This is a genomic window from Streptomyces sp. NPDC096105, from assembly GCF_044763335.1.
Lineage (GTDB): Bacteria > Actinomycetota > Actinomycetes > Streptomycetales > Streptomycetaceae > Streptomyces.
Genome location: NZ_JBIWGC010000009.1, coordinates 57,672 through 115,342 on the forward strand (window position 1 = coordinate 57,672; position 57,671 = coordinate 115,342).

At 73.0% G+C, this 57,671-nt stretch carries 37 protein-coding genes and 1 riboswitch (2 of these 38 cut by a window edge); of the genes, 28 read left to right on the top strand and 9 right to left on the bottom strand.

The genetic code is table 11. The features are described from left to right. The 3 genes in view from ACIQ8B_RS16530 to ACIQ8B_RS16540 are tightly spaced (each overlapping or abutting the next) and all read left to right on the top strand, a layout consistent with a single transcriptional unit that may run on beyond the window. A protein-coding gene (locus ACIQ8B_RS16530) for an inositol polyphosphate kinase family protein (protein WP_403547511.1) crosses the window boundary here: on the top strand, positions 1 to 20,659 show its 3' portion. 9,371 nt of this gene lie to the left of the window's left edge; only the last 20,659 of its 30,030 coding nucleotides appear in the window; the start codon falls outside the window, past its left edge; its stop codon occupies positions 20,657 to 20,659. Then, the gene (locus ACIQ8B_RS16535; RefSeq protein WP_403547513.1) at positions 20,656 to 21,336 is read left to right on the top strand and encodes a type VII secretion system-associated protein; all 681 of its coding nucleotides are present in this window, start codon (positions 20,656 to 20,658) and stop codon (positions 21,334 to 21,336) included. Before ACIQ8B_RS16530 ends, ACIQ8B_RS16535 begins: the two co-directional genes overlap by 4 nt. Further along, positions 21,333 to 22,046, top strand: a complete 714-nt coding sequence (locus tag ACIQ8B_RS16540; RefSeq protein ID WP_403547515.1) for a type VII secretion system-associated protein — start codon at positions 21,333 to 21,335, stop codon at positions 22,044 to 22,046. Before ACIQ8B_RS16535 ends, ACIQ8B_RS16540 begins: the two co-directional genes overlap by 4 nt. Here the strand turns inward: ACIQ8B_RS16540 and ACIQ8B_RS16545 are convergent. From ACIQ8B_RS16545 to gcvT, 4 genes are all read right to left on the bottom strand, one after another. Beyond that, complete coding sequence (locus ACIQ8B_RS16545) at positions 22,033 to 23,400, bottom strand: L-serine ammonia-lyase (RefSeq protein ID WP_403547517.1); 1,368 nt, start codon at positions 23,398 to 23,400, stop codon at positions 22,033 to 22,035. The two genes, ACIQ8B_RS16540 and ACIQ8B_RS16545, sit on opposite strands and share 14 nt — an antisense overlap. 167 nt (positions 23,401 to 23,567) lie before the next feature. Then, entirely contained in the window at positions 23,568 to 24,827 is a 1,260-nt protein-coding gene (glyA, locus tag ACIQ8B_RS16550; protein WP_106412330.1) for a serine hydroxymethyltransferase, read from the bottom strand. A 14-nt stretch (positions 24,828 to 24,841) separates the two neighbouring features. Beyond that, positions 24,842 to 25,219: a glycine cleavage system protein GcvH gene (gene gcvH, locus ACIQ8B_RS16555; protein WP_106412329.1), complete on the bottom strand. Its 378-nt coding sequence runs from the start codon at positions 25,217 to 25,219 to the stop codon at positions 24,842 to 24,844. Between the two features lie 123 nt (positions 25,220 to 25,342). Continuing rightward, complete coding sequence (gene gcvT / locus ACIQ8B_RS16560; protein WP_403547520.1) at positions 25,343 to 26,461, bottom strand: glycine cleavage system aminomethyltransferase GcvT; 1,119 nt, start codon at positions 26,459 to 26,461, stop codon at positions 25,343 to 25,345. 198 nt (positions 26,462 to 26,659) lie between these two features. Further along, positions 26,660 to 26,760, bottom strand: a riboswitch (glycine riboswitch). Between the two features lie 222 nt (positions 26,761 to 26,982). On the opposite strand from gcvT, the gene ACIQ8B_RS16565 reads away from it, so the two are divergent. The 10 genes from ACIQ8B_RS16565 (at position 26,983) to ACIQ8B_RS16610 (ending at position 37,501) form a co-directional block, all read left to right on the top strand. Further along, a complete protein-coding gene (locus ACIQ8B_RS16565) occupies positions 26,983 to 27,696 on the top strand; it encodes an AAA family ATPase (protein WP_290010135.1) in 714 nt (237 codons plus the stop codon). Between the two features lie 7 nt (positions 27,697 to 27,703). After that, positions 27,704 to 28,480 (top strand): enhanced serine sensitivity protein SseB, encoded by a 777-nt coding sequence (locus ACIQ8B_RS16570; RefSeq protein ID WP_106412326.1) that lies wholly within the window; start codon positions 27,704 to 27,706, stop codon positions 28,478 to 28,480. Between the two features lie 128 nt (positions 28,481 to 28,608). Beyond that, positions 28,609 to 29,391 carry an enhanced serine sensitivity protein SseB C-terminal domain-containing protein gene (locus ACIQ8B_RS16575; RefSeq protein WP_241911213.1) on the top strand — a complete coding sequence of 261 codons (783 nt, stop codon included), beginning with the start codon at positions 28,609 to 28,611 and terminating at the stop codon, positions 29,389 to 29,391. 433 nt (positions 29,392 to 29,824) lie between these two features. Continuing rightward, positions 29,825 to 31,495: an ABC transporter substrate-binding protein gene (locus ACIQ8B_RS16580; protein ID WP_403547523.1), complete on the top strand. Its 1,671-nt coding sequence runs from the start codon at positions 29,825 to 29,827 to the stop codon at positions 31,493 to 31,495. Between the two features lie 108 nt (positions 31,496 to 31,603). Continuing rightward, positions 31,604 to 32,608 (top strand): ABC transporter permease, encoded by a 1,005-nt coding sequence (locus ACIQ8B_RS16585; RefSeq protein WP_106412324.1) that lies wholly within the window; start codon positions 31,604 to 31,606, stop codon positions 32,606 to 32,608. Then, on the top strand, positions 32,608 to 33,567 hold the full coding sequence (locus tag ACIQ8B_RS16590; protein WP_106412323.1) for an ABC transporter permease: 960 nt from the start codon (positions 32,608 to 32,610) through the stop codon (positions 33,565 to 33,567). Before ACIQ8B_RS16585 ends, ACIQ8B_RS16590 begins: the two co-directional genes overlap by 1 nt. 6 nt (positions 33,568 to 33,573) lie before the next feature. Further along, positions 33,574 to 34,575 carry an ABC transporter ATP-binding protein gene (locus ACIQ8B_RS16595; RefSeq protein ID WP_290010126.1) on the top strand — a complete coding sequence of 334 codons (1,002 nt, stop codon included), beginning with the start codon at positions 33,574 to 33,576 and terminating at the stop codon, positions 34,573 to 34,575. Beyond that, entirely contained in the window at positions 34,572 to 35,831 is a 1,260-nt protein-coding gene (locus tag ACIQ8B_RS16600) for an oligopeptide/dipeptide ABC transporter ATP-binding protein (RefSeq protein WP_403547526.1), read from the top strand. Before ACIQ8B_RS16595 ends, ACIQ8B_RS16600 begins: the two co-directional genes overlap by 4 nt. Positions 35,832 to 35,900: 69 nt before the next feature. Next, a complete protein-coding gene (locus ACIQ8B_RS16605; RefSeq protein ID WP_403547528.1) occupies positions 35,901 to 36,569 on the top strand; it encodes a trimeric intracellular cation channel family protein in 669 nt (222 codons plus the stop codon). Positions 36,570 to 36,640: 71 nt separating this feature from the next. Then, positions 36,641 to 37,501, top strand: coding sequence for a thioesterase family protein (locus ACIQ8B_RS16610; protein ID WP_290006801.1), 861 nt, complete (start codon positions 36,641 to 36,643; stop codon positions 37,499 to 37,501). A gap of 24 nt (positions 37,502 to 37,525) precedes the next feature. On the opposite strand, the gene ACIQ8B_RS16615 is transcribed toward ACIQ8B_RS16610, so the two are convergent. Further along, positions 37,526 to 38,209 (bottom strand): TetR family transcriptional regulator, encoded by a 684-nt coding sequence (locus ACIQ8B_RS16615; protein ID WP_403547530.1) that lies wholly within the window; start codon positions 38,207 to 38,209, stop codon positions 37,526 to 37,528. 131 nt (positions 38,210 to 38,340) lie between these two features. On the opposite strand from ACIQ8B_RS16615, the gene ACIQ8B_RS16620 reads away from it, so the two are divergent. From ACIQ8B_RS16620 to ACIQ8B_RS16630, 3 genes are all read left to right on the top strand, one after another. Beyond that, entirely contained in the window at positions 38,341 to 38,508 is a 168-nt protein-coding gene (locus tag ACIQ8B_RS16620; RefSeq protein WP_290006799.1) for a hypothetical protein, read from the top strand. A gap of 91 nt (positions 38,509 to 38,599) precedes the next feature. Beyond that, on the top strand, positions 38,600 to 38,866 hold the full coding sequence (locus tag ACIQ8B_RS16625) for a DUF4190 domain-containing protein (RefSeq protein ID WP_403547532.1): 267 nt from the start codon (positions 38,600 to 38,602) through the stop codon (positions 38,864 to 38,866). 92 nt (positions 38,867 to 38,958) lie between these two features. Beyond that, complete coding sequence (locus tag ACIQ8B_RS16630) at positions 38,959 to 40,128, top strand: cysteine desulfurase family protein (RefSeq protein WP_290006797.1); 1,170 nt, start codon at positions 38,959 to 38,961, stop codon at positions 40,126 to 40,128. A 45-nt stretch (positions 40,129 to 40,173) separates the two neighbouring features. Here ACIQ8B_RS16630 and ACIQ8B_RS16635 read toward each other — a convergent pair whose 3' ends face one another. Beyond that, the gene (locus ACIQ8B_RS16635) at positions 40,174 to 40,896 is read right to left on the bottom strand and encodes an N-acetylmuramoyl-L-alanine amidase (protein ID WP_391663341.1); all 723 of its coding nucleotides are present in this window, start codon (positions 40,894 to 40,896) and stop codon (positions 40,174 to 40,176) included. A 60-nt stretch (positions 40,897 to 40,956) separates the two neighbouring features. Here ACIQ8B_RS16635 and mnmA point away from each other — a divergent pair, with 60 nt between their 5' ends. Beyond that, positions 40,957 to 42,093: a tRNA 2-thiouridine(34) synthase MnmA gene (gene mnmA, locus ACIQ8B_RS16640; protein WP_403547534.1), complete on the top strand. Its 1,137-nt coding sequence runs from the start codon at positions 40,957 to 40,959 to the stop codon at positions 42,091 to 42,093. Positions 42,094 to 42,374: 281 nt separating this feature from the next. Here the strand turns inward: mnmA and ACIQ8B_RS16645 are convergent, their stop codons facing one another. Beyond that, positions 42,375 to 43,154, bottom strand: coding sequence for an alpha/beta fold hydrolase (locus tag ACIQ8B_RS16645; RefSeq protein WP_106412312.1), 780 nt, complete (start codon positions 43,152 to 43,154; stop codon positions 42,375 to 42,377). A gap of 80 nt (positions 43,155 to 43,234) precedes the next feature. Continuing rightward, on the bottom strand, positions 43,235 to 43,558 hold the full coding sequence (locus ACIQ8B_RS16650) for a DUF427 domain-containing protein (protein ID WP_290006792.1): 324 nt from the start codon (positions 43,556 to 43,558) through the stop codon (positions 43,235 to 43,237). A gap of 79 nt (positions 43,559 to 43,637) precedes the next feature. On the opposite strand from ACIQ8B_RS16650, the gene ACIQ8B_RS16655 reads away from it, so the two are divergent. The 9 genes from ACIQ8B_RS16655 to gatB all read left to right on the top strand — a co-directional run bounded on the left by ACIQ8B_RS16655 (position 43,638) and on the right by gatB (position 54,737). Further along, positions 43,638 to 44,177, top strand: a complete 540-nt coding sequence (locus ACIQ8B_RS16655; protein ID WP_403547537.1) for a TIGR00730 family Rossman fold protein — start codon at positions 43,638 to 43,640, stop codon at positions 44,175 to 44,177. An 18-nt stretch (positions 44,178 to 44,195) separates the two neighbouring features. Further along, on the top strand, positions 44,196 to 44,894 hold the full coding sequence (locus ACIQ8B_RS16660; protein WP_106412310.1) for an SDR family oxidoreductase: 699 nt from the start codon (positions 44,196 to 44,198) through the stop codon (positions 44,892 to 44,894). 153 nt (positions 44,895 to 45,047) lie between these two features. Further along, complete coding sequence (locus tag ACIQ8B_RS16665) at positions 45,048 to 46,055, top strand: methionine synthase (protein WP_403547539.1); 1,008 nt, start codon at positions 45,048 to 45,050, stop codon at positions 46,053 to 46,055. Positions 46,056 to 46,069: 14 nt separating this feature from the next. Next, on the top strand, positions 46,070 to 48,265 hold the full coding sequence (gene ligA / locus ACIQ8B_RS16670) for an NAD-dependent DNA ligase LigA (RefSeq protein ID WP_403547541.1): 2,196 nt from the start codon (positions 46,070 to 46,072) through the stop codon (positions 48,263 to 48,265). Between the two features lie 260 nt (positions 48,266 to 48,525). Further along, positions 48,526 to 50,778, top strand: a complete 2,253-nt coding sequence (locus ACIQ8B_RS16675; protein WP_403547543.1) for a putative bifunctional diguanylate cyclase/phosphodiesterase — start codon at positions 48,526 to 48,528, stop codon at positions 50,776 to 50,778. Between the two features lie 395 nt (positions 50,779 to 51,173). Next, complete coding sequence (gene gatC / locus ACIQ8B_RS16680) at positions 51,174 to 51,470, top strand: Asp-tRNA(Asn)/Glu-tRNA(Gln) amidotransferase subunit GatC (protein ID WP_030421655.1); 297 nt, start codon at positions 51,174 to 51,176, stop codon at positions 51,468 to 51,470. Between the two features lie 6 nt (positions 51,471 to 51,476). Beyond that, entirely contained in the window at positions 51,477 to 52,973 is a 1,497-nt protein-coding gene (gatA, locus tag ACIQ8B_RS16685) for an Asp-tRNA(Asn)/Glu-tRNA(Gln) amidotransferase subunit GatA (protein WP_290006781.1), read from the top strand. Continuing rightward, complete coding sequence (locus ACIQ8B_RS16690) at positions 52,970 to 53,209, top strand: hypothetical protein (RefSeq protein ID WP_290006780.1); 240 nt, start codon at positions 52,970 to 52,972, stop codon at positions 53,207 to 53,209. The genes gatA and ACIQ8B_RS16690 overlap by 4 nt, the downstream gene beginning before the upstream one ends. A gap of 16 nt (positions 53,210 to 53,225) precedes the next feature. Beyond that, positions 53,226 to 54,737, top strand: coding sequence for an Asp-tRNA(Asn)/Glu-tRNA(Gln) amidotransferase subunit GatB (gene gatB / locus ACIQ8B_RS16695; protein ID WP_106412304.1), 1,512 nt, complete (start codon positions 53,226 to 53,228; stop codon positions 54,735 to 54,737). A gap of 78 nt (positions 54,738 to 54,815) precedes the next feature. Here gatB and ACIQ8B_RS16700 read toward each other — a convergent pair whose 3' ends face one another. Then, the gene (locus ACIQ8B_RS16700) at positions 54,816 to 55,619 is read right to left on the bottom strand and encodes an SAM-dependent methyltransferase (protein ID WP_403547545.1); all 804 of its coding nucleotides are present in this window, start codon (positions 55,617 to 55,619) and stop codon (positions 54,816 to 54,818) included. 187 nt (positions 55,620 to 55,806) lie between these two features. On the opposite strand from ACIQ8B_RS16700, the gene ACIQ8B_RS16705 reads away from it, so the two are divergent. Both ACIQ8B_RS16705 and ACIQ8B_RS16710 read left to right on the top strand, forming a co-directional pair. Then, complete coding sequence (locus tag ACIQ8B_RS16705; protein ID WP_403547547.1) at positions 55,807 to 56,196, top strand: hypothetical protein; 390 nt, start codon at positions 55,807 to 55,809, stop codon at positions 56,194 to 56,196. Positions 56,197 to 56,410: 214 nt separating this feature from the next. Beyond that, on the top strand, positions 56,411 to 57,671 hold the 5' portion of the coding sequence (locus ACIQ8B_RS16710) for an MMPL family transporter (RefSeq protein WP_403547549.1). It continues 986 nt past the right edge of the window; the window shows 1,261 of its 2,247 coding nt (coding positions 1-1,261); the start codon lies at positions 56,411 to 56,413; the stop codon falls past the right edge of the window.

Genomic DNA, 57,671 nt, shown 5'->3' on the forward strand with positions numbered 1-57,671 from the left:
GAGGAAGAAGAGCAGGCTGAAGTTCGCCGACATGATGACCGGATCGGCACACCGCGGATATCGCACGGTCGGCGGCACAGGCCTGGGAGACTCGCGACTGGTCAACGGCATACGGTCCGAGCGCAATGTACGGGAGTTCTCGGAGGAAGCCGACGTCTACGAGACGTTGGCGGGGCAGTTGGAGCAGGTGAGGCGGGCCGCCGACGAATCCGGTCTCTCCTTCGTCGCGGCGAGCGTGCTGATCGCGGTGGACCTGGAGCCGGAGGAGGGGAGCCAGGCGGCCTCCACGAAGGTCAAGCTCATTGACTTCGCGCACACATTCGACAGTGAGAAGCTGGGCGAGGAGCAGTCGAGGAAGTACCGGGGGCGTTTCGACCACGGGATCGAACAGCTGATCAAGGACGTCGGGAAGGCGGCGGCGGACAAGGCGAATCAGCAGGAGGAGCAGGGAGACGCAGCAGCGGCTCCGGCACCCGAGACGAAGACGGCTCCGGTACCCGCGACGGAGTCGACGCCGGCACCCGAAACGGAACCGGCATCCGAAACGGAACCAGTACCGGTACCCGCGACGGAGTCGACGCCGGCACCGGTGGTGTCTCGGACGTATCTGGACACCGGTCTGGTGCCGGGTGTCTCGCACCCGGAGATCGTGAGGGCCGACGGTGTCCTGGACGCCATCAACGACCGCCTGCGTGCCAGGGGGATCATCCCCACCGAGAAGTCACCGGGCACGGCCCCGCGCCCCAACCTCCTCCAGAGGTCCCTGAAGAAGTCGTTCTCCTCGGATGCCCTGCAGACGGAGTGGCACGCCCTGACCAACAAGGGTCACTTCCGCTGGTTCCCGGTGCCCGGTCCGTGGGGCACCACGCGTTACCTGTGGGTGAACGTCACCGTGGTGCGCATCGACAAGCCCAAGGGGCAGCAGTACCGGGACAAGACGAAGCTCACCCTGCGCGGTGAAGCGGTGACGGCCGAGGAGAACGAGCAGGAGTCGGGTCTGTCGTTCAGCGGTGGTGTCGATGTGCGCGCCCGTGCCGGAGACGAGCACGGGCACGGGGGCATCGAGGTGGGTGCCGAGTACAGCGACGAGACCAAGACGGTGGACAAGGAGACCAGCAAGACGGTCGAGATCTACCGTGTCAACGCCCAGGACTCCTCGGAGGAGTTCGATCACGACGTCGTCGCGTTCCGTATCGAGATGGGCATGTCCACGGAACTCCCGGCGATACTCACCATGCGCTCACGCGGGGTGAACAAGTACGAGAGGGTCTTCAAGGACGGCGCGGACCCGGAGCGCGGCAAACGCGTCTTCGTCTGGCGTGATCCCGGTGACGGCCCCGGGCAACTGGTGAACGGGTCCGTGCGGCTGCTCGTACCGCGTCACCTCACCCACGAGACCGACCAGCAGCCCCAGTGGCCCCTCGATCTCGCCGCACCACGCGAGACCGAGGTCATCTGGGAGCAGCCGGAGTCCGACACGGACGCGACGCAGCCTCAGGCCACGGACGCGACGCAGCCTCAGGCCACGGATGCCACGGACACGGCGCAGCCCAGGGTTCCGTTGAGTTCGGCAGAGGCATGGGGAACGTTCCTGGAGGACCTCCATCCCTGGACGGTGCCCGCCGCCGTGCCCATCGAGCGCTGGGCCAAGCTGACCGCCGTACGGCACCGGACGCCTCCGCAGACCCGGATCGGCAAACCGCCGACGATCGGAGGCCTGGACCCGGTCACCAGGGTCGCCGGTGTGCTCTACACCCATTACGCCAGCAGCAACATGATGCGGCCGCGCATCAAGGAGCTGCTGGAGCACAAGTACGAGCTGCCGATGGGGGACCGCCACGCCCTGGTGGGTCTGGAACTGGACAGCGCCGACATCCTGGGCCCTGCTGAGGGCACCTTGGTCAAACAGCGCGGGTACAAGCAGTCCGACGAGGAGCCCGAGCACGAGCACGAGGAGGGCAGCGGCTGGAGCTTCTCGCTCGGTCCCGAGGGCGGCGGTCATGCGGACGAGGACAGGATGTTCGAGCGCATGCCGTTCGAGCTCAAAGCGTGGATGGACAGCGAGAGCCGCAGCGGCGCGCTGGGCGACACGGACGAACGCAACAAGGAGGGCAAGCGGCCCTACCGGCTCTACCGCTTCGGGGTCACCGCCGTCGTCCGCGGACCGTTCGGCACGGTGCGGATCAAGGTGCCGGCGGGCTTCTACGGCATGCTGCCGGTGAACAAGGCTACGGGCCGACTGGCGGACGGGCTGGAGGACGACCCCGTCCTGGGCCCCTTCCTCAGACCGCCCCGCCCCACCACCGAGCCCGAGAACACCCCGCCCCGGGAAACAACCCCGAACGGCACTCAGACGGAGAACCCCGTGCCTGGGACTTCGGGGCCCGTGGTGCCCGAGGTGGAGCCCGGCGAGGTTCCCGCGCCCGGGACCGTGGCGTCGCAGGATCCCGTAGCCGACGACGGGACTCTCGTGACGCCGGCCGAAACCCGCCCCCGGAGTGAGACCGAGTCCCAGGGCCCGACCCCGTCGGCGGAGCCCGCTCCCGCGCCGGTGGGCACCACACCGACGGACACCGCACCGACGGGCACCGTGCCGAAGAGCCCCGCGCCGAAGGACACCGCACCGACGGATCCCGCGTCCGAGGTCCCGCCCGCCGTCGAGCCGAAGGAGGGGCCGGCGGTACCGGACGTACCGAGCGGGCGGAAGGACGCAGCGCCGGAGGCCGAGCCGGTACCGACCGTGGCCCCGGCCGTCCGGAACCCGGAAGCGGAAGCCGCAGGACCGGAAGCCCCGGCGACGGGTGTTCCGGCCGTGCGGGGGAACGGGGAGAAGGGCCCCGGGCCGGCGACGACCGGCAGCGGTCGCGTGCGGGGCCGCCGAGTACCGATGCCCGCCACCGGTGTGTGCCTCCCCTACTCCGTCATGGCCGGCGCCTCCGTGCACCTTCGAAGCCGCCTGAACGGTCTCGCCTCCACCGACCCCGCCGCGTACGAGTGGCTCGCGGATCCCGACGCGGTACGTGATCAGCTGCGGCGCCAGGCCGTGACCCCTTCCCAGAGCCGCAGATCCCCCGCGAGTCCTCCGCAGGTCGTGCTCCGCGCCATGCTGGCCTCCGTGTCGGACTACGTGCGCCGCAGCGAGGGCCGCCTGCACCCGCACATCATCGGCCAGTTCCGGCGGACCCCCGACGCCACGTTCGCCCCACGCGTCAAGGGAATGGACCGGGCCGAGATGCTCGCCCAGCTCGCCCGGCACGGCGTCCGGTCCATCCCCGTGCCGGAGGCTCTCGATCCCGGCGAGACGCTGAGGCGGTACGTCGACGCCCTCATGGCGTCGCAACCCGTCGACCCCGGCGTCCCCACGGAGTTCACCCGGATCCTCCTCGAGACGGAAGCCGAGGACCTGAGCCGGCGCGAGATGTTCGAGTACCTCGAGGAACACGGTCTGCTGCCGGCGCCCGCCGACCTCGACGACAGCGCGCTGGCCCACCTGCTCGGTGTCGTCTACCCGCTGAGCACCGCGCCGCTGGACGCGGCGGAACTGGCCGCGCTCCAGAACGCGGTCGACCACTGGGAGCAGCACTGGGAAACGCCGGAGGGAGAGGCCTTCCTGCCCCTTATCGCGCACGCGTTCGACATGCAGGTCGATGTGGTGCGGTGGTTCCCGTCGGGCGCCCGGCGGATCAGCACCGTGGGGCCCGAGCACGCCAGGCTGCGGACCGAGGTCTACTACAACGGCGACAACCACTACGACGGCAGCGACGCCGCACCCCTCGACCGGTTCGGCGGCGCGGTCCCGCCCGGCCCTGCCCCCGCTGCCGCACCCGGTCCCGCCTCGTCTCCGGCCCCGCTGACGGAACCCCCGCAGGCCCCGCGGCCCGCGGCCCCGCCGGCGGCCGTTACCGTCACCCCGGCCGACCACCGCGTTCCCGGTCCCCTGAAGGGAGCCGGGGCTTCCAGGCCGACCGCGCCGTCCGGCGACGACACCGGCAAACTGGACGTCGCGCGCCGCGTCGGTGCCGTGCTGCACGGCCTCGGCCACCCGGTGGTGCTGGCCGGAGCCGCCCGCGGCCGGGTGCAGTTCGGCCAGTCCCGGCCGCTGGGCGCCGTGGAGTTCCAGCTGTCCGCGGACACCCCGCCCGCCGCCGCCGGAATACGTGCGGCGCTGGCGCGGGAGCTGCCCGGAGCGTCGGTACGGGTCCGGACCGGCACGGGCGACAATCGGGTTCTCGACCTGTCGGTGGACGGCGTCGACATCACGGTCACGGCGGTGGACCGGCCGGTCGCCGGCACGGTCACGGCCGACGGCTTCACCGTGCCGGCGCCCGCGGACTCCCTGGCCGACGCCGCCCTCGCCCTGGCCACCGGGACCGACCCGGAGCTGCGCGGACGCGACCTCCTCGACCTGCTGTGGGTGCTGCACCGCGTCCCCGCCGACGGCCCCCGTACGATCGCGTCGGTTCTCGCGCGCGAGGACGCCTACCGTTCCGCGCGCCCCGCCGGCGCCGCCGGCTCCCTCGCCGTACGGCTCAGTGAACTGCTCGACTCCGCCGCCCTGGACCGCGAGGCCCTCGTCCGCCACGAAAAGACCTGGAGGGCCCTCGGCGCCACCGACGCCGACCTGCCCGCGCTGCACGCCGGGCTGACCGCGCTCGCCGACGGGCTGCGGGTCCTTCCGGAGGTGACCGCGGACCCGGTCCGGGCGCTCGCCGCACGGCTGCCCGGCATGTCCGCCGCCGACCGTGACGCGACGCTGGCGTCGCTGCCGCCCGCGCACCGGGAGCGGCTGGCCGGTGACCCCGTGCTCGTGGACGCCCTGCGCGCCGGGCTCGAGCCGGCCGAGTTCGCCTCGGTCGCGGCGCGCCTCATGACGCAGGTGCCCGACGGGGTCGAGCAGCCCGTCTCCGCCGGTGACCGGGCCCGTGCCCAGGTCGCCCGGCTGCTCCAGGACCCCGACGTCGCGGCGCGGTTGCTCAAGGGCGGTTCGCGGGTCGTGGTGGTGCCCAGAAGCGAGGCGATGACGTCCCTGGACGCCTTCCGCGAACTGCGGGGCGGTGTCACCGACGACGGCCGTCCCTGGGAGAGCGTCCGCGGCGCCGGCCTGCGCAGCGCGGCCGTCACCGAGGAGAACCTGCTGGGTGAGCGCACCACGGTCCCCACCGTCGAGTCCGCCCAGGCCGACGGCTACTCGACCACCGTGCACGAGATCGCCCACCTCGTGCACCTCTACGGCCTGGACCCCCTGGACCCCACCGACCGGCAGCGCGTCACCGACGCCTACCGGGCCACCGAGCAGGCCGGGGAGGCGGGCTCCTGGCCCGACGGCGACCTCTACGGCTACGACGCCGACGGCCGCCGCAGTGCCCCCAACTACAGCAGCCGCGACGAGCGCGAGTTCTTCGCCCAGCTCACCAACGTCTACCTCATGGCCAACGGCGGGTCCGATCCGTACACCGGGAGGCGGCGCAACAACGACGGTCCGGAGTGGGTGCGCCGGCACCAGCCGGACATGTACGACCTGATGCGCCGCCTGTACGGCGAGGGTCCCCCGCCCCGGCCCCGTCATCCGCGCAGCGTCGAACCCGTCCGTCCCCGCGGTGTCCGTCCCGCGGAGGTCAACCCCGTCGAGGCCACCGACGTCGAGAACGAGGCGCTGGCCCGTGCCCGTGCGCTGTGGGACGTCGCCGAGGGCGGCCCGGGCGAGGACGGTGACTCCTACGTGGCCGTTCGTGCCCTGTGGGACGGCACCGTCGGCGCACACACGCCGCAGCCGCACACTCCCGCGCCGTTGCCGGTCCCGCCCCCGGTGCCGGGACCGCAGGCACGGTCCGCCGCCGCCCCGCCGCCCACCGACGACGCCGTCCAGCGCCGGTTGCAGGAACTGTGGGCACTCATCGACGCCACCTTCGGTTCCCAGCCGCTCCCGCAGACCCTGCGCAACCAACTGTTCAACGCGCTGCGCGTCATCGAATCGGCGCGCCACGGGCACCCCCGCTTCCGCGCCGGCCTGGACCTGGAGGGCATCACCCGGATGCTGTTGCATCTGGCGCCGGACGCGCCGGTGGACGCGGCCCGGCACTATGAGGCCTTCACCATCGCGAGCAGTGCTCATCGACGGAGGCGGGCCGGCAGCCTGGACGCCATCGCCGCCTATGGGCTGACCGGAGAGGACTACTCGCGGCAGACCGGGCTGCTCAGCGAACCCGGCGGTGCGCCGTACGGCAGGAACTGGACCGGACGTGCCGGTATCCGCCTTCGCATGGACGTGGTCGCCGATCTCCAGGGCGTCTACCCCGCGCCCTGGGGGGCCGCCGCTTACACGGTGGTGGCCGAACGCAACGACGAGGGACTGCTGCTGGCGGGCGGAAAACCGGTGTCGGACGAGGAGTTCGTCGAACTGGTGCTGCACGACCCGCAACGGCCGCAGGGCGCGCCCGTGGTGGTCCTGATCGAGGAGATGGACGGCCGCAACGAGGCCCTCGCGCGGATGATCGCTGACCGCATCGACGCCCGTGCCTGGTTCACCTACGGCGACCTGCGGCTCGTGGAGGGTCCGGACGGCCGCCGGGTGCCGTTCCTGGCCACGCCGGCCTCCGAGGAGGGCAAGAGGGTTCCGACCGGGACCTGGATCCCCGCCGATCCGGGACGGGTCCCGGACGACCCGGCGGCCACCGTCAGGGCCACGGACGGGACCGTCTTCCCCGACACCGACATCCACTCGTACCCACTGCCCACGGTCGACGGACAGGCGCTGGCCGGACGGGCGTTCCTCGACGCGCACGAGATGGCGATAAGGGAGCGGGCCCTGCGGGCGGTGTCCGCCATCGAGCACTATTCCCGCAACAGGGAAGCGCTGCCCGGTGTGTACGCCGCGAAGGAGGGCCCCGCCCTGCCCCTGCCGCGGGCCCTGACCGACTCCTACGTCGCGATCGGCCATGGCCAGGAGGGACGCATCGTCGTGCCCCGCCGCAGCACCGGCGCCAACCAGAGGGTCAGTCCCCAGCACCTGGGCAGGATGCTGGCCCGGCGCAAGAGCCTGCAGGCGTTGTCCCCCGAGAAGCCGGTCTGGATGGTGTTCTGCGAGCTGTCCATGAGGCGGGCCGACCGGGACCTGCTCAACGATCCCCCCTCCACTCAGCACGTCGCCGACGCGACCCGTCGCCCCGCATTTGCTGTAGACACGACAGTGGTGGTGGCCGAGGCCGAGGGCGGCCTGCCGCCGCGCCTGGCCGTGGACGACGATCCCGACAACCCCGTGGGCCGCATCGAGGAGTTCCTTCCCAAGCCCGGGACCGACGCCCTCGACGCGCTCGCCGAGCTGGGCGGGCTGCCCTCCTGGATGCCGGGGCGCACCGACCGCGCCCTGCGCTGGGTGCGCGCCCTGCGGCAGACCCACGGCGTGCGCATCGACTCGGACCTGGACCGCGAGGCGGAGTTCCACGAGCTGATCGAGGGCTTCGGCGCCCTGGAGATGCTGCGGTTCCAGGCGGTCGGCAACGCCGACCCCGGCCCGCTCACCTGGGGCGGGCTCCAGCACATCGTCGGCCGGTACGCCGCCCGGCAGGGCTGGGACCGGTCACTGACCGCCAACTCGCTGGCGCACCTGTTGTTCGCCGCACGCACCGGCCGACTGCAGTCCGCCGACGTGGCGGGGCCCACCGCCCCCGCCGCGCCGCCGCCCACCGCCCCGGCCCCGGCGGACACCTCCGGGCCGTCCCCCCGCGCGGGCGCCCCGGGCACCTTCCACCTCGGGCCCACCGCACCCGCGCACCGCGCGCCGGCCACCGGCACCGTGCGCCCCTTCGGCACCCCCGCTCCCACCGCCCCGGCCGGACAAGGCGTCCCTCGCCACCCCGCCCCCGAAAGGACCGGCACCCCTCCGGAGGCCCCCGACCAGGACTCCCGTTCCCCGGCCACCCCTTCGGAGACCGCCGGCCCGGATCCCCGCCCCGCGACCGACGAGGTTCCCTGGTCCGTGTCGTCCTGGCGGCCCGCCGGATCCCCCGGCACGGTCCGCTTCGCAGCCTTCTACCAGGACCGCGAATGGCGGCGGCTCAGCGTCCGGCTGGAGTTCGCCCTCGCCGGACTGCTGGGCTCGGACGCCCGGAGCACCGAGGCGGCCCGGAGCGCGGTCTCCCGCCTGCGCTCCGAACTGGTGGCGCGCTACGGCCAGGAGCAGGCGGACCGCGCCTTCTTCGGCCCCGACGACCTGCCCGAGGACCCCGGCGGGACGCTGGACCGACTGCTCGCCCTGCCGCCCGGCGTCCGCACCCTCGACGAGCTGATGGCCGGCTTCGCCCGCGCCGCCCACGCGGCCCGGAAGCTGCCCGAGGACCTCGCCGCGGCGCTGGCACGCCCCGCCGGCGACCGTGCCCGGTACGCCCCGGGCAGCGCCTACCGCGCCGTCCACGACGGCCGGGGCCTGCGCCGGGTCGGCGGCGAGCGCGGTGTGGCGCTGCGCCTGATCCAGACCCACGCGGCACTGGGCGCCTCCCCCGACGAGCTGGCGGCGTTCCGCACCGCCCTGATCTCCTGGCTGATCCCGGCCGACCTGGCGTCCCTGTCCGAGATCCTGCAGGCCTCGCAGCTCGCCGGGACCGCGCCGGCCGGGGAGCGGGCCACCGCGCTGCGCGACGGCGCGGGCCTGCACCTGTGGGCGGCGGAGCTGCTGCGGGCCTTCGGCCCGCCGTCGGACGACGCGCGCGTCGGCCACGTGGTCCCGCCGCACCGGGTGGTCTACGGCGCGCGGATGACGTACTCCGCGGACATCACCCCCAGTGGGGACGTGTCCCTTCCCGGCGGCCTGACGGACCTCGTGGAAGTGGCACTGCGCGACCCCGGCGAGCTCCGGGGCGACCGCGGTGAGCTGCTGAAGGACTGGCTCGCGCGCACCGGACCGGCCGGCCGGCGCGCCCTGGAGGAGCTGGCCCCGGCGCACCTGACGGCCGTCTTCCTCTACAGCTCCAACGACTACCGTCTGATGAAGGCCTATCTCAACGGGCAGCGCCTGGGTGCCGGCATCTCCCGTCGCCTGGTGCGGTCCGCCGTCTGGTCGACGATACGCCGGGCCGTCGCGAGCCTCGAGCTGTCCGAGCTGCCCGTCATCCTGCGCGGTCTGGACGGGGTGGACGACCTCCACAACGACGTGAACGACGCCCTGTTCGGCGCCTTCGCCGTATGGTCGGACGTTCCGGACGACCAGATGGCGGAGCTGCGCCGCCGGTCGGACGTGTTCGCCGACCGGATCCACGACGAGCTGCCGCTGCACACCGACATGGCGATCGAGGCGCTGGAGCTGTTGCCGCCGGTCAGGCAGGACGTGTGGTGGGGCGACCGGGGCATACCCGGACCGCTGGACCGCCCGGAGCACGGACCGGTCTACGGCAGGGACCTCATCGACGTGCCGTTCATGCGCAGTACCTCGCTCAACCCCGACGAGGCGTTCAGGTACATGATGCGCAACCGCGGGCCGGCGGACACGCACCGCGGCTTGGTGCACGTCCGCCGGTCCACGGCCCGTGAGGTCACCCCGTTCGTGGCCTGGCCCGGTGAGCAGGAGGCGGTGTATCCGCCGGGGCAGCGTTTCCCGGTGACCGACCGTGTTGTCCGCCGGGAGGTCCAGGAGACCGTCGACTCGGACGGCGAGGAAGTCGAGCAGCTCCTGGAGTACGCGGACGTCACCGTGGACGAGGCACAGCCGGCGCCCGCCGCGCTGCCGCCGAGGCGGCTGCTGGGCGCCCCCGACGACCTGCTGCGGATCGCCGGATCCCCCGCTCCCCGTCCGTGGCCGTCCCCGCCGGTGCTGAGGGAGATCCTGGACGAGGAGGGCCGGCGGACCGGGGCGGCGTCCTTCGACGACCCCGACTGGGCGGTACGCGAGCCGGACTACCGGCGGCTCGGTGAGCGGACCGGGTTCGTCTCCTGGGAGCGGGACGCCGACGGGCGCCCGGTGGCGTACTCCCAGGACCTGCCCGGGGGAGAGGGCACCTTCTACTGGGGAGGGCACGGCGGCTCCGCCGGGCCGGCCCTGCGCACCGAGGACGGCGGCGTCCGTCACGACGACGGCTCCCACGTCGGCCTGTTGCTGCGTCCGCTGCTGCGCCCGGACAGCCGCAGCATCACGGTGCTCGCCTGCGGCCCGGGCGGCGCCTTCGCGGACGAGGCCGCGGCACGGGCGTCGGCCCGGCGGATCGCCGACGCCACCGGGCTGCCGGTGCACCTGGCGGTGGGCCGCACAGCGGTCGCCGACGGGGTGCCGCACCTGCTGGAGGACGCCGAGGGCCGGCCCACCACGTGGGTGACCGAGCACCCCGGCGGCCGTACGCCTCCGACGGCGACGCTCCCGTCGTCCGCGGCCCGGGTCCCGGCCACGGTCCGCTATCCGGACGACAGGCAGGTGAACGCCGACGTCCCGGACTCCGGCCCGGACGACGACTCGGAGAACAGCTCGGACGACGACTCGGAGAACAGCTCGGACGACGGCCTGGGGCACCGTCCGCCGAACCTCGCGTCCTGGCGGATCACCGGAGCGCCGGGAACCCCCCGCTTCACCTCCCTGTACACGGAACCCGGCTGGCGGCAACTGAGCCTGAACTTCGAGTACGCCCTCGCCCGGCTTCACGGCACAAGCCCCGAGGTCCACCGGGCCGTGCGGGAGAACCTGCGCCGCACGCACCGCTTCCTCGCCGCACACCACGGTGAGGAAGCGGCCACCCGTGCCTTCCTCCCGTCGCGGGACGTCCCCGACGCTCCCGCGCCCGCCCCCGGCGACCGGCTCGCCCGTCTGCTCGGTCCAGACGCCCGCCCGGCCCTGCACGAACTGTTCCTGGCCCAGGCCGAAGCGGTCTTCGCCCGGCCCGGGTCACCCGTCACCGTCGCCCGGACCCTGCCCGGCCGTGTCGGCGGCGCCGGACGGCCCCTGTGGGCCCTGCTGCCCCCGGGCACGAGCCGGCTCCGGTACGACAAGAACGGCTTCCGCGAGGCCGGTGGCGTCGAGGGTCCGGCACTGTGGCTGCTTCAGGCGGCGCGCGAGACGGGTGCGGACGACGCGGAGATGACACTGCTGCGCACCGCCCTGATCGCCTGGGCGGTGCCCGCGGGGATCCACTCCCTGCACGAGGTCCTGCACGCCTCGCACCGGCTCGGCATGGGCGACCCCGAGGAGCGCCGGGCGACCACCCTCGACGCCTCCCGGATGCACAGCTGGGTCCGCGAGCACCTGACTCCCTGGCACCTGATCCCGCCCACCCCGGAGGGCGAGACGTGGCGGGAGTCCCTGAGGGCCCCGCACGAAAGGCTCTACAGCGACACCGTGAGCCTCTCGGCGACGATGACAGACGATCTCGACGTACCGCAGGACCTGACGGACATGGTGCAGGAGCTGCTCGAGCCGGGCAGCGTCGACGCCGAGCTCGACGAGGAACGCCAGGAGGTCGCCGAAGCGTGGCTCGCGCGCTACGGCGACGTGGGCCGCCAGGCGTTGCGCCGCCTGGGACCCGGTCATATGACGGCCCTGTACATCTACAGCTTTTCCGACTATCAGTTGATCAAGGCGTATCTGAAGGGCGAGCGGCTGGGCCGGGGCATGAGCCGCTGGCTGGTGCGCCGGACGGTCTTGAACCTGGTCGAGCTGGGCCAAGAGGAATACAAGGACTTGCCGTACGTCCTGCGCATGCGGCCAGGTTTCGAAGGCGTCTTCCAGGACGTGTGGGCAGCGGACTCGGACGACGGATCGATGGAGCTGGTGCGGGCGCTCCGGCGGCTCGACGCCGTCGCCCACGACGTCCACGCCCTCCTGCCCCTGCACATCGACATGGCCGCCGAAGCCCTGGAACTGCTGCCCCCCGCCAACCGCACCGTGTGGTGGGGCGACCGGGCCGTGCCGGGGTCCGTGCACCGGCCGTCGCGGAACTCGGCGCTCTACGGGGGGCAGCGGATCACCATGCCGTTCTTCCGCAGCACCTCCCTGGACCGCGGGAGTGCCTTGAAGTTCGCGTTGGACCTGAAGCGCCCCACACCTGCGGGGCACCACGCGCAGATCACCGAGGTCCCCCTCTCCCAGGCGCGGGAAATCGCCATGTTCGCCAGGTACTACAAGGAGACGGAGGCCCTCTACCCGCCCGGGTGGACCTTCCTGCGGGAACACCGCCGGGTCTCCTACGTCGGCGAGCACCACCTGCCCCTCGCCGAAGTCCGCGTCACAGAAGCTCCCGTCGTCTCCGGGGCGACGACGACCCCCACGCCACCGTCAGTCGGCCCCGACGGCCCCGACGCGTTCCACGTCGATCCGCGCTGGTGGCCACTGGCCGCTCAGTACCAACGCGCCCTGGGCCGGTTCCTGTCTCGGGACAGCGCCGTCCTCGACGCCGCCCGTGACGCCGGGCGCACCCTCTTCGCCCACCTCTCCGCCCATCTCGGCCCCGACGCCGCGGCCACCGCGTTCTTCGGCCTCGCCGCCGATCCCTCCCCGGGGCGCGGACCCGCCGAGCGACTGGAGGACTTCCTGGGGCGCAGCGACCTCCGTACCGTCGTCGACGCCTACACCGAGGCCATGTACGGGCCGCTGGACCGTTCCGGACGGCACTCCCTGCGTCGCCTGTGGCGGGACCGCCCCGAACTCAACACCCGCGGTCTGCCCCTCACCGTGGCCCGTCCCGAGCCGCACCGCCCCGGGGGCAGCTGGTACCGCGACCGCCACGACCGGCTCGGCCACCCGGCGCAGGAAGGGCACCCCCACCGGATCGAGTGGATGCTGCGGGCCCACGCCACCCTGCCCGGGACCGGCCCCGAGAGCCTCCTGGGGCTGCGCACCGCGTTCCTGGCCGACCAACTGTCCAGCGGCGGCCATTCGCTGGCCGAGCTGCTGGAGGCCGCGCAGGCGGCGGGCGTCCGCGGTACCGGTGAACCGCGGCCCGCCGAGGTGGACGCGGTGGCGCTGTACAGCTGGGCCGACGCCGTGTTCTCGCCCCGCTCCCGGCCCGCCGGGGACCCGGGCGGGCGACGGGCCGTCCCCGGTCTCGACCCCGGCCGGTCCGAGCACCTGATCCTGCCCCACCAGCGGCTCTACCGGCTGCGCACCGCCTGGCTCACCCCCTGGATCACCGGCGGGGCCGCCGAACCGGCCGCGATCACCGTGCTCACCGGGCTGGCCGGTGACCTGTGGAGCGCCGCCGACCTGGAGACGCTGCCGTGGCCCGGCGGAGCCGCCGCCCGCAGCCGGCGCGCCGCGCTGCGGGCCTGGCTGCTGCGGCACGGGGCCCCGAACCTGCCGCGTCGCCTGACCGCCGCGCACGTGGCCGCGCTGTACCTGGCCAGCGGCCGCGACGCGGCACTGATCGAACTCGCCGGGAGCACGGCCCCCGACGCCGGCGAGCGGTTCCGCCGGGACCTGGCCGCGGAGGCCGTCGGCCTGGTCGCCCGGGGCGCGCCCGACGCGCACTACCCGCTGGTGCTGCTCCGCGACACCCGGCTGCGCACGCTGGCCCGCCAGGCCGCCCGGACGCCTGCCGGCCCCGACGGGCAGGCGATGCGCCGGGCCCCGGCACAACGGGCCGGCAGCCGCGCCGTCGAACTCGCGGACGACGCCCGTACCGAACTGATCCTGCTGGCGCGTATGGCGCGGGAGGCGCTGGCACTGCTGCCACCGATGGACACCCCCGTCTACTGGGCCGACTGGGAGACCGGCTCCGCCGTGGACGTCGCCACCGGCCGGCCGGGCGCCGTCCACACCCGGCCCACCTGGCGCGACTTCCACACGTCCCGGGACTCCGCCGTACGCCGGTTCGCCGCCGTGCCGCCCCCGGCCGGGCGCCAGCTGGTGCTCTACGAGGTGCGCGACCACCTCGCACGGGACATCGGGCCCCTCGCCCGCTTCCCGGACCAGCGCACGGCGCTCCACCCGCACCCGCCCCGCTTCCAGGAGATCTCCCGCGAACTGCGCCACGACGCCGCGCTCGACCGCGTCTACACCCACGTCCTGCTCCGGGACGTCTCCGGTCCGGACTCCGCTCCCGCCTGGGGCCGGGAGACCGTCACCCGCGCCGTCGTCGCCCCCGACGGCGGCTGGTCAGGACTGACCGCCCACACCTCCCGGGAGCCGGCCGGGCGCCGCCACGCCGTGTTCCCCCCGTCGCCCTCGGTCCCCTTCGCGTCCCGCGGCACCACCTTCGAGGAGGGGGAGACGGGGCATGTCTCCCTGCCCGTGGCCGGCGGCACCGTGTTCTTCGCCTCCCCGGGCGACGGCCACGCGGTACGCGCCGGTTCCCGCCCGGACGCCTCCGGGCAGCCGCGGCCCGGCCGGACCGTCGGGTCCTCCGTCACCCCGGCCGTCCGGGAGGAGGACCCCAGGTTCGCCGACCTGCTCTCCTCCCTCTACTCCGCCCCCGGCTGGGCCGAGGCGAGCCGGGCGTGGGAGCGCACCCTGGGTCTGGTGCTGGCCTTCGACCTGAAGGTCCTGGAGACCGTCCGCGCCGCCGTGCGCGCCGTGCACCGCCTCCACCTCGGGCGGACCGGCGACCCGGCCCGGGCCGCGGCCGTACTGTTGGGGGACGAGGCCACCGGGCCCGACCCGCTCACCTCCCTGGACCGGTTCCTCGCGCCCGACGCGGATGTGTCCCTGTCGCGGTTGATGGCCGTCTACGCCCGTGGCGTCGGCCTGACCGGCCGGCCCGGCCCGGCCCGGCCGCACGGTGAGGACGGCAACCACCGCCGTGACCACCGGGACCGTGGCATCCCGCTCGGCGAGGGACCCGCCCACCTCGCGCGCATGGCCCTGGAACGGCATCTCCTGCTGCCCGGTACGCGCCGCGCGGACACGATCGCCTTCCGCGAGGCGGTCCTCGGCTGGCTGCTGCCCGGCGGCCGCCACTCGCTGATCGAGGTCCTGCGGGCCTCGCACGCCGTGGGCCTCGGCGACAGCGCCGAACGCGCCGCCGTCCTCGGCGACGCCGCGCATCTGTACAGGTGGGCGGAGAGCACCCTGCGCCCCGCCGACCGTCCCGGCGCCCCGGACCCCGCCGCGCTGCGCCCGCCGCACCGCGCCCTGTACGCCACCGACGCGGGCCGGATCGACGCCGGGTACACCGGCACCTGGACGCTGCCCGACGGTCTCGCCGACGCCATCCGGCGCGGTGAGCGGATCTTCACCACCGACCACGCGCCCGAGGGGCTGCCGGACCGGGAGCAGGCGCTGCTGGAGCGCACCCGCAGGCACGGCGGCTCGGCCCTGGACGGCCTGGACGCCCCCCACCTCACCGCGCTGTACCTGCTCGGCGGCCCCGACGCGGCGCTGTTCGACGGCCGCCCGGTGATCCCGGTGGCCCGCGCCGCCCTGACCGCCGCGGTGGACGGCCGCACCGGCGACGTTCCCGTGCTGCTGAGGCAACTGCCCGATGTCGGCGACATCCTCGCCCGGGCCGGTGCCCTGCCCGCCGATGGCCTCCTGACCGAGCTGCGGTCCGCCCTGGCCCGCTCCGCGGACATTCTGCGTGCCCGTGCCGACCAGCACACCGCCGTGGGCCTGGAGGCACTGGCCCTGCTGCCGCCGGTGAACACCCGCGCATGGTGGGGCGCCTGGCTGCCCGGCGAGCCGCCCGCCTCCCAGCAGGCCACCGAGGCTCTGCCCGGCTCGGTCACCGCGGCCCGGCTGCACCGCGTACGGCTGAGCAGGGCCGCGGCCCTGCGGGCGCTGGCCGGTGACCGGGCCGCCGGACGCCACCCGGTGCTCTACGAGGAGGAGCGTTCCCCGGCCCGCGACATCAGTCCCTACACGGCCGATCCGGCGGAACGCCTGGCGGTGCACGCCGCCCCCACCGAGTTCACCGTCGTCTCCCGCACCCCGCAGACCGACCCCGACACCGGCCTGCGCTACACCCTGGTGGTCCTCGCCGATCGCTCGGCCGCGCCGCCCGCGGGCCCGGCGGAGCGAGCCGCCACCCCGCACTACCCCGAGCCCGACTACTGGAACTCCCCGTGGGCGGACGGACGCACCCTCACGTCGCCCGGCGACGTGATCACCCAGGAGATCCATGCCGACGGACGGCTCATCGGCCTCGCCTCCTATCCGGCCCGTCAGTGGTCGCTGCGCGCGCCGTTCTACCCGGGTCTGCGGGACGCCACTCACTACACCGAGTGGAGCAGGGGTCCCGGCGGCATCCTGACCGCCCGACGCCGGCCGCTGCCCGCCACCACTTCCAGCGGCACGTTCTACTGGAGCTCGCACGGCCGGGACGGCGGCTTCACCGTGGCCGGCCCGGACGGCCTGCCGTCCGGCGCGACGGGGGAGACGGTCGGCCGGCGCCTCGGCCCCCAGGCGTCGGCGGCGGGCTTCACCAGCGTCACCGACCTTGCCTGTACCCCCGTCCGCGGCACCGATCCGGAGGAGACCGTGCGCCGTGCCCAGGGCATCGCCGCCACCACCGGCCTGGCCGTGTACGTCTCCACCAGCAGAGTCGCCGTCGTCCCGAAACGCCGCCCGGACGGCAGCCAGGGCGCCGTCATCCACGTGCTGGAGAACGCCGACGGCACCGCCGGCCGCTGGCTGCGCGTCGCTCCCCCCGAGCGCTCGACGGGAGTACTGCCCGACCCGCCCTTCGAGGTCGTGGCCCCGGACGGCCCCGTCGGGCAGGCGACGCTGCCCGGCAACCCCTGGTCGGTGTCCCGCTGGCGGGTTCCCGGCGGACCCGACACCATCCGCTTCGCCCAGTTGTACGCCCGGCGGGACTGGCGGCAGTACAGCTACGGGTACGAGGTCGCCCTGGCCCGGGACATCGCCGCCCGGCCGCGGACCAGCGAGATGCTCGTCGACGACATCACCCGGCTGCACCGGCAGATCGCCGCGACGCACGGTCCGCACGGTGCCGACCAGGCCTTCGGTTTCGTCACCCCGGCGGAACCGAACGGCCCGCAGCCTGCCGAGCCGGGCCGCGCCCTGGCGCGGTTCCTGGAGAGCGGGCCCGACTTCGTCCAGCTGATGCAAGCGTTCGCCACGGCCGCCTATGGTCCCGCGCCCACCAGTCTGCGTCACATCGCGCCCGGCCGGATCGGCTCCCCCTACCCGCCCCATCCGCGTGGCCACCGTCAGGGCGTCTATCCCCTGGCCCACGACGACCGGGGCTTCCGCTATGTCGGCGGCACCGTGGGCCCCGCCCTCTGGCTGCTCCAGGCATACCGGCTGACCGGAGCGGACCCCGCCCGGACGTTTGCGTTCCGCTCGGCCGTGGTGGCCTGGTCGGTGCTCACGAACAGCCAGTCCCTGGCCGAGGTACTGCGCGCCTCCCACCTCGCCGGCGTGGGCACCGACGAGGAGCGCGCCGCGCTCTCCCGCGACGGCGCCCGGCTCCATCTCTGGGCCCGCCGCGCCCTCGCTCCCCACCTGGCGGTCCCCCTGCCGCACCACGCGGCCTACGACAGCACCACCCGCTTCCGCTCCTCCCACGAGATCGAGGTGCCCCAGGACATCATCGCCGCGCTGTCCGCGGCCCTGTCCGGCACCGAAGTCCCCGAGGACCTGGCCGAACGTGCCGAGAGCGCCAGGCAGTGGCTGGAGAGGTTCGGGGAGGAGGGCCGCCGTGCGCTCACGGCGCTGGCGCCGGGCCACCTGACGGCGATGTTCCGCTACACCGGTACCGACCACAAGCTGTTCAAGACCTTCGTCCTGGCCAGCCGCTTCGGCCGGGCGGGCGCCCGGTGGCTGTTCCGCCGCCAGGTGTGGGACCTGACCCTGACCGATGCCCACGGCAGCTACTTCTCCCGGCCCGAACTCCTGCTCCAGGACGAGGAACTGGAGGACGCGATCTCCGACCTCACCGACCTGGGAGAGGACCCCGACCCTGCGGACCTGACCGATGTGCGGCACCGGGTGAACCGGGTCGCCGACAGGATCTTCGGCGAACTGGCGCTGCACGTCGACATGGCCACCGAGGCGCTGGAGACGCTGCCCCCGGTGGCCGCCCCGGTCTGGTGGGGCGGCTGGCTGCCCGGCCCCGTCGACGCGCCGGGCCCCTCCCCGCTGCTGCACGACGGCACGCTGTTCGTCACCCGCTTCCGCAGTACCACCGAACGCCCGGACCTGGCCCGGAGTTTCGTCCGCCACGACGCCGAGGGGGAGGCGGACCGCCACCCGGTCCTCGGCCGTCTGCTCAGGTCGAGCGCCCCGCTGGTCGCGCCGTTCTCCATGTGGCCCGGAGAGCAGGAGGTTCTCTATCCACCGGGCCGTGCCCTGTCCGTGGTCGCCCGGGAGGTTCACGACGACGAAACCGTCGACGAGCCCTACGCCGCTCTCACCGTCGCGGAACTCCCCCCGTACCCCCCACGGGCCTACCACAACGCCGACACCACCGCGCACATCCCACCGGCCGCCGGGACGGTGCCGTCGGACACGACGGACGGCGGAGCCGCCCCCGGCGGCACACCGTCCCCCTCGCCCGGGGCCGAGCCCGCCGGTACGGTGGCATCGCCGCCCGCCACCCGCGGGACACTGCGGCGGACCGGCGACGACGAGGCCGTCCTCGACGGCACCCGGTACGCCCTGCGCCCCGTGACCGCCGCGCCCGGCCGTACCGCCGAGACCGCGCTGCTGGCCGCCTTCGGGGAACACGAGCCGCTGGCCGGGCTGCTTCCGGCGGCGGAGCCCGGGCGGAGTGCCGCCTTCCGCCAATGGCTGGCGGACGCCCTCCACGACGACCACCTCACCGGGGAGCAGGTGCCCCGGCTGGACCGGTCGGCGACGGTACCGCTCTCCCTGCTGGAGAGCGCGGGCCAGCGGCTCACCGATGCCCTGCGGACGGAAGCCGTCCTGCTCGGCGGCAGCCTGCCGGTGGCCGGCCACGACATCGCGCCCGCGGTACGGCTGCGGCTGCTGCTCGCCGATCCCGCCCTTGCGGGACCGGACACCGAGCCGCCGCTCGTTCCGCTGCTGGCCGCCGCGGCGCGCGTGCTCGGAGTGACGGCCGCCGCGGCGGAACCGGACGGGGCGGTCACCGTGGCGGAGCCCGACGGCACGGTCACCGTCCTCGGCTCCGCCCCGGGGATCCCCGCCGTGCCGGGGGCCGGCCCGGCCGCCTCCGTCCCGTCACGGGCCGGCCGGGGCGCCTCCCCCACCGGGGACGGTGCCTCCACCACCGGGGACGGTCCTCTTCCTGCCGACCGGGCCCACCGGACGGCGGACCCGCGGACACGGACCCCGGCCGCGGTGCGGCCGGACGTGCTCCTGCTCGGTGACGGCGGCCGGTGGCTGGTCGGCCGGCCCGCCGCCGTTCCGCCGCCCGCCTCCGGAGGGCCGACGGCCGGCTCCGAAGCCCCGGACGGGGAGCGGGCCACACGGTTGCCGCGCATCGCGCGGGCGATCGACGAGGCACCCCCGGCGGTCCGCCGCCGGCTGCGGGAGCTGGCGTTCGCCCGGACCCCGGACCGGGCACCGGCCTGGATCCGCGGCCGGGTGTCCTACCTGGAACACGCCGAACGCTTCGAGAAGCGTCTGGGTGATTACCTCAACGATGGGCTGGATCGCGCCCGCAAGCTGGACATCGACGCGCAGATCGGCGCCATGACGACCGAGCTGTTCCGGCGCGCGGACGCCGAAGGCCGCTGGCGCGAGCTCGGTTCGGACGACGCCACCATCGACGGTGCGGTCGGCCTGGACCGGGACCGCATCGAGGCGGTCGCCACGTCCGGCAACCTGCGTGAGCGCATGGGGCTGCTCTGGATCGCCGAGAGAACCACGTTCGACCTGCTGGGCATCCCCCCTCTCAACCCGCCCGTGATACAGGACGAGCGCGCGGACCGGCTGCCCGCTCCCGACCTGGTCGAGTACGAGGCCCTGGCCGCCCGCCGCGGCAGCCTGACCCCCGCCGAGCGCGAGTGGTTCGCCCGCCTGGAGAGCGCCCTGCGCATACCGATGTCACCCGAGGACGTCCGGCCGCCGCTGAGCGACGCCGAAAGGGCGCTGATGCCGGACGGCCTCCTGCACTGGATCCCCGGCGAGACCCGCTGGGACATCGCGATGAGCACCGCCCTGCCGTCCGCCGCCGAGGCCACCGGAGGCCTGGTGCTGGGCGGAACCTCCGGCACCACGTACCGGCTGCTGCGCCAGGCGGTGGGGATGCGCGACGCATGGGGGCTGGACATCGACCTGGGAGTGGTGCGGCTCGCGCTGATGGCCGTGATGCTGCCCGTCCGCCACCACTCGGTGCACGAGATCATGAGGGCCTCCCAGCTCCTCCTGGACGAGCTGCGGGCCGGTGGGACGAACGAGCCGTCCGACCTCGACTACATGGACAACTGGGGACGCTACTGGCGTATCGCTCCGCTCACGGAGGAGGAGCTGCGCACCCATGTGGCCGTCGACGGCCTCTTCCCCGACGAGCACGCCCTGGCCGAGATGGACCGGCCGGGGGACGGACCGCTCTGGACGCAGGACCCGGACGAAGCGGCCTGGCTCCTCGCCCACCAGCACACCCTGGACGACGTACTCGAACTGCTGACGGCGCTCGGCCCCGCCGTCGTCCCCGACACCGCAGACGGCCCGGCCGCCCTCGAGCGGCTGCGCCGGCTGGCCGAGGACTGGTTCCACGACCGGGGCCGTGTCCCGTCCGCGGATCTCCACCAGAACATCTGGCAGATCCTGAACAACCATCCCCGACTTTTCCCGAGGACCCCATGAGCGACACCACCGCAGCCGCCGCGACCGGGCACGACGAGGACACCGCGCCACCACTGCCGGAGGAGATCAGGGAGGCGGCGCGGCTTGCTCCCGACCACTGGCTGGGCATGGTGGACCCGACGTGGAGCGGTCCGGGGGAGCCGCCGAGCTGGGCGGTGGTCGGCCAGTGGCGGTCCGACGTCGACGGCGAGATCGCGGAGTGGCGACCCAACGAGGAGTACCGGCCCTCGCCGCAGGCGCTCGACTGGCCCGCTCCCACCGACCCCGTCGACGAGGCGGTCCAGCTCGCCGCGACCGGGTACGGCCCCGGCGACGCGGTGACACGCACCCTGGCCGCCGCCGAGGTGGCGATGCTCCTGGGCCCCGGTCGGACACCTCTCTCGGCCGTCTCCCCGGACGGGCAGCCGGTGGTCCCGGTCTTCACCTCGCCCGTGCACCTCGAGGCGGCCGGCCGCCTCGGTTACGAACTGCTCCCCGCGGCGGACGTCCTGGACCGTCTCCCGGAGGGGCACCTGCTGTACCTCAACCCCTCCGGACCGGTCAGCATGACGGTCGACAGCGCCGCGCTGCGCGACGCTGTGGAGGAGGCCGCCTCCGCGGCCACGGAGACCCCGTCCACCGCCGCGTCCGCCGAGGGCGGGGACGAGGGCGGACTCGGAGACGGAGACAGGGCATGATCGCGCTCCCGTCCCCTTCCCCCGTTCCCGCCCCGCCCGCTTCCCCGGTGGAGGAAGACGCTCCGGCCGGAACCGCTCCGGCCGTCGTCCCGCGCGGTCACCCCCGCTTCCCCGATCCCCCGGACGACTACGTGGCCGTCGCCCGGCGCGCTCCCGACCAGTGGCTCTCGGCGGTCGACCGGCACTGGAACGGCGTGGCCGGCGAGGTGCCGCCGGCCTGGGCGGTGCGGGGGCACTGGCGCAGCGACGCCCGGGGCGAGATCGTCGAGTGGGCGGAGAACGCCGCCTACCGCCCCTCGCCCGACGCCTACGGCTGGGGCCCGCCGGTCAGCCCGGCCGACGCCGCGGTGCGCCTGGTGGCCACCGGCTACGACTCCGAGGAACTGCTCGCCCTCGTCCTCGCCGACGCCGAGGTGGCCGTCTGCGTCGACGCCGCCGGTGGTCCGACGGTGGCGGAGGCACCCGACGGCACGCCCGCCGTCCCGGTCTTCTCTCCCGCACCGGAAGCGGACGGGGAGCGGCTGCCGCCCCACGAGGTGATGTCGGTGCCCGATCTCGTCGACCGGCTCCCCGAAGGCCGGGAGGTACTGTTCCTCAGCTCCTCCGCCCCGGTGAGTCAGCTCGTGAGCGCAGACGCACTGCGTGCCGCCATGGCCGAGGTCCGGCGTCACGAGGAGCAGGACGACGCGTCCTTCCTCAACACTCGATGATGTTCACCGCGAGCCCGCCGCGCGCCGTCTCCTTGTACTTGACCGACATGTCCGCGCCGGTCTCCTTCATCGTCTTGATGACCTTGTCCAGGGACACCTTGTGGGAGCCGTCGCCGCGCATCGCCATCCGCGCGGCGGTCACCGCCTTCACCGCGGCCATGCCGTTGCGCTCGATGCAGGGGATCTGCACCAGGCCGCCCACCGGGTCGCAGGTCAGGCCGAGGTTGTGCTCCATGCCGATCTCGGCCGCGTTCTCCACCTGCTCGGGGGAGCCGCCCAGCACCTCCGCGAGGGCGCCCGCCGCCATCGAGCAGGCGGAGCCCACCTCGCCCTGGCAGCCGACCTCGGCGCCGGAGATGGAGGCGTTCTCCTTGAAGAGCATGCCGATGGCGCCGGCCGCGAGCAGGAAGCGCACCACGCCCTCCTCGTCGGCGCCCGGCACGAAGTTCATGTAGTAGTGCAGGACGGCCGGGATGATGCCGGCCGCGCCGTTGGTCGGGGCCGTGACGACCCGGCCGCCGGCCGCGTTCTCCTCGTTCACGGCCATGGCGTACAGGGTGATCCACTCCATGGCGAGCGCCTGCGGGTCGCCCTCCGAGCGCAGCTTGCGCGCGGTGTTCGCGGCGCGGCGGCGCACCTTCAGACCGCCCGGCAGGATGCCCTCGCGGGACATGCCCCGGTCCACGCAGGCCCGCATCACGCGCCAGATCTCCAGCAGCCCTTCGCGGATCTCCTCCTCGGTCCGCCAGGCGCGCTCGTTCTCCAGCATCAGCGCGGAGATCGACAGGCCGGTCTCCTTGGTGAGACGCAGCAGCTCGTCACCGGTACGGAAGGGGTGCTTCAGCACGGTGTCGTCGAGCTTGATGCGGTCTTCGCCCACCGCGTCCTCGTCGACGACGAAGCCGCCGCCGACCGAGTAGTACGTCTTCGTCAGCAGTTCCGCGCCGGAGGAGTCGTACGCCCACAGCGTCATGCCGTTGGCGTGGTAGGGGAGCGCCTTGCGGCGGTGCAGCACCAGGTCGTCGTCGAAGGAGAAGCCGATCTCGTGCTCGCCCAGCAGGCGGATCCGGCCGCCCTCCTTGATCTTCTCCACCCGTTCGTCGGCCGACTCCACGTCCACCGTGCGCGGCGAGTCGCCCTCCAGGCCGAGCAGCACCGCCTTGGGCGTGCCGTGCCCGTGCCCGGTGGCGCCCAGGGAGCCGTACAGCTCGGCCCGCACCGAGGCGACGGACTCCAGCAGGTCTTCGTTGCGCAGCCGCCGGGCGAACATCCGGGCCGCCCGCATCGGGCCGACCGTGTGCGAGCTGGACGGGCCGATGCCGATCGAGAACAGGTCGAAGACCGAGATGGCCACGGGAGGACTCCTCAAGGTTCGGCGGACGACGCTGTCCACCGGGGGAAGGGCGGTTCAGTGGGTCGAGAGCACGGGTGAATCGTTCATGCGGGGCATGGTGCGGGGCACCGCGCCCACCGACCCAGTGTGCGCGATGCCCCGTACATCCGTACAAAAAGCGGATGAAGTTACCGCAGACCGGGGTACAGCGGGTGCTTCGCGGCCAGCGCCGCGACCCGGGCCCGCAGCGCCTCGGCGTCGTACGACGGCTTCAGCGCCTCGGCGATCACGTCCGCGACCTCGGCGAAGTCCTCGGCCGTGAAGCCGCGGGTGGCGAGGGCGGGCGTGCCGATGCGCAGACCCGAGGTGACCATCGGCGGGCGCGGGTCGTTCGGGATCGCGTTGCGGTTGACCGTGATCCCGACCTCGTGCAGCCGGTCCTCGGCCTGCTGCCCGTCCAGCTCGGAGTTCCGCAGGTCGACCAGGACCAGGTGCACGTCCGTGCCGCCGGACAGCACGTCGACGCCCGCGGCCTTCGCGTCGCCCTGCACCAGACGCTCGGCCAGGATGCGGGCGCCCTCCAGGGTGCGGCGCTGGCGCTCCTTGAACTCCTCGCTCGCGGCGACCTTGAAGGCGACCGCCTTGGCGGCGACCACGTGCTCCAGCGGGCCGCCCTGCTGGCCCGGGAACACCGCGGAGTTGATCTTCTTGGCCAGCTCGGCCGTCGACAGGATCACACCGCCGCGCGGACCGCCCAGGGTCTTGTGCGTGGTGGTGGTCACCACGTGGGCGTGCGGCACCGGGTTGGGGTGCAGGCCCGCGGCGACCAGACCGGCGAAGTGCGCCATGTCGACCATCAGGTACGCGCCGACCTCGTCCGCGATCCGGCGGAACGCGGCGAAGTCGAGCTGACGCGGGTACGCCGACCAGCCGGCCACGATCAGCTTCGGCTTGCTCTCCTTGGCCAGCCGCTCGACCTCGGCCATGTCGACCCGGCCGTCGTCGCCCACGTGGTAGGCGACCACGTCGTAGAGCTTGCCGGAGAAGTTGATCTTCATGCCGTGGGTCAGGTGCCCGCCGTGCGCGAGGTTCAGACCCATGATCGTGTCGCCCGGCTTGAGCAGCGCGAACATCGCGGCCGCGTTGGCCTGGGCGCCCGAGTGCGGCTGGACGTTGGCGTGCTCGGCGCCGAACAGCTCCTTCACCCGGTCGATGGCGATCTGCTCGATCACGTCGACGTGCTCGCAGCCGCCGTAGTAGCGGCGGCCGGGGTAGCCCTCGGCGTACTTGTTGGTGAGGACCGAGCCCTGGGCCTCCATGACCGCGACCGGGGCGAAGTTCTCCGAGGCGATCATCTCGAGGGTGGACTGCTGCCGGTGCAGCTCGGCGTCGACCGCGGCGGCCACCGCCGGGTCGAGCTCGTGCAGGGACGTGTTCAGAAGCGACATGCGGCTACGGCTCCTCAGCCCGCGATGAACGCGTCGTACTCGGCGGCGGACAGCAGGTCGGCCGGCTCGTCGGTGACCCGCACCTTGAACAGCCAGCCGCCCTCGAGGGGGGCCGAGTTGACCAGCGCCGGGTCGTTCACCACGTCCTCGTTGATCTCGGTGACCTCGCCGGAGACGGGGGAGTACAGGTCGCTGACCGACTTGGTGGACTCCAGCTCGCCGCAGGTCTCGCCCGCGCTCACCGTGTCACCGACCTCGGGGAGCTGGACGAAGACCACGTCGCCGAGCGCGTTGGCCGCGTGCTCCGTGATGCCGACCGTCGACACGCCGTCCTCGGCGGCCGACAGCCACTCGTGCTCCTTGCTGTAGCGCAGCTGCTGGGGGTTGCTCATGGCTGGAATTCTCCTGTACGCGGGAAACTGCTGATGACGGGGACGGTGCGGGACGCGGCCGGACGGGTGGGACGTCCGGCCCGCGGACGCGCGGGGACGGCCCGGAGGCTGTCTACGACGGTGTCACTTCTGCCGCTTGTAGAACGGCAGCGCCACGACGTCGTACGGCTCGTGGCTGCCGCGGATGTCCACACCGACGCCCTCGGCGCCCGGCTCGGCGTGGCTCGCGTCGACGTAGGCCATGGCGATCGGCCTGCCCAGGGTGGGGGAGGGGGCGCCGGAGGTGACCTCGCCGATCACCTCGCCGCCGGCCACCACCGCGTACCCGGCGCGCGGCACCCGGCGGCCGTGCGCCACCAGGCCGACGAGGACGCGGGGCGGGTCCTGCGCGGCGCGCTCGGCGGCCTCGGCGAGGGCGGCGCGGCCCACGAAGTCGCCCTCCTTCTCGAACTTCACCACCCGGCCCAGACCGGCGTCGAAGGGCGTGAGGGAGGTGCTCAGCTCGTTGCCGTACAGCGGCATGCCCGCCTCCAGGCGGAGCGTGTCCCGGCAGGACAGGCCGCACGGGACCAGCCCGTGGCCCTCGCCCGCCTCGGTCAGCGCCTGCCACAGCTCCACGGCGTGCTCCGGCTTCACGAACAGCTCGAAGCCGTCCTCGCCGGTGTAGCCGGTGCGGGCGATGAGCGCGGGGATCCCGGCCACGGCGCCCGGCAGACCGGCGTAGTACTTCAGGCCGTCCAGGTCGGCATCGGTGAGGCTCTGCAGGATCGCCGGGGACTCGGGGCCCTGCACGGCCAGCAGCGCGTAGGCGTCGCGGTCGTCGCGCACCTCTGCGTCGAAGCCCGCGGCCCGCTCGGTCAGCGCCTCCAGCACCACCTGGGCGTTGGAGGCGTTGGCCACGACCAGGTACTCGGTCTCCTCGAGCCGGTAGACGATCAGGTCGTCCAGGATGCCGCCGTCCTCGCGGCAGATCATCGTGTAGCGGGCGCGGCCCGGCTTCACCCCCGAGATGTTGCCCACCAGCGCGTGGTCCAGGAGGGCGGCGGCCTGCGGGCCGGTGACCGTGATCTCGCCCATGTGCGAGAGGTCGAAGAGGCCGGCCCTGGAGCGCACGGCGTTGTGCTCGTCGCGCTCGGAGCCGTAGCGAAGGGGCATGTCCCAGCCGGCGAAGTCGGTCATCGTCGCGCCGAGCGACCGGTGCAGGGCATCGAGCGCGGTGCGGCGGGGTTCGTTACTGCTCATCGGTCGGTCTCCCAAGGCGATGGGGGTCCCTCCCGCGCGAGTTCAATTCGAGCGTGGGGGAAGGCGAGGGCGTTTCCTCCCCATCTGTCATCGGAACCTGAGAGGTTCGCCATGACCACCGGTGGTACGGCGATCAGGACTTGCACCTTGGGTGGAGCCGCCGGAGCACTGCGACGGCGGCCCGCTTTTCAGATGTGCCTCGCCCGCGCGGTAACGGTGCCTGAGAGATTCAAGGGAGGGACTTGCTCCTTCGGCGCCCCGGCGGCACACGGTGCCGGGGACTCTCCCGCGCGGATTCAAACGGCCGGTATGCAGTTGGCGCGCACATCATTGCACGCATCGCCGGACACCGGCAGGGGGACCCTTGCCGGGGGTGCACCGTTCGTGCAGGCTCGGTCACAGGGAGCTGTGACAGGCCTGTATCGGTAAGAACACGGAACCGAGAGCGACCTGGCATTACCTTCTCTTTACACACGGCGGGGATCGGAACTCGTATCCGGCCCCAGGGGAGGACGACCACGGTGAACAGGCCCACGGCGTACGCCGGCACCACAGGCGTCGCGCTGCCGCGGCAGCACGCGGACGGGGCCGGCGGCGCCCGCGGCGCGGCGCCCGCCCCGCTCGTCCAGGACCTGCGCGAGCGCTCCGGCCGCAGCCCGCGCGCCCTGCTCTTCGGCCCCCGCGACCTCGTCGCCGTCACCGGACTGCCCGGCAGCGGCAAGTCCACGCTGATGCGGCGCACGGTGCGCGGCGCCCGCGTCGACTCCCAGGACGCCCGCGACCGCTGGGACCGGCGCATGCCCCGCCTGCTGCCGTACGCGGTGTACCGCCCGCTGGTCCGGCTCGCCCACTACGCGGGACTGCGCCGCGCGCTGCGCTCCGGCCGGCCGGTCGTCGTGCACGACTGCGGCACGCAGACCTGGGTGCGGCGCTGGCTGGCCCGCGAGGCCCGGCGCCGCGGGGCCGCGCTGCATCTGCTGGTACTGGACGTCACGCCCCAGGAGGCCCTGGCCGGTCAGATGGAGCGGGGCCGTGGCGTCTCGCGGTACGCCTTCCGCCGGCACCGCACGGCGTGCGGCAGGCTGCTGGACGCGGTGGAGTCCGGCCGGGTGCCGGAGGGCTGCGCGTCGGCGGTGCTCGTCGACCGGGACGCCGCGAACGCCCTGCGCCGGATCGGCTTCACCGGGGAACCGGCTAGCCTTTCCGCCACAGCAGTGGCACCAGGCAGGCGGTAGGCGACAGATGGACTTCCCGGCGGACATCCCGGACCGGACGCACTTCCACCCGCACGGCGGGTGGCCCGGCAACGAACTGGAGGAGGCGCTCTCCGCCTCCCTGGGCGTCCCCTCGGCGGGACCCCGGATCGTCGAGGTGCTCGGCCGCAGCTTCCTGTGGGTGCCGCTGCCCAACGGCGGCGGCCCGCACAGCGGCCCCCTCGACCTGCCCACCATGGAACTGGACGGCCAGGCGTACGTGCCGGTCTTCAGCTCCGAGGAGCAGTTCCGCCAGGTCGTCGGCTCCCACATGGGCTGCACCGTCGCGCCCGCCGTGGAGTTCGCCCGCGGACTGCCCCCGCAGGCCGGCATCGTGGTCAACCCGGGCGGCACGGTCGCCGTCCCGCTCCCGCCGGCCGCGGTGGCCGATCTGTGCCGGGCCGGGCGCTCCCCGCTGGACGGCCCGGCGGGCGGCGGCCGGGTCCGGCTGTTCGAACCCGACTGGCAGGACGACCCGGTGGACTTCCTCGCCGCGGCCTCGCAGGAGTTCGACTCCCTCGGCGTGGTGGCGACCGCCCGCCGCTGCCTCGCCGCCGTCGAGACGGCCGACCCGGTGCTGTTCGTCGGCGTGGAACTGCTGCACTGGGAGGGCGACCCCCGGTCCCTGCCGCTGGACGCCCTCGGCCGGGCCCTGGGCCGCAGCCCCGCCCGCTGGCCGGTCAACCTCGTCGTCCTCGACGTGGCCCAGGACCCGGTCGCCGACTGGCTGCGCGCCAAGGTCCGCCCCTTCTACCAGCGGGCCTGACGCGCCGCCCCCGCCTTCCGCGCACCGACCGCTCCCCGCCTTCCGCGCACTGACCGCAGACCGGCGGAGGCCGTCGGCTTAAGCTAGGGGCATTGGCCGGCTGGGCGTTGTACGGAGGGGCGATACAAGTGAGCGCTGGCACCGCGGCGGCCGGACAGGTCGAGCACATGCTGCGCCAGGTGACGCCCGGGCGTTACGACGCCTACGAGGCCTTGCTGCGCGCGCTCGCCACCCCCTCGTCCGGCCGGGTCTGGATGCTGCTCTGGCACGGCCAGGCCGGCTCGCCCGACGCCCAGTACGGGACCATGGAGGTCGACGGCCACGGCTACGCGCCCTGCGTGACCTCCGCCCAGGAACTGTCCGCGAGCGGCTGGAACCGCTCGTACGAGGTGGTGGACGGGCTCGAGGTGGCCCGTGCCCTCTACCCGGACCGCCACGGCCTCTGGCTCAACCCGCACGCGCCCGGCGGGGGCGTCGGTATCCCCTGGCTGGATCTGCGCCGTATCGCCGGCGGCCTCGACCAGCAGCCCGCCGGGCCGCTGCGGCTGTCCGAGCCGGCCATCGAGATCCCGCAGTTCTACGCCCTCCTCGCGCAGAACGCCCACCGCACCCCGGCCGTGCGCGCGCTGCGCCGGGCCTGGGTGCAGCCCGCGCTGGGCGCCCCGTACCTCGCCATCGGCCTGGACGTGTACGACACCTCGCCGCCCGCCGTGGAGTCGGTGCGGGCGATGATGCGGCAGTCCCTGCCCGCCGTGCCCGACGGGCTGCCCGTCTCCACCGTCGCCCTGGCCGACGAGCACGACCCGGTGGCGATGTGGCTGCGCGTCAACGCGCGCCCCTTCTACGACCGCGAGGCGCACGCCCCGGCGCCCGCCGCGGGCTACGGCTACCCGCCCGCACACCGCCTCTGACCGGTACGTCCTTCCCGGGCCCCCGGCGCGGCCGACCCGCCGCCGGGGGCTCTCGCGCACGGTGACGCAGCGTCACCGTGTCCAGCATGTGGACAGTGGGAGCCGGTCCGGCTCCCGTCCGGACCCCTCGGCCGCTGAATTCGCGTCAGATTCCGTCGAATGCGCTCAGCTACCTGCCGCTGACCGCCTGTCACCTGCGGTTTCACTGTGTCTTCAAATCATCCGCGGCCTGTGGAACGGCACTTGCCGGGGTGTCACATGTGTCCGGCGCGTTACATCACCGCGCGAAGATGCCGGAAGAGTCCCTTATGTCAACTGTTCAGATCTCAGGTAGGTATCACCGCTATCCGGACTGTTCCTGACTCACTGCGAACGTCTGTAGTGTTCGGCCGGTCAAGATGCATCCACATAGCGGACCCGGAGTGGCCCCAGTATGCGCATATTCAAGTCCCGAGCCGCTCGGGCGATCACGGCCGCGGTCGCGGTCGGTCTGATCGCCACGGGCTGCGCCAGCGAGCGGGACAGTGACAACGAGAGCGGCGGCAAGAAGGACACCTTCGTGTTCGCCGGTGCAGGTGACCCGGGCTCCCTGGACCCTGCCCTCGCGAGTGACGGTGAAACCTTCCGCGTGACCCGCCAGGCGTTCGAGGCCCTCCTCGAGCACGAGTCGGGCGGCACCGAGCTGGTCGGCGGCCTGGCCGAGACCTGGTCGAGCAACGACGCGGGCACCGTCTGGACCTTCAACCTCCGCAAGAACGTGAAGTTCCACGACGGCGAGGAGTTCAACGCCGCGGCGGTCTGCGCGAACTACGACCACTGGTTCAACTGGAAGGGCACCTACCAGTCGAGCGCGGTCTCCTACTACTGGCAGACCATCATGGGCGGGTTCGCGAAGAACGAGGACCCGGAGACGCCCGAGGCGAACTACAAGTCCTGCACCGCGAAGGACGAGAACACCGCCGTCATCGAGGTCAAGAAGCCCTCCGCCAACCTCCCCGGCGGCTTCTCCCTGAACGCCCTCGCGATCCACTCGCCGAAGGCCATCGAGGCGTACAAGAAGCAGGACGCCACGGCCAAGGGTGACGCCATCACGTACCCCAAGTACAGCCAGGAGGCCGGCACGGTCGCCGGCACCGGCCCGTACAAGATCGTCAAGTGGAACAAGGGCAACAAGGAAGTCACCCTCGAGCGCTTCGACGACTACTGGGGCGAGAAGGCGAAGATCAAGAACCTGGTCTTCCGCACCATCGACACCGAGGAGGGCCGCCGCCAGGCGCTCCAGGCCGGTGACATCGACGGCTACGACCTCGTCGCCCCGGCCGACGTCAAGACCCTCGAGGAGCAGGGCTACGTCGTCCCGACCCGTGGCGTCTTCAACCTCTTCTACGTGGGCATGAGCCAGTCGGCGAACCCGGCCCTGAAGAAGAAGGAAGTCCGCCAGGCGATCGCGCAGTCGATCGACAAGGAGAACCTGGTCAAGACCCAGCTGCCCGAGGGCGGCAAGGTGGCCGACCAGTTCATGCCGGACACGATCGAGGGCTACTCCAAGAACGTCACGCAGTACCCCTTCGACCCCGCCAAGGCCAAGCAGCTGCTGAAGAAGGCCGGCGCGGAGAAGCTGCAGATCGAGTTCTGCTACCCGACCGAGGTCACCCGCCCGTACATGCCTGCCCCGCAGGACCTGTTCGAGCTGATGAAGGCCGACCTGGAGAAGTCCGGCATCACGGTCAAGCCGCGGGCCATGAAGTGGGCCCCGGACTACCTGGACGCCACCGAGTCGGGCTCCTGCGCCCTGCACATGCTCGGCTGGACCGGTGACTTCAACGACGGCTACAACTTCATCGGCACCTGGTTCGCCGGGTTCGACAAGCAGTGGGGCTTCAAGGACAAGAAGGTCTTCGACGCGGTGAACGCCGGCTCGAAGATGGGCAAGGCCGAGGAGCGCACCGCCGCGTACCAGAAGGCCAACGAGGTCATCATGGACTACCTGCCGGGTGTCCCGGTCTCGTCCTCCCCGCCGGCCATCGCCTTCGGCAAGAACGTCAACCCGCCGAACGTGTCGCCGCTGACGCAGGAGATCTTCGCCGAGGCCTCCTTCAAGTAGGCGGAAACGGCAGGAAACCAATAACGGGGGGGTCCGCCCGGCCACCGCAACTCGGCGGCCGGGCGGGTTCATTCATGTAAGACCTCACGCAAGAAAGGGGCATGCGGGGTGCTGCGTCTCGTCGTACGAAGACTGCTCCAGCTCATACCCACGCTGCTCGGCCTGTCGGTTCTGCTCTTCCTGTGGCTCGACCGGTTGCCCGGTGGACCCGCCTCAGCGATCCTGGGGGAAAAGGCCACCGAAGCCGAAGTGGCGCGCATCAACCGTGCGCTCGGGCTCGACCAGCCCGTCTACGTTCAGTACTGGCGCTTCCTCAAGCGCATCTTCGAGCTCGATCTGGGCACCTCCACCCAGACCGGACAGCCGGTGTGGGACGAGTTCGTCCTGCGCTTCCCCGCGACGGTGGAGCTGTCCCTCCTCGCGATCCTCATCGCGGTCGCCGTCGGCGTGCCCCTCGGCTACTTCGCGGCCCGCAACCGCGGCGGGTGGCTCGACGTCAGCGCGGTTTCCGGCTCCCTCGTCGGCATCTGCGTCCCGGTCTTCTTCCTGGCCCTGATCCTCAAGCAGATCTTCGCCGTCCAGCTCGGCATCTTCCCCAGCTACGGACGCCAGGAAACCGGTATCAACGCCACCGACGTGACCGGCTTCGCCGTCCTGGACGGCATCCTCACCGGGGAGTTCGACGCCTCGTTGAGCGCCCTCCACCACCTGGTCCTGCCGGCCGTCGCCCTGGCATCCATCCCGCTCGCCGTCATCGTGCGCATGACCCGCGCCAGCGTGCTCGAGGTGCAGGACGAGGACTACGTCCGCACCGCCGAGGCCAAGGGCCTCAAGCGCAGTGTCGTCCGCAGCCGGCACGTGATGCGCAACGCGCTGCTCCCCGTGGTGACGGCGGTCGGCCTGCTCACCGGCTCCCTGCTGTCCGGCGCGGTCCTGACCGAGTCCGTGTTCTCCTTCGGTGGCATCGGCTCCTTCATCCGGACCGCGATCGACGGCCGTGACTACCCCGTGCTCGTCGGATTCATCATGTTCATCGCGCTGGTTTACGTCTTGATCAACTTGCTGGTGGACCTGGCGTACAGCCTGATCGACCCGAGAGTGCGGGTGCACTAATGAGCGTCGCCACCAAAACCGACAAGATCCAGCGTCTCGCCGAACTGGCCGCGACCAAGGACACCACTACCGGAGCCAGTCTGTGGCGGGAGGCGTTCCGACGTCTCAAGCGCAGCAAGATGGCGATCGTCGGCGCGATCGTCATCGCCGTGTTCATCGTCCTCGCGGTCATCGGGCCGTACATCGCCCCGTACTCACCGACCGCCCAGACCTGGCGCAACGAGGTCTTCGCCAACCGGGGCGAGTTCGTCGGCATGCGCGGCGAGAACTGGTTCGGACTCGACCACCTCGGCCGGGACATGTTCTCCCGCATGCTGGTGGGCGCCCGTCAGACCCTGCTCGTCGGCGTCGTCGCCACGACGATCGGTCTGATCATCGGCTTCCTGATCGGCGGCCTCGCCGGAGCCTTCGCCACCCTCGGCGGTGACAGGGGCAGGCGCATCGACTCCGTCATCATGCGGTTCATCGACATCATGCTGGCGATGCCCTCGCTGCTGCTGGCCGTGTCCATCGCGGCCGTCATGGGACAGTCGCTGACCACCGTGATGATCGCCGTCGGTGTGGTCCAGATCCCGGTCTTCGCCCGGCTGCTGCGCGGCTCCATGCTGGCCCAGGGCGGTTCGGAGTACGTGCTCGCGGCCAGGTCCCTCGGCGTGCGCAAGCGGCGCATCGTGCTCTCGCAGATCATCCCCAACTCGCTCAGCCCGGTGATCGTGCAGGCCACGCTCTCCCTGGCCACCGCGATCATCGAGGCGGCCGCCCTGTCCTACCTGGGCCTCGGCAACCCCGACCCGGCCATCCCCGAGTGGGGCGTCATGCTCACCCAGGCGCAGCGTTTCTTCGACAACGCGCCGATGATGGCGGTCTACCCCGCCGTCGGCATCATCATCACCGCCCTCGGCTTCACCCTCCTCGGCGAGGCCATGCGGGAAGCCCTCGACCCGAAGCTGAGGGGCTGAACCACCATGTCTCTGCTCACTGTCGACGAACTGACCGTCACCTTCGGCGGCCAGGGCCGCAAGGAGTCCCGGGCGGTCGACGGCGTCTCCTTCGAGGTCGACCAGGGCCAGGTCGTGGGCCTGGTCGGCGAGTCCGGCTGCGGAAAGTCCGTCACCTCGCTCGCCCTGATGGGCCTGCTGCCCGCCAAGGGCCTCACCCTCGGCGGCCGTGCCGAGTTCAACGGCACGGACCTGTTCACGATGAGCCCGTCCGCCCGCCGTGACCTGCGCGGCAGCGAAATGGCGATGATCTTCCAGGACCCGCTGTCCTCGCTGAACCCGGTCGTCCCGATCGGCGTGCAGGTCACCGAGATCCTGGAGCGCCACCGCGGGATGAAGGGGGAGGCCGCCCGCAAGGAGGCCGCCCACCTGCTGGACCGGGTCGGCATCCCCGACCCGACCCGGCGGCTCAAGGAGTACCCGCACCAGCTCTCCGGCGGTATGCGCCAGCGCGCGCTGATCGCCATGGCGGTGGCCTGCGCCCCGCGCCTGCTCATCGCGGACGAGCCCACCACGGCCCTCGACGTGACGATCCAGGCGCAGATCCTGGAGCTGCTGAAGGAGCTCGTGGACCAGGAGGGCACCGCCCTGCTGATGATCACCCACGACCTCGGCGTGGTCGCGGGCCTCTGCGACCAGGTCAACGTGCTCTACGCGGGCAAGGTCGTGGAGTCCGCCGGGCGCCGCGAGCTGTTCGCCCACCCCACCCACCCCTACGCGCACGGACTGCTGGGCTCCATCCCGCGGCTCGACGCGCCCCGGGGCGAGCCGCTCAACCCCATCCGCGGCTCGATCAACGACCGCATCGCCTGGGCCGACGGCTGCGCCTTCGCGCCCCGCTGCGACCGGTACGAGATGGGCTGCCTGACCGGCACCCCGCAGCTCACCGAGCCGCGCGCCGCCGGTCACCAGGTGCGGTGCGTCAACCCCGTACTCGACGACGCGAAGGCCGAGGAGGTCCCCGCATGAGCCTGCTCGAACTGGACGGCGTCAAGGTCCACTTCCCCATCAAGAAGGGCGTCCTGTTCGACCGCACGGTCGGCCACGTGTACGCCGTGGACGGGGTGTCCCTGAAGGTCGAGGCCGGCCAGACCTACGGCCTGGTCGGCGAGTCCGGCTGCGGCAAGACCACCCTCGGGCGGTCGGTGCTGCGGCTGGTGGACATCACCGAGGGCTCGGTCGTCCTGGACGGCACCGACCTGGCGAAGCTGCCCGGCGAGGAGATGCGCCGCTTCCGGCGCCGGCTCCAGATGGTCTTCCAGGACCCGCTGGGCTCGCTCAACCCGCGGCAGAACATCGAGTCGATCCTGTCCGAGGGCATGATCGCCCACGGCATCGGCAAGGACCAGGAAGAGCGCCGCGAGAAGATCAAGGCCATCCTGGACAAGGTCGGCCTGCCCTCCAACGCGCTCGCCCGCTACCCGCACGAGTTCTCCGGCGGCCAGCGGCAGCGCATCGGCATCGCCCGCGCCCTCGTCCTCGAACCGGACGTGATCATCTGCGACGAGCCGGTCTCCGCGCTCGACGTGTCGGTCCAGGCCCAGGTCATCAACCTGCTGGAGGAGCTCCAGGAGGAACTCGGCCTGACCTACGTGGTGATCGCCCACGACCTCGCGGTGGTCCGCCACATCTCCGACGTGATCGGCGTGATGTACCTGGGCGCGCTGGTCGAGGAGGCGCCGAGCGACGCGCTCTACGCCGAGCCGAAGCACCCGTACACCAAGGCCCTGATGTCGGCCGTGCCGGTGCCCGACCCGGAGGTGGAGGACAAGCGCGAGCGCATCCTGCTCACCGGCGACCTGCCCTCCCCGGCGAACCCGCCCAGCGGCTGCCGGTTCCACACCCGCTGTCCGTGGGCCCAGGCCGAGCGCTGCTCGACCGAGCGCCCCCAGCTGCGGGACATCGGCGGCGGCCACCGGGTGGCGTGCCACTACGCGGAGGACATCGCGTCCGGCAAGCTGCGGCTGACCCAGGGCGAGGTCGTCTCGGCCACCCGCGAGGGCGTCGACGACAACCCGGAGACGGACGTCGTGGCCAAGGGCACCGCGGCCGAGGACACAGCGGTCAAGGACAGTCCGGCCAAGATCCCGGTGCAGGCGGAGGAGCCCGCGAAGGCGGAGGAGCCCGCGAAGGCGGAGAAGCCGGCCAAGGCGGAGGAGCCGGCCAAGGCGGGGGAGCCCGCCAAGCCTGAGGTGTCCGAGGAGGAGCCCGAGAAGGCTGTCTGATCGGCACCGGAAAGGACCCCTCACCTTGCTTTGCAAGGTGAGGGGTCCTTTCTGCGCCACACTATGTAAGTGCTTCAGCAACTGTTCAGCCCGTCCGTCCTGCACACGCTCGACCTGATCGGCATCTTCGTCTTCGCCATCTCCGGCGCCCTGCTGGCCGTCCGGAAGAACTTCGACGTGTTCGGGATCGCCGTGCTGGCCGAGATCACCGCCCTGGGCGGCGGTCTCTTCCGCGACCTGATCATCGGCGCGGTGCCGCCCGCCGCCTTCACGGATCTCGGGTACTTCGTCACCCCGCTGCTGGCCACCGTCCTCGTGTTCTTCCTGCACCCGCACGTCGAACGCATCCAGACCGCCGTGAACGTCTTCGACGCGGCCGGCCTCGGCCTCTTCTGCGTCGTCGGCACCACCAAGGCGTACGACTACGGGCTCGGCCTCACCGCCTCCGCCTGTCTGGGCCTGGCCACCGCGGTGGGCGGCGGTGTGCTGCGCGACGTGCTCGCCAACGAGGTGCCCTCGCTGCTGCGCTGGGACCGCGACCTGTACGCGGTGCCCGCCATCGTCGGCGCGACCATGGTCGCCCTGTGCCTGCGCTTCGACGTGCTCAACCCGGTGACCAGCACCGCCGCCGCCGTCACCGCCTTCGTGCTGCGACTGCTCGCGATGCGCTACCACTGGCGGGCGCCCCGCGCCTGGCACCGGCGTTCGACGGTCACCGAGGAGCAGCCGCCCGCCTGACCGCAGGGGCGTCACGTCCACCGGGCGACGCAAAGCTACCGCTTAGTATCATCTTCTTGTACTGTTCACCCATGCCAGAAGCAGCCTCCGCCCAGGCCACCCGGGCCGTCATCGGTGACAGTGAGTTCGACCGCGACACCGCGCTCACCGCGCGGGAACCCGGCGTCTACGACATCGACCTCTCCGCCGGATGGACGATCATCAACGCCGTCAACGGCGGTTACCTGCTGGCCGTCCTGGGCCGCGCGCTCGCGGACACGCTGCCGCACTCCGACCCGTTCACCGTCTCCGCGCACTACCTGACGGCCTCCCAGCCGGGCCCGGCGGTCGTCCGCACCGAGACCGTCCGCACCGGGCGCACGCTGTCCACCGGGCAGGCGTCCCTCTTCCAGCTCGACGAGCGGGGCGACGAGGTGGAGCGCATCCGGGTCCTCGCCTCCTACGGCGACCTGGACTCCCTCCCCGACGACGTCCGGACGACGGCCGTACCGCCCGCGCTGCCGCCGATGGACCGGTGCTTCGGTCCCGAGGACGGCCCCGCCCCGGTCGACGGCAGCTCCGAGATCACCGGCCGGCTGATGCTGAAGCTCGACCCGTCGACGCTCGGCTGGGCCCTCGGACAGCCGTCCGGCAAGGGCGAGATGCGGGCCTGGTTCGGTCTCGCCGACGGCCGGGACCCCGACCCGCTGGCGCTGCTGCTCGCGGTGGACGCGCTGCCGCCGACCGCCTTCGAGATGGGCCTGACCGGCTGGGTGCCCACGGTCGAGCTGACCGTCCATGTGCGCTGCCGCCCGGCCCCCGGCCCCCTGCGCGTGTCCGTCACCACCCGCAACCTGGCGGGCGGCTTCCTGGAGGAGGACGCCGAGGTCTGGGACAGCGCCGACCGCCTCGTCGCCCAGTCCCGCCAGCTGGCCCGGGTACGTCTGGGCTGAGCCGACGACAAGGGGTGGCGGAGGTCATGGACGACCCCCGCCGCCCCTTCGCCGGGTCACCGCCCCCCCGGCCGCGGCCGTCCCGTCGAGCCAGTGCCGCCGCCCCACCTGGATCAGCCGCAGCTGACGCGCCGCCACCTCCGACGCCCGCTCCCGGGCCTCGGGCGAACCCGCCGACGCCTCCAGGAGGAGCGAGGCCGTGATCAGCATCTGGTCCACGTGGAGCTGCGCGAGCATCAGCAGGTCCTCGGCGCTCCAGCCCGCCGACTCCGCGTCCCCGGCCAGCGCCTGAGCGACCTCCGCCGTGAACCGCGCCAGCCGCTCCCGTATCGCCTCGCGGACCGGACGCACCCCGCCGTGCCGTTCCCGGGCGATGAACCGTACGTGTGCGGGGTACGCGTCCACATGGCCGGCGATCAGCCCGATGGCGCGCGCGATGCGTTCCTCCCCGTCGCCGGAGGAGGACACCGTCGTCCGGATCACCGGGTGCAGGCTGCCCAGGGCCTCCTCGACCAGTGCCACGCCCAGGTCCTCGACCGACCGGAAGTGCCGGTAGAAGGCGGTCGGCGCGATGCCCACGGCACGGGTGACCTCACGCAGGCCCAGGCTGCTCAGGCTCTGCCCCTCCAGCAGCCCGAGCGCCGCGTCGAGGAGTGCCTGCCGGGTCTTCCGCTTCTGGGCCTGCCGGATGCCGGTCGTGGGACTCATGCCCCGCAGTCAACAACTGTTCTCCCCCGTTGAGAAGTGAGGGCGGCGCCGAGAAGTGAGGACGGTGTTGTACTGGGTAGTCAGTGAACAGATGTCACTGCAGTCGTTCACTCGAACAGGGGGTCCGACCCATGCTGTTCCTCGTCGCCGCGCTCCTGCTGCTGGGCGTCGTCCTCGGCACCGTCGCGCACGCGCCGCTCACCTTCTCCGTCACCGCCGGCGCCGTCATCGCCGTCTGGCTCGGCGTCTTCGCCCTGCGCGAGCGCCAGGGCCGCGACCGCCGCAGCTCGGCGCAGTGACCCGCGCGCGTCGCGTCCCGCGTACCGCGCGTCGCGGGGACGCACGCCGCCCCTCCGCTCCCCCTCCGACCGACCGCAGGAGCCGATCACCATGCAGCTCACCGCACCGGCCGGCCGCCGCACCGGCATCCGCGACACCGACGGCATGGCCGTCGCGTCCTTCGTCCTGGGCCTGCTCGGCCTGCTCGTCCTCAACGTCTTCCTCGGCCCGGCCGCCATCGTGCTGGCGTCCGTCGCCCTGCGGCGGGGCACCGCCCGCCGCGGCCGCGCCCTGCTCGGCCTCGGCCTCGGCATCGCCGACCTCGTCGTCCTCGCCGCGTTCATGCAGGCGGACGGCACGCTCTCCTGGAGCTTCTGACCGGACGCCCCGGCGAGGCCCCCGCAGAGGTGCCGCGTCCCGGCCACCGCGATCCGTGTGTCGTGCACCGGGCCCGTAGAATCGGCCCCACCATGGCTTACCTCGACCACGCCGCGACCACCCCGATGCTGCCCGAGGCGGTCGAGGCGCTCACCGCGCACCTGGGCGTCACCGGCAACGCCTCCTCCCTGCACGCGGCCGGCCGCCGCGCCCGGCGCACCGTCGAGGAGGCCCGCGAGACCCTCGCCGAAGCCCTCGGCGCCCGCCCCAGCGAGATCGTCTTCACCTCCGGCGGCACGGAGGCCGACAACCTCGCCGTGAAGGGCCTGTACTGGGCGCGCCGCGACGCCGACCCGGCCCGCACCCGGGTCCTCGCCAGCCCCGTCGAGCACCACGCCGTCCTCGACGCCGTCGACTGGCTCGGCGCGCACGAGGGCGCCGCCGTCGAGTACCTCCCCGTCGACGCACACGGCCGGGTCCACCCCGAGGCGCTGCGCGAGGCCATCGCCCGCAACCCCGACGACGTCGCCCTCGCCACCGTCATGTGGGCCAACAACGAGATCGGGACGATCCTGCCGGTCGCCGAACTCGCCGCCGTCGCCGCCGAGTTCGGCGTCCCCCTGCACTCCGACGCGGTCCAGGCCTTCGGTCAGGTCCCGGTGGACTTCGCCGCGTCCGGGCTCGCCGCCATGACCGTCTCCGGCCACAAGATCGGCGGCCCGTACGGCATCGGCGCCCTGGTCCTGGGCCGCGAGCACACCCCCGTGCCCGTGCTGCACGGCGGCGGCCAGGAACGCCACGTCCGCTCCGGCACCCTCGACGTGCCGGCGATCGCCTCGTTCGCGGTCGCCGGGCGGATCGCCGCCGAGCAGCGGGAGCGGTTCGCCCTGGAGGTCGGACGGCTCCGCGACGACCTGGTCGCCGCGGTGCTGGAGGCCGTCCCCGACGCCGTCCTCGCCGGCGACCCCGACCCCGGCGGCCGGCTCCCCGCCAACGCCCACTTCACGTTCCCCGGCTGCGAGGGCGACTCCCTGCTGCTCCTCCTGGACGCCCAGGGCATCGAGTGCTCCACCGGCTCCGCCTGCACCGCCGGCGTCGCCCAGCCCAGCCACGTCCTCCTCGCCACCGGCACCGCCCCCGACCTCGCCCGCGGCACCCTCCGCTTCTCCCTCGGCCACACCTCGACCGACGCCGACGTCGACGCCCTCGCCAAGGCCATCGGCCCGGCGGTGGAACGCGCGCGGGCGGCGGGTCTGAGCTGAAGCGGCGGGGCCGAGCTGGAGCGGCTTCCGGCGCCCTCCGGGTGACTACGAACCCGGTACGGGGCTCCCCGGGCCTCCTGCCGGGGCGGCCGAGCGCTTCTCCTCCGTCCGCGCCGTCCCGGCGCGGCGGACGAGGCCGAGGTAGCGGTCCCAGTCCCAGTGGGGACCGGGGTCCGTGTGGTCGGTGCCCGGGACCTCGACGTGACCGAGGATGTGCTCGCGGTCCACCGGTATGCCGTACCGGGCGCATATCCCGGCCGTGAGGCGGGCCGAGGCCGCGTACATCTCGTCGGTGAAGTCCTCCGGGCGGTCCACGAAGCCCTCGTGCTCGATGCCGACGCTGCGCTCGTTGTAGTCGCGGTTGCCCGCGTGGTACGCCACGTCCAGCTCGCGGATCATCTGCGTGACCCTGCCGTCCTTGCCGACGATGTAGTGCGCCGCCGCCTGGTGGCCCGGGTTCTGGAACGCCCTCACCGCGCTGTCCAGGCTGCCCTGCGTGACGTGCACGATCACCATGTCGATGCCGTAGTCGTCGGGCCGGTCCGCGCCGCGCCAGTTGGCGTCCGAGGCCGCCACCCAGCGGGCGCCCGCGAAGTCGACCGCGCCCGGGGTGCGCGGCTTGTCGACCCCGGGCAGCCGCCACCACAGCCGCGCCAGCTCGTCGCGCGCCAGCGCCGCCGTCCCCGCCGCTGCCGCCAGCCCGCCCACGATCAGGGCGCGCCGCCCGATGCGCCGGTCGCCGTCCTCGGATGCTCCTCTGACCCCCATGTGATCGTGAACGCATATGCGGCGGCCGTGGTTCCCGCGCCCCCGTACCCTGGAGGGGCTATGACTGACACCCCGCAGCCCACCCGCCCCCTCCGCGTCCTGGCCGCCATGTCCGGAGGCGTCGACTCCGCCGTCGCCGCCGCCCGCGCGGCCGAAGCGGGCCACGACGTGACCGGCGTCCACCTCGCGCTCTCCGTGAACCCCCAGTCGTTCCGCACCGGCGCGCGGGGCTGCTGCACCATCGAGGACTCCCGCGACGCCCGCCGGGCCGCCGACGTCATCGGCATCCCCTTCTACGTGTGGGACCTCGCCGACCGCTTCCGCGAGGACGTCGTCGAGGACTTCGTCGCCGAGTACGAGGCCGGCCGCACCCCCAACCCGTGCCTGCGCTGCAACGAGAAGATCAAGTTCGCCGCGCTGCTCGACAAGGCGCTCGCGCTCGGCTTCGACGCCGTCTGCACCGGCCACTACGCCAAGGTGATCCTCCGCGAGGACGGCACCCGCGAGCTGCACCGCGCCTCCGACCTGGCCAAGGACCAGAGCTACGTCCTCGGCGTGCTCGACGACCGCCAGCTCGCCCACGCCATGTTCCCGCTCGGCGACACGGTCACCACGAAGGAGGAGATCCGCGCGGAGGCCGAGCGCCGCGGACTCTCCGTCGCCAAGAAGCCCGACTCGCACGACATCTGCTTCATCGCCGACGGCGACACCCAGGGCTTCCTCGCCAGGCGTCTCGGCAAGGCGGAGGGCGACATCGTCGACGAGTCCGGCGCCAGGATCGGCACCCACGAGGGCGCCTACGGCTTCACCATCGGCCAGCGCAAGGGCCTCAGGATCGGCACCCCCGCCCCGGACGGCAAGCCGCGCTACGTCCTCGACATCTCCCCGGTGACCAACACCGTCACCGTCGGCCCCGCGGCCGCCCTGGACGTCGGCGCCCTCACCGCCGTCCGCCCCCGCTGGTGCGGCGCCGCCCCCACCGGCCCCGGCACCTACACCGCCCAGCTGCGCGCCCACGGCGACGAGACCGAGGTGACGGCGGAACTCGTCGGCGAGGAGCTGCGCGTGCGCTTCACCGAGCCGGTCCGCGGCGTCGCCCCCGGCCAGGCGGTCGTCCTGTACGACGGCACGCGCGTGGTGGGCTCGGCGACCATCGCCTCCACGGAGCGGGCGACGGAGCGGGCCACGACGGTCTGACGCACGGGCGGTCCGGAGCAGGCCGGGGCAGGCGCACGGTCTGTGCGCCGCGGATGCGGGCGGCGCCGTACGGCACCGCCGTGCCGTCCACTTCCGACGGACCGAGCCCCCGACGCGTCGCGCCACGGACAGGACCACGGCGTCCGCGCCCGCCCGTGCCCGCCGCCCACGCCGGCCCGGACGCCGCCGGTCCCGCCCGGCCGCCGCCTGCCGGAGCGCCCGGACCGGCGCCGACCGCCGGCGCCCGCTGGACACGGGCCCGAAGGCCACCGCGGACCGGATCACCGCGAGAAGAACTCCGCCAGCACCGGCGCCAGGACATCCGGTTCGGCCATGTGGGTCTGGCCCCCCAGGGTGCGGTACGCGCCCCGGGGGACCGACTCCGCGATCGCCCGCGCCGCCTGACGCATCCACGCGGGACTCGCGTCGCCCGCGATCGACAGCACCGGCACCTCGACCGACGCCAGCATCTCCCGCGGCACGCCCCCGTCGCCCATCACCGCGTCGTCGTACGCCAGGCTCGGCGCCAGTGGCTCCATGCCGGCCCACATCGGCGACTGCCGCGCGCTCCGGATCACCCCGTCGCCCAGTCCGGTGAGCCGGAGGAAGAGCTCCACCGCGTCGCCCCGCCGCCCTTCCTCCAGGGCCGCCGTCAGCCGCTCGGTGTACCGGGCGCGCTCCGCGAGGTGCTCCTCCGACAGGGCGTACGGCGTCTCGTACACCGCGACCTGACGCACGGGCAGCCCGCTCGCCGCCGCCCGCAGCGCCAGCGCGCCGCCCGAGGAGACGCCGTACAGCGCCGCCTCGCCGCCCGTCGCCTCGATCAGCGCCGCCAGGTCCTCCACCTCGCGCTCCACCGCGTACGGCGGCGTGTCACCGCTCGCGCCCCGGCCGCGGCGGTCGTAGACCACCACCCGGAACCGCTCGGAGAGCGGGGCGGCCAGCGGCGCCACCGTGGCGCCCGTGGACATCGCGCCGCTGACGAGGACGATCGTGGCGCCGCGCCCGGCGCTCTCGTAGGCGAGGGAGGTGCCGTCGCGCGAGGAGATGTTCTGGTCCATGTCTCACCAGACTGCCGCACGGCGCGGGAATCGTCGGTGAGGCGGGCGGCGCGTCCGCCGATCGCACCCGACGGGAGCGGTCAGTCCGCTTCCACGTCGTAGAAGCACAGGTGGTCCTTGATCGGGGCCACCGCCGGCTTCGGCTCCGGGTACGCCCACACCAGGTCGGGGGCGTCCGGCAGCGACCAGTACGACGCGGTCCCCTTGAACGGGCAGTACGTGTGCGTCGCGGACGGCGTCAGCAGGTCGAGCCGCACGTCCTCGGGCGGGATGTAGTAGCGCACGGGACAGCCCGTCTCGTGCAGCACCAGCGCCCGGTCGCTCTCCGCCAGCACCCGCCCGTCGCGCACCACGCGCACGTGCCGGTCCCCGGGCTCCACGGTGATGCGATGGCCTGTGGTCACGGCGTCCTCCTTCGACAGTCGTCCCTCCCCCTGCAGCGCCCCTCGAGGCGGCCTTCTTCCCGAGCGTAGGCTGACGCCCGTGAACATCTGCGTCTTCCTCTCCGCCGCCGACCTCGCCGACCGCTACACACGCCCCGCGCGGGAGTTCGCGCGCCTGCTCGGCAAGGGCGGCCACACCCTGGTCTGGGGCGGCTCGGACGTCGGCCTGATGAAGGTCGTCGCCGACGGGGTGGAGGAGGCCGGCGGCCGGCTCCTCGGCGTCTCGGTGGAGTTCCTCGCGGCGAAGGCCCGCGCCGGCGTCGACGAGATGGTGGTCGCCAAGGACCTCGCCGAGCGCAAGAGGCTGCTGCTGGAGAAGGCCGACGCCGTCGTCATCATGGTGGGCGGCACCGGCACCCTCGACGAGGCGACCGAGATCCTGGAGCTGAAGAAGCACGGCCACACCGACAAGCCGGTGGTGCTGCTCAACACCGCGGGCTTCTACGACGGGCTCAAGGAGCAGTTCCGCCGCATGGAGGACGAGGGCTTCCTGCCCCGCCCGCTCGGCGAACTGGTCTTCTTCGCCGAGGAGCCGGTCGGCGCGCTGGCCCACCTGGAGGAGAGCCTGGGCGTCGCCTGACCCCGCGGTGATGCGAGCATGGCGGTCATGGCTACACATGTGATCACCGGAGCCGGCTCCGGCATCGGCGCGGCCGTCGCGCGCCGCCTGCACGCGCGCGGGGACGACCTCGTGCTCCACGCGCGCGACGCCGGCCGTGCGAAGGAGCTGGCCGCCGAGTTCCCCGGTGCCCGCACCCTGGTCGGCGACCTGGCCGACCCCGACCGGCTGAGCTGGGCGTTCTCCCACCAGTCGCTGCCCGACCGGGTGGACTCGCTGCTGCACGTCGCGGGCGTCGTCGACCTCGGCCCGGTCGGCGACCTCACTCCGAAGAGCTGGCGCCACCAGCTCAACGTCAACCTCGTCGCCCCCGCCGAACTGACCCGCCACTTCCTGCCCCAGCTCCGCGCGAGCCGCGGCCACGTGGTCTTCGTCAACTCCGGCGCCGGCCTGAACGCCCACGCCGACTGGTCCGCCTACGCGGCGTCCAAGCACGGCCTGAAGGCCCTCGCCGACTCCCTCCGGGCGGAGGAGCACGCGGGCGGCGTCCGCGTCACCTCGGTCTACCCCGGCCGCACCGCCAGCCCCATGCAGGCCAAGGTCCACCAGCAGGAGGGCAAGGAGTACGACCCGGCGAAGTGGATCGACCCCGAGTCGGTCGCCACGACGATCGTCATGGCTCTGGACCTCCCGAGGGACGCGGAGGTCAACGACCTGACGGTCCGGCCAGGACGCTGAACTCCTGTGAGCCGGTCCGGTGACTCCAGCCCGTCCGGGGCTTGAGGACGAGGCCCGAAGGGCCGAAGGGGGTCTGGGGCGCGGCCCCAGGGACGGGAAGGGAAGGGGCGGCGGGGGCGAAACCCCCCGCCGCCCTCTGCGTACGCTTCCCGTGTGAACGACACCCTTCACCTCCCACCCGCCTCCGCCACCGGCGTCGGCTCCCTCCCCGGCACCGACGCCAGAGAGGCCGCCAAGGCGGCCACCGGCAGCTTCGAGGACTTCCCCCACCTCCCCGAACTCCCCGCCCGCGGCCCCGGCGCCGACATGATCGGCCGCACCGCCGGCCTGCTCGTCGAGCTCTACGCGCGCGTGGAGCCCAGCGGCTGGCGGATCGGCGACCGTCCGGGCCGGGACACCCGCCGCGCCCGCTCCTGGCTCGGTGAGGACCTCGACGCGCTGGAGGAGTTCACGCAGGGCTACGAAGGACTGCTGAAGGTCCAGGCGGTCGGCCCCTGGACCCTCGCCGCGTCCCTGGAGCTGAGGAACGGCGAGGCCGTCCTCTCCGACCCCGGCGCCTGCCGCGACCTCGCCGCCTCCCTCGCCGAGGGCCTGCGGCTGCACCTCGACGAGGTGCGCCGCCGCGTCCCCGGCGCGCGGCTCGTCCTCCAGCTCGACGAACCGTCCCTCACCGCGGTCCTGCGCGGACGGATCAGGACCGCCAGCGGCTACCGCACCCACCGCGCCGTCGACCGGCAGATCGTCGAGGCCGCCCTGCGCGACGTCGTCGGCGTGCACGACGGCGGGCCGGTCGTGGTCCACTCGTGCGCCCCGGACGTCCCGTTCGCCCTGCTGCGCCGCGCCGGAGCGGCGGCGGTCTCGTTCGACCTCTCCCTTCTCACCGAGCGTGACGACGAGGCGATCGGGGAGGCCGTGGAGGCCGGGACCCGGCTGTTCGCCGGCGTCGTGCCGGGCACGGACGGCCCGTTGTCGGACCCTGCCGGTAGCGTCATGGGGGTCAGGACGCTCTGGCGCAGGCTGGGGCTGCGGCCGGGACTTCTTCCGGAGGCGGTCACGGTCACCCCGGCGTGCGGACTCGCGGGGGCGTCCCCGGGGTACGCGCGCTCGGCCTACGCCCACTGCGTCCGGGCGGCGAGATCCCTCGCGGACAACCCTGAGTAACGGGAGGACACACGGTGGCCGGCGACAAGCAAGCGGAGACGACGAGCGTGCCCGCACAAGCGCGGGAGCGGCACGCCACGCTCGCCGAGCAGATCGAGGAGCACCGCTTCCGGTACTACGTGAACGACGCGCCCGTCATCAGCGACGCGGAGTTCGACCGCCTCCTGCGCGAGCTCGAGGAGCTGGAGGAGCGCCACCCGGAGCTGCGCACGCCGGAGTCGCCGACCCAGAAGGTCGCCGGCTCCTACGAGACGGAGTTCACCTCCGTCGAGCACCGCTCCCGGATGCTCTCCCTGGACAACACGTTCAACGACGAGGACCTCGCCTCCTGGGCCGACCGCATCCACCGGGAGCTGGGCGACCAGACCTACCACTTCCTGTGCGAGCTGAAGGTCGACGGCCTGGCGGTCAACCTCACCTACGAGCGCGGCCGGCTGGTCCGCGCGGCGACCCGCGGCGACGGCCGCACCGGCGAGGACATCACGCCCAACGTCCGCACGATCGCCGAGATCCCGGACCGCCTCAAGGGCGACAAGGTGCCCGACGTCGTGGAGATCCGCGGCGAGGTCTACTTCCCGATGGAGAAGTTCCAGGGCCTCAACGCCCGCCTGGTGGAGGCCGGCGACAAGCCGTTCGCCAACCCGCGCAACGCGGCGGCCGGTTCGCTGCGCCAGAAGGACCCGCGGGTCACCGCCACCCGCCCGCTGCACATGGTGGTGCACGGCATCGGCGTGCTCGAGGGCTACAAGGGCCTGACCCGGCTCTCCCAGGCCTACGGCCTGCTGAAGGAGTGGGGCCTGCCGACGTCCCCGCACAACAGGGTGGTCGACGGCCTGGGGGGCGTGCGGGAGTTCATCGCGCACTACGGCGAGAACCGCCACTCGGTGGCGCACGAGATCGACGGCGTCGTGGTCAAGCTCGACGAGATCCCGCTCCAGGGACGCCTCGGCACCACCTCGCGCGCCCCGCGCTGGGCCATCGCGTACAAGTACGCGCCGGAGGAGGTCAACACCAAGCTGGTGAACATCCGGGTGGGCGTCGGCCGCACCGGCCGCGTCACCCCGTACGCGCAGGTCGAGCCGGTGACGGTGGCCGGCTCGGAGGTCGAGTTCGCCACGCTGCACAACCAGGACGTGGTGAAGGCCAAGGGCGTGCTGATCGGCGACACGGTGGTGCTGCGCAAGGCCGGTGACGTCATCCCCGAGATCCTCGGGCCGGTGGCCGACCTGCGGGACGGCAGCGAGCGGGAGTTCGTGATGCCGTCCGAGTGCCCCGAGTGCGGCACGCCGCTGCGGCCGATGAAGGAGGGCGACGTCGACCTGCGCTGTCCCAACGCCCGCACGTGTCCGGCCCAGTTGCGCGAGCGGCTGTTCTACCTCGCCGGCCGCAAGGCGCTGGACATCGAGCACTTCGGGTACGTCGCCGCCACGGCGCTCACCAGCCCGCTGGAGCCGAAGGAGCCGCCGCTGAAGGACGAGGGCGACCTGTTCGACCTCACCGTCGAGCAGCTGCTGCCCATCAAGGCGTACGTCCTCGACCAGGACAGCGGGCTGCCCAAGCGGGACCCGAAGACCGGCGAGGAGAAGATCGTCACGGTCTTCGCCAACCAGGAGGGCGCCCCGAAGAAGAACGCCCTGGCGATGCTGGAGAACATCGCGGCGGCCAAGGACCGCCCGCTGGCCCGGATGCTCACCGCGCTGTCGATCCGTCACGTCGGCCCGGTGGCGGCGGAGGCGCTGGCCCGCGAGTTCCGGTCCGTCGACCGCATCGAGCAGGCGTCGGAGGAGGAACTGGCTGCCACCCCGGGCGTCGGCGGGATCATCGCCGCCTCGCTCAAGCAGTGGTTCGCCGAGGACTGGCACCGGGAGATCATCCGCAAGTGGAAGGCGGCCGGCGTCCGCATGGAGGACGAGCGGTCCGGCGAGGACGAGGGCCCCCGTCCGCTCGAAGGACTCACGGTCGTGGTGACGGGGACGCTGGAGAACTTCACCCGGGATGGCGCGAAAGAGGCGCTGCAGAACCGGGGCGCCAAGGTGACCGGATCGGTGTCCAAGAAGACGTCGTTCGTCGTCGTGGGCGACAACCCCGGGTCGAAATATGACAAAGCGATGCAGTTGAAGGTGCCGGTTCTGAACGAGGACGGTTTCACGGTGCTTCTGGAGCAGGGGCCCGACGCCGCGGCCGACGCCGCTCTTTCGGCCGAGGAGTAACGGTTGAAGACCACCTGATCGGCGCATACCAGATGCATACGGGTGGCTGGGGCGCATTCGGGCAACCGTCGACGACCGGTGCCCGTACAGGCCTTCCGCGGCCTACTGTTGAGAGGTGCGCCTGCCGTGCCCAGTTGCGGCCGGGGCAACCCCCGTACCCGTGACGGGTCCGGGGAAGGGCTTTCCACGGTGGAGCCGCTGAGGGATGTCGGGCATCGGGCCGCGTGGCGTGGGCACCGCCGGCTGTGAGAGGGACGGGAATGGAACCGACCGAGAGCGCCGCCCCGGGCTCACGGCTGCGCCTGCGCCGCCTGGCGGTCGCCCGGCGGCGCGGCCGTGAGGACGGGCGGCCCGCGCAGCGACCGGACGCGCGGGGGCGCGCCGGGGCGGGCGCCGCGGACGCGCGCGGCGCCGGCGCGGCACGCCCGGCCGGCGGGCACGGCATCGGGGAGGCCGGCGCGGAGACCGAACGGCACCCGTCCTGGCCCGCGTTGCCCACCGCGGTCGTCGCGGCGGCCGGCTTCGTCCTCGGCGCCGGCTTCCTGCGGGCCTTCACCGGAGGGCACGCCCTCTTCCCGTCCGGCACCGTCGGCTGGTCGCTGGCGGTGCTCACCGGCATCGTCGTCGGCCACCTCGTGATGCTGGGCCGCTCCCGCTGGTGGGGCGGCACCGGCTCCGGCGCGGCCCTCACCCTCGCCGTGCTGCTGCTCTACGGCTGGGTCCCGGCCGGCATGGTCAGCCTCACCGTCGTCGTCCTGGTCGGCATAGCCCGCCGGGGCCGGTGGCGGCAGGGCGTGCTGCACGGCGCGGTCGACCTGCTCGGCATCGGCGCCGGAGCGCTCGTCCTGGCCGCCTTCGGCACCGTGCCGTCCGTCGAGTCGCCGTCCACCCCGGACACCTGGACCCTGTACACCGGTCCCGGGGTGGTGCTCGTCGCCGCCGTCTATCTCTCGGTCACCCGCACCCTGTTGTGGTACCTGCACACCCCCCGCTCGGGACTGCCCACCGTCGCCCGCACCGCCCTGGTCCGCCAGGGCCTCGTCGCGGTCGCCCTGCTCGGCATCGCCCCGCTGGTGTGCGTGGTCGCCGACGCCAAGCCCGTCCTGCTGCCGCTGTTCGCCATCCCGCTGATCGCCCTCGACTCCACCCTGTGGATAGCCCGCGCGCGGGCCGAGGAGCAGCTGCGCGACCCGCTGACCGGGCTGCCCAACCGGCAGTGGCTGCAGGAGCGCATCTGGACCGCGCTGGACGACGCGGAGCGGGCCGGCTCCCGCGCCGCGCTCATGCTCATCGACCTCGACCGCTTCCGGTCGGTCAACGACACCCTCGGCCATCTCGCCGGCGACCGGCTGCTGCTGCAGATCGCCGACCGGCTGAGACTGGCCCTGCCGCGCGGGGCGGAGGCCGCGCGGCTCGGCGGCGACGAGTTCGCCGTGTTACTGCCCGCCGCGGACTCCACGACGTCCGCGACCCGCGCCGCCCGTGGTCTCGTCGCGGCCCTCAGCTCCCCGCTCGACCTCGACGGGCTCACCCTCGTCCTGGAGGCGAGCGCGGGAGTCGCCGTCTTCCCGGACCACGCGGCCGACGCCGAGGGGCTGCTGCGGCGGGCGGACGTGGCGATGTACCAGGCCAAGCGGGACCGCACGGGCGTCGAGGCGTACGAGTCCAAGCGGGACTCCAACACCCCCGACCGGCTGGGCCTGCTGGGCGATCTGCGCCGCGCCCTCGACGCGCACGAGGTGGAGCTGCACTACCAGCCGAAGGTCCGCTTCGACGGCCAGGTCTCCGGCCTCGAGGCGCTGGTGCGGTGGGTGCACCCGGAGCGCGGCCGGGTCCCCCCGGACGAGTTCATAGCGATGGCCGAGTCGTCCGGGCTGATGCCGCAGCTCACCGAGTACGTGCTGGAGACCGCGCTCGGGCAGGTCGCCGAGTGGCGCTCCCAGGGGCTGTTCGTCCCGGTCGCCGTCAACGTCTCGCCGCGCGACGTCCACAGCCCCGGCTTCGCCGGCTCCGTCGCCGCACGGCTGGCCCGGTACGGGGTGCCCGCGGGCGCGCTCCAGCTGGAGATCACCGAGCACGTGCTGCTGGAGGACCCGACGCGGGCCGCCGACACGCTCAACGCGCTGACCGGGCACGGCGTGAAGATGTCCCTCGACGACTTCGGCACCGGCTACTCGTCGCTGGTGCATCTGCGGCGGCTGCCGGTGAGCGAGCTGAAGATCGACCGCTCGTTCGTGGCGCGGCTGGCGTTCGACGCGGAGGACGCGGAGATCGTGCGCTGCACCATCGACCTGGCCCACTCGCTGGGCCTGCTGGTGGTCGCGGAGGGCGTCGAGGACGACGAGACCTGGGAACGCCTCCGCGACCTGCGCTGCGACGCGGTCCAGGGCTGGCTGGTCGCAGCGGCGATGCCCCCGGACGAGACGACGGCCTGGCTCCTCGCCCGGGGCTCCCGAGGCTGGCAACGCCCGGCGGCGGCACTCCCCGCGGCGACGGGCACGGCGGAGGACTAGACGTCCGAGGGCCGGGGTGCGCGAGCCCTCGGGCTCCGAGGGTCGGGACCTGGGAGGGGAAGGCCAGGGGGCCCGAGGCCGGGCTTCCGGGGGCCGGACACACCCGAGGGCGAGGACGCCCGGGTGGCCGGGTGACCGAAAGGCGGCCGAGGAACGGCCGGAGGACACCCGCCGGCAGGCGGCGTGACGCCGTGAACCGGGAGGCGCGCCGGCCGCGGGGACGTCCGGGACCCGGGTGCCCGGGGGCGAGGCCCTCCGGACGGCGTGGGACGCCGGGGCCGGGAGGGACCGGACGGCCGTGGTGACCGGTGGCCGGGGAAGGGTTTCACGGGCACGCCCGCCCGCCCCATAGGATTGGCCCCAAACCACACACACTCACCCCAGAGGATCGCTGCATGCCTGGCATCACGCGCGAGGAGGTCGCCCACCTCGCCCGGCTGGCGCGTCTGGAGCTGAAGCCCGAAGAGCTCGACCACTTCGCAGGCCAGCTCGACGACATCATCGGCGCGGTCGCCCGCGTCGGCGAGGTCGCCGACCAAGACGTACCGCCGACCTCGCACCCGCTCCCGCTGACGAACGTCATGCGGGCCGACGAGGTCCGTCCCTCGCTCACCCCCGAGCAGGCGCTCTCCGGCGCCCCGGCCCAGGAGCAGCAGCGTTTCAAGGTGCCGCAGATCCTGGGGGAGGAGTAGAACGCCATGAGCGATCACATCATCAAGCTCACCGCGGCCGAGACCGCCGCGAAGATCGCCTCCGGCGAGCTGACCGCGGTCGAGGTCACCGAGGCCCACCTGGCCCGCATCGAGGCCGTCGACGAGAAGGTGCACGCCTTCCTGCACGTCGACCGTGAGGGCGCCCTCGCGCAGGCCCGCGCCGTCGACGAGAAGCGCGAGCGCGGCGAGAAGCTCGGCCCGCTGGCCGGCGTCCCCCTCGCGCTGAAGGACATCTTCACCACCGAGGGCGTCCCGACCACCGTCGGCTCCAGGATCCTCGAGGGCTGGATCCCGCCGTACGACGCGACGCTCACCAGGCGCCTGAAGGCCGCCGACGTCGTCATCCTCGGGAAGACCAACATGGACGAGTTCGCCATGGGGTCCTCCACCGAGAACAGCGCCTACGGCCCCACCGGCAACCCGTGGGACCTCACCCGCATCCCCGGCGGCTCCGGCGGCGGTTCCTCCGCCGCGCTGGCCGCGCACATGGCGCCGCTCGCCATCGGCACCGACACCGGCGGCTCCATCCGCCAGCCGGCCGCCGTCACCGGCACGGTCGGCGTCAAGCCGACGTACGGCGCGGTGTCCCGCTACGGCATGGTGGCGTTCTCCTCCTCCCTCGACCAGGGTGGCCCCTGCGCCCGCACGGTCCTGGACGCGGCCCTGCTGCACGAGGTGATCGCCGGGCACGACCCGATGGACTCCACCTCCATCGACGAGCCGGTCCCGCCGGTCGTGGAGGCCGCCCGCAACGGCAGCGTCCAGGGCATGCGCGTCGGCGTCGTCAAGCAGTTCCGGGGCGAGGGCTACCAGGCCGGCGTCGTCCAGCGGTTCGACGAGTCGGTCGAGCTGCTCAAGGAGCTGGGCGCCGAGATCGTCGAGCTGGACTGCCCGTCCTTCGACCTGGCGCTGTCCGCGTACTACCTGATCGCGCCCTCCGAGTGCTCCTCCAACCTCGCCCGTTTCGACGGCCTGCGCTACGGCGCGCGCGTCGGCGACGACGGCACGCACTCCGCCGAGGAGGTCACCTCGCTGACCCGCGAGGCCGGCTTCGGCGACGAGGTCAAGCGCCGCATCATGCTCGGCACGTACGCGCTCAGCTCCGGCTACTACGACGCGTACTACGGCAGCGCCCAGAAGGTCCGCACGCTCATCAAGCGGGACTTCGACCAGGCCTTCGAGCAGGTCGACGTGATCGTCTCCCCGACGACCCCGACCACCGCCTTCCCGATCGGCGAGCGCGCCGACGACCCGATGGCGATGTACCTCGCCGACCTGTGCACCATCCCGACCAACCTGGCGGGCAACGCCGCCATGTCGCTGCCCTGCGGTCTCGCGCCGGAGGACGGCCTGCCGGTCGGACTGCAGATCATCGCCCCGGTCATGAAGGACGACCGCCTCTACAAGGTCGGTGCCGCCGTCGAGGCCGCCTTCGTGGAAAAGTGGGGCCACCCGCTGCTCGAGGAGGCTCCGTCGCTGTGAGTGCACTGACCAAGGCCAAGGGCTTCAAGAAGTCCCGGTCCGGTACGTACCTGTCCATGGCCGCCACCGCGTTCGGCGCGGTCGGCGTCGCCAAGCGGCTGAAGAAGGCGCGCGTGGAGAAGGACACCCTGGTCCTGATCGACGCCACCGTGTCCGCCGCCGCGATCGTCACCAGTCTCGCCATCCTCTACCGCGAGCTGAAGCGGCTGGGCGACGACGACGTCCTGCTGGGCTGAGAGGGAAGTTTTCACCGTGACCACCACGACCGACCTGGTGTCGTACGAGGACGCACTCGCGTCGTACGACCCCGTCATGGGCCTCGAGGTCCATGTCGAACTCGGCACCAAGACCAAGATGTTCTGCGGCTGCTCGACCGCGCTCGGCGCCGACCCGAACACCCAGACCTGCCCGGTCTGCCTCGGCCTGCCCGGCGCGCTCCCGGTCGTCAACGCGACCGGCGTCGAGTCCGCGATCAAGATCGGCCTCGCGCTGAACTGCGAGATCGCCGAATGGTGCCGCTTCGCCCGGAAGAACTACTTCTATCCGGACATGCCGAAGAACTTCCAGACCTCCCAGTACGACGAGCCGATCGCCTTCGACGGCTACCTCGACGTGCAGCTGGAGGACGGCGAGGTCTTCCGCGTGGAGATCGAGCGCGCCCACATGGAGGAGGACACCGGCAAGTCGACGCACGTCGGCGGAGCCACGGGCCGCATCCACGGCGCGTCCCACTCCCTGCTCGACTACAACCGCGCCGGCATCCCGCTCATCGAGATCGTCACCAAGCCCATCGTGGGCGCGGGCGAGCGGGCCCCCGAGGTCGCGCGGGCGTACGTCCGCGAGCTGCGCGAGGTCATCCGGGCGCTCGGCGTGTCCGAGGCCCGCATGGAGATGGGCCAGATGCGCTGCGACGTCAACCTGTCGCTGATGCCGAAGGGCGCCGAGAAGTTCGGCACGCGCTCCGAGACCAAGAACGTCAACTCGCTGCGGTCGGTGGAGCGCGCCGCCCGGTTCGAGATCCAGCGCCACGCGGCCGTGCTGAACGACGGCGGGACGATCGTCCAGGAGACCCGGCACTTCCACGAGGACACGGGGTCCACGACCTCCGGCCGGGTGAAGGAGGAGGCCGAGGACTACCGGTACTTCCCGGAGCCCGACCTGGTCCCGGTCGCCCCGTCCCGCGAGTGGGTCGAGAAGCTGCGCGCGCAGCTCCCCGAACTGCCGCTGGTGCGCCGCAACCGGCTCCGCGAGGAGTGGGGGATCTCCGGCACCGACATGCAGGCCATCCTCAACGCCGGTGCGCTGGACCTGATCGTCGCCACGATCGAGGCCGGAGCCGACGCGGCCTCCGCCCGCAAGTGGTGGATGGGCGAGCTGGCCCGCAGCGCCAACGAGTCCGGCAAGGCGCTGGACGAGCTGGCGATCACCCCGGCGCAGGTGGCCCGCGTCACCGAGCTGGTGGCCGAGGGCGACCTGAACGACAAGCTGGCCCGCCAGGTCATCGAGGGTGTCCTCGCCGGTGAGGGCGCGCCGGACGAGGTCGTCGAGAAGCGCGGCCTGAAGGTCGTCTCCGACGAGGGTGCGCTCACCGCCGCCGTCGACGAGGCGATCGCCGGCAACCCGGCCGTCGCGGACAAGATCCGCGGCGGCAAGGTCGCCGCGGCCGGTGCGCTGGTCGGCGCGGTCATGAAGGCCACGCGCGGCCAGGCGGACGCGGCCCGGGTGAAGGAACTGATCCTGCAGAAGCTGGGCGTCGAGGGCTGAGCCCGTACGACAAGAGGGAGGGGGACGCACCCGGCGGGTGCGTCCCCCTTCTCGTGCGTCCTCTTCCCGCGCGGCGCGCTAGCGGCGGCGGCCCACCACGCGGGTGAAGCCCAGCGTGCGGCCCTGGTCGGCGCGCAGCATCCGCGCGCTCTCCCGGCTCGTCCGCACGTGGAACTCGTCGGTGTGGTGCTCGGCGACCACGTCGCACCACAGCAGCCACTCCCGCCAGCCGTCCTCCAGCCAGTCGGCCGTCTCGACGTCCACGGCGCCGCTGCGGGTCCAGTGGCGGTGCCACCAGGCGGGGCTGTGGAAGCACCAGAACGCGGGCTCCCAGTAGGGCTTCAGGTGCTCCGGCGGCTCAGTGCCCCCGATCTCCTCGGAGACCGAGGGGACGACGATCCCGATCCGCCCGCCGGGCTTCAGCAGCCGGGTCAGCGTCGGCAGATACAGGTCGTCGGTGCCGAAGTACTGGTACGCGTCGACGGAGACGATCGCGTCGAAGGTCCCCGCCCCGAAGGGCAGGGCGTGCGCCTCCGCGTGGACGGGCAGGACGCGGTCGGCGAGGCCCGCCTCGGCGATCCGGCGGGCGTTCTCGTCCGGCTCGGTCCACAGGTCGGCGGCGGTGACCCGGACGTCGTACTCCCGCGCCAGGAAGACGGACGTCATGGCGCGGCCGCAGCCCAGGTCGAGCACGCGGGCGCCGGGGCGCAGGGCGTCCGGGCCGAGGGCGGGGGCGAGCCACTCCAGCAGCCACAGCGCGTGCGGGCCCATCTGGTTGTCGATGGTCCAGCGGGGGTCGTAGGCGCCGCTGCGGGGGTACCGGGGGAGGCTGAGGCGGCTAGCGAGGTCGTCGTGCGAGGTGTGCGGTGTGAGGTCCGACATCGGTGAAGGGGCTCCTTGAGGCCGTGAAGAGGGGCGGAGGCGCGTCGGAGATCGGACGGACAAGCATCAAGCACCTGCTTCGGCCGGCGGCCCACTGCCGCGGGAGTGTCGGACCCGGGGACGCTAACAGCGGGCCGGGTGCCCCCGCATCCGGGTTTCCGGAGGCGGGGCGCTACGCTCCGGCGCCATGAGTGGACGCCCGGATTCCGACGTGCCCCCGGACACGCGGACCGCCCCGGACACGGCCGGGGAGGAGACAGAAGCGGCGGAAGCGGCCGAGGCCGGGACGGCCGAGGACGCCCACGAGGGCGATGACGAGGAGTTCCTCGCCGAGCGGGCGCGGCGGGCCCGCCGGGCCGCCGTCGGCACCGGCGCCGTGCTCGCCGCCGCCGGTACGGCCGCAGCCCTGCTCCGGGCCGTCGGCACCGCCCCGGCCCTGGTCCCCGTGGCCTACGCCTGCGGGGCGGCCGTCTGTGCCCTGGCGGCGGCGCTGGGGGTGCGCGGACGCACCCGCAGGGCGCTGTGGACGGCCGTCGCGGGCGTCATGGTCATGGCGCTGGGCGACCAGTTCGACTGAGACGAGCGACCCGCGCACCCGCCGTGACCGGCCCGCACACCCGCTCCGAACGGCCCGGAAAAGAAATGTGAGTTAGTACACGAAAGCGACAAACGATCATTTTTGCCTGTAACAGTGGCAGGGCATTGCTCATGCGTTCTTTGCGGGCTGTTCGATCGTTCGTCGGCGGTACCCGGTCAAAGATCCACTCCGAGCCGTCACCGGGAGCACGTCTGTGGCAGCCCTAGCACGTTGGTGCGTCCAACGCCGTCTCTTCACCGTTCTGCTGTGGCTGCTCGCGCTCACCGGGATCGCGGCGAGCGCCTTCGTCGCCGGCTCCGCCTACTCGAACGACTACGACGTGCCCGGCACCGAGTCGGGGCACGCCGCCGAGCTGCTGAAGGACGGCTTCCCCGGCATGGGGGGCGACAGCGACACCGTGGTCTGGCACACGTCGTCCGGCACCGTCCGGGACAGCGGCGTCGAGCAGACCATGACCCGCACCCTCGACCGGCTCGAGGACCTGCCCGGCGTCGCCTCCGTCAGCGGCCCGTACGACGACGGGGGCGCCGGACGCATCAGCGCCGACGGCCGCACCGCCTACGCCACCGTGACCTTCCAGCACTCCGGCGCGGACATCACCACCGGTGAGGCCGAGGCCGTGGTCGAGACGGCCAAGGCCGCGGAGACCGACGGGCTCGACGTCGAGCTGGGCGGCAGCGCCGTCGAGCTGAGCGAGGCGCCCGGCGGGCACACCGCCGAGATCGTCGGCGTGGCCGTCGCCGCCGTCGTGCTGTTCCTCGCCTTCGGCTCCCTCGCCGCCTCCCTGCTGCCCATCGCCACCGCGCTGGTGAGCGTCGGCACCGCCTACGCGGGCATCGTGCTGCTCGGCCATGTGATGACCGTCGCGGACTTCGCGCCGATGCTCGGCCTGCTGATCGGGCTCGGCGTGGGCATCGACTACGCGCTGTTCATCGTCACCCGGCACCGGCGCGGACTGAAGCGCGGCCTGAGCGTCACCGAGGCCGCCACCAACGCCGTCGCCACCACCGGGCGGGCGGTCGTGTTCGCGGGTGCGACCGTCTGCATCGCCCTGCTGGGCATGCTGATCCTCCGCCTGAACTTCCTCAACGGCGTCGCCGTGGCCGCCTCGCTCACCGTGCTGCTCACCGTCGCCGCCTCCGTCACCCTGCTGCCCGCCCTGCTGTCCCTGATCGGCATGCGGGCGCTGAGCCGCCGGGAGCGGCGCCGGCTCGCCGAGCACGGGCCGGAGCCGGAGGTGCCCACCGGGTTCGCCGCCCGCTGGTCGGCGTTCGTGGAGCGCCACCCCAAGCTGCTCGGCGCGGTCGCCGTCGTCGTCATGGCCGTCCTGGCCCTGCCCACCTTCTCGCTCCACCTGGGCACCTCCGACCAGGGCAACGACCCGAAGACTTCCACCACCCGCCAGGCCTACGACCTTCTCGCCGACGGCTTCGGGCCGGGCGTGAACGGGCCGC

Excerpts from the sequence above, each read along its gene's own strand:
- ACIQ8B_RS16535 (WP_403547513.1), top strand. The coding sequence starts at position 20,656 with ATGAGCGACACCACCGCAGCCGCCGCGACCGGGCACGACGAGGACACC.
- ACIQ8B_RS16540 (WP_403547515.1), top strand. The coding sequence starts at position 21,333 with ATGATCGCGCTCCCGTCCCCTTCCCCCGTTCCCGCCCCGCCCGCTTCC.
- glyA (WP_106412330.1), bottom strand. The coding sequence starts at position 24,827 with ATGTCGCTTCTGAACACGTCCCTGCACGAGCTCGACCCGGCGGTGGCC.
- gcvH (WP_106412329.1), bottom strand. The coding sequence starts at position 25,219 with ATGAGCAACCCCCAGCAGCTGCGCTACAGCAAGGAGCACGAGTGGCTG.
- gcvT (WP_403547520.1), bottom strand. The coding sequence starts at position 26,461 with ATGAGCAGTAACGAACCCCGCCGCACCGCGCTCGATGCCCTGCACCGG.
- ACIQ8B_RS16570 (WP_106412326.1), top strand. The coding sequence starts at position 27,704 with ATGGACTTCCCGGCGGACATCCCGGACCGGACGCACTTCCACCCGCAC.
- ACIQ8B_RS16580 (WP_403547523.1), top strand. The coding sequence starts at position 29,825 with ATGCGCATATTCAAGTCCCGAGCCGCTCGGGCGATCACGGCCGCGGTC.
- ACIQ8B_RS16590 (WP_106412323.1), top strand. The coding sequence starts at position 32,608 with ATGAGCGTCGCCACCAAAACCGACAAGATCCAGCGTCTCGCCGAACTG.
- ACIQ8B_RS16595 (WP_290010126.1), top strand. The coding sequence starts at position 33,574 with ATGTCTCTGCTCACTGTCGACGAACTGACCGTCACCTTCGGCGGCCAG.
- ACIQ8B_RS16600 (WP_403547526.1), top strand. The coding sequence starts at position 34,572 with ATGAGCCTGCTCGAACTGGACGGCGTCAAGGTCCACTTCCCCATCAAG.
- ACIQ8B_RS16610 (WP_290006801.1), top strand. The coding sequence starts at position 36,641 with ATGCCAGAAGCAGCCTCCGCCCAGGCCACCCGGGCCGTCATCGGTGAC.
- ACIQ8B_RS16615 (WP_403547530.1), bottom strand. The coding sequence starts at position 38,209 with ATGAGTCCCACGACCGGCATCCGGCAGGCCCAGAAGCGGAAGACCCGG.
- ACIQ8B_RS16620 (WP_290006799.1), top strand. The coding sequence starts at position 38,341 with ATGCTGTTCCTCGTCGCCGCGCTCCTGCTGCTGGGCGTCGTCCTCGGC.
- ACIQ8B_RS16625 (WP_403547532.1), top strand. The coding sequence starts at position 38,600 with ATGCAGCTCACCGCACCGGCCGGCCGCCGCACCGGCATCCGCGACACC.
- ACIQ8B_RS16630 (WP_290006797.1), top strand. The coding sequence starts at position 38,959 with ATGGCTTACCTCGACCACGCCGCGACCACCCCGATGCTGCCCGAGGCG.
- ACIQ8B_RS16635 (WP_391663341.1), bottom strand. The coding sequence starts at position 40,896 with ATGGGGGTCAGAGGAGCATCCGAGGACGGCGACCGGCGCATCGGGCGG.
- mnmA (WP_403547534.1), top strand. The coding sequence starts at position 40,957 with ATGACTGACACCCCGCAGCCCACCCGCCCCCTCCGCGTCCTGGCCGCC.
- ACIQ8B_RS16645 (WP_106412312.1), bottom strand. The coding sequence starts at position 43,154 with ATGGACCAGAACATCTCCTCGCGCGACGGCACCTCCCTCGCCTACGAG.
- ACIQ8B_RS16660 (WP_106412310.1), top strand. The coding sequence starts at position 44,196 with ATGGCGGTCATGGCTACACATGTGATCACCGGAGCCGGCTCCGGCATC.
- ACIQ8B_RS16675 (WP_403547543.1), top strand. The coding sequence starts at position 48,526 with ATGGAACCGACCGAGAGCGCCGCCCCGGGCTCACGGCTGCGCCTGCGC.
- gatC (WP_030421655.1), top strand. The coding sequence starts at position 51,174 with ATGCCTGGCATCACGCGCGAGGAGGTCGCCCACCTCGCCCGGCTGGCG.
- gatA (WP_290006781.1), top strand. The coding sequence starts at position 51,477 with ATGAGCGATCACATCATCAAGCTCACCGCGGCCGAGACCGCCGCGAAG.
- ACIQ8B_RS16700 (WP_403547545.1), bottom strand. The coding sequence starts at position 55,619 with ATGTCGGACCTCACACCGCACACCTCGCACGACGACCTCGCTAGCCGC.
- ACIQ8B_RS16705 (WP_403547547.1), top strand. The coding sequence starts at position 55,807 with ATGAGTGGACGCCCGGATTCCGACGTGCCCCCGGACACGCGGACCGCC.